Genomic DNA, 55775 nt, shown 5'->3' with positions numbered 1-55775 from the left:
GGTTGACGACGAGCTCGATGTCGGGATCGCCGAGCACGACATCGACGCCCCCGGCGTTCGGGACGCCGTACTTCGCGGCCTGCTCACGCGCGCGGTCCTCGATAAGGTCGCCGATCGCGAGCACGGTCACGTCCGGGAAGCTCGTGAGGCTCCGGAGGTACTGGTCGCTGATGTTCCCCGCGCCGATGATCCCGACGCCGACGGGCGCCGCCATCAGCGTGCCGCCCGCTCGTCGAGGAAGACCCGGCTCTGCTCGATGCCCTCGAACAGATCGCCCGAGTAGGCGTCGAACTCCACGATGGCGAATTCCAGAGCGGATGCCGCGTCCAGTGCCGCGGCGAGCGGCACGGCGCCCGTGCCGGCCGGGACCTGGTCGGCCGGCGGGTAGGCCTTGATCGCCTCGGCGTCGAGCGTGCCGTCCTTCACGTGCACGGCCACGACGCGGTCGCCGAGCCTCTCGAGGAGTGCTGCCGGATCGACGCCCGCACGGGCCGCCCAGTACAGGTCGACCTCGAGCACGACGCGCGGATCGAGCAGCTCGGCGAGCAGCTCGAGCCCGCTCTGCCCGTCGAACTGCGCCTCGAGCTCGTGGGCGTGGTTGTGGTAGCCGACGCGGAGGCCGCGGGCTGCGGCGATCTCGGCGGCCGCGTTGAGGAGGCGCGCGGTCTCCTCGACCTGAGCGCGGGTCTCCCATCGAGCGGGTTCGGTGTAGGGGTCGATGACGGTGCCCATGCCGAGGACGTCGGCGGCGTCGAAAACCTCGTCGGGGGTCGGCACCGGGAGGGTCGTGCCGCTGCCGTCCGGGTTCACGAAGGACTCCGACGCGAGGAACGCGTGCCCGGTGGGGGCGGTCAGGCCGTGGGTGGTGAGGGATGCCGCGAGCGGCGCGGCCCGGCGCACGAAGTCGTAGGGCTCGACGGCGGTGAAGCCGCGGCGCGCGACCTCGGCGAGCGTGCCGTCGAGGTCGGACTCCAATGCGTCCTTCACAGTGAACAGCTGAACGGATGTGAGTGCCGGCATGGAGACTCCCTCGGCGGTCGACGGTGACGTGCGCCGTGATCGGCGCCCGGACAGCACGCTAGCACAAAACCTCCATGCGGAGGTTTTCATTCGGCTAGGATGCGTCCATGCCCGAAGAGCCTGGCGGTCCCGCCGAGGAAGACGCCGCGGCGCGCAGCCGCGGCCCCTATGCGAAGGGCCTCGCCCGCCGTCAGCAGATCCTCGACCGGGCGATCGAGGTCTTCGCCCGCCGGGGCTCCGCCGGCACGAGCCTGCGGTCCATCGCCCAGGAGATCGGCGTCTCCCACGCCGCCCTCTCGCACTACTTCACGTCGCGCGAACAGCTGCTCGTCGAGGTGTACCGCGAGGCCGAGCGTCAGACCGGAGAGAGCGAGCCGCATCCCGCCGACGCGTCGCCGGTCGAGATCATGACCGAGTCGGCACGGCGCAACCACGCCGTGCCCGGCCTGGTGCAGCTGTACTCCACTCTCGTGGCCGCCGGGCTCGAGTCGGGGCATCCCGATGCGACCGAATTCGCCACCGTCCGGTTCGCCGCCGTGCGGGCGGACCTCGCCGACCGGGTGCGGCGCAACCAAGCCCTGGGGCGGATGCGCCAGGACGTGGATCCCGACGCCGTGGCCGCGCTCGTCGTCGCCGCGTCCGACGGCCTCCAGGCGCAGTGGATGCTCGACGAGGAGGTACCGCAGTCCGCGGCCCTCGAGCTGCTCGCCCGCCTCCTCGCCGACGAGCACACGAAGCGGCCCACCGAGGCTTAGGATCGTGTCCGTGGGGACCATCTACTACGGAGGATCGGCCACTCCGATCCATATCGAGGACCGCGCGCTGGCGCACCTCAAGGTCGTGATCGCGACGAAGCTCCGGCGCGACGAGAGCTTCACCGTCTCCTGGCGGCATCCCGAAGACCAGCCGCGCGGTCGCAGCACGATCTGGCTGCATCCCTCGATCCCGCTCCGGTTCGTCTTCGACGATCCCGAGCCGACCGACCTCAGCCGGGACTGGATCGAAGAACTGGCCAACTCGGCGAACTCGTCCGGCGGCATCACGCTCGTGGCCGAGCACTTCGACACCGGCCCCATCCCGACGATCGAACCCGATGGCGCCGACGTCGCACTCGGGAACGTCGAGGTCGAGACGCTCGACGTCGGACAGCTCACCGTCGCCGGCCAGGATGTCGCTCCGGGCGGGATCGGCGAGGACTGAGCCCGCTCAGCCCTTCTCGACCGGCTTCTCGTCGACCGGCTCGGGCAGGATCGTCAGCCCGGCGGGGCCGCTGGCTGCCTGCATGAGGTCGTCGACCCAGGCGCGGTTGATACGCGGCTGACGACTGCCGAAGAAATGGAACTGCAGCGCCACCGACGGATGGATCCAGAAGCTGCGGCGCCCGCTGCCGTCGCCCACCTCGACGTCGAACATGAAGGGCTCCGAGCGACGGAGCTTGTTCATCATGACGATTCTCAGGTGTGCGAGTGTCCGGTCGTCGATGTCGACGGCATTCGCCGCGGTGTCGTAGATGAACCTTCCCATGCGAGGAGTGTACGACCCGCGTCAGCGTGGAGCGAATGCGGCGCGAAAGAGCCTGGTGGCACGGTCGGCGACCGCGGACCGGACGGACGGGTCGGCGCGTGCGAGCTCGGTTCCGAGCATGCCGATCGCCATGACGACGTCCTCGGTCTCGACGTGCGCTCCGATGCGACCCGCGGCCCGCTCACGCTCCACGAGTCCTGACACCACGGCCTGGAACCTGTAGCCGAGCGGCACCACCCGAGGGTCGCGGAGATCGGCCGTCACGAGCTCGATGAGGGCTGCCGACACGATCGCCTGCTCCACCACGCGGTCGAACAGGTCGTCGATCGTCCGGTCGGGTGCCGCGATGTAGTCCTCGAGGTCGGCGATGTTGTCTTCGAACACGGCCACGGCGAGGGCCGTCCGGTCGGCGAAGTGGCGATAGAGGCTGCCCTGACCGACGCCGGCTCGTTTGGCGACGGCGCTGAAGGGGGCGTTCAGCCCGCCGTCCGCATACACCTCACGCGCAGCGGCGATGAGGGCTCGGCGATTGCCGGCGGCGGCGGCGGGACCACGATTCGCACGGGGGATTGCGGAGGTCGACACGGGTGTAGCCTAGTACCGGACACAGCTGTCCGGTAGAAAGGGAAACATCATGAGCAACACCACCACGCTGACGGGCGACTCCTCGATCGCGGACTGGCTGGCAGACCCCGCCGGCGACGCGATCCTCACCGAGATGCTCGCTCAGGGCGGCCAGACCCCCGACGTGTTCAAGCCCGTCCGGCGCCTCGCCATCAAGCGCCTCGTCAAGCTCAGCCGCGGCTCGTTCACGCAGGAGATGCTCGACGACCTCGTCCGCCGCGCCGCAGCCGGGGACGTCCCGGCCGGCGCCACGACGACCGCTGCTCCCGTCGCGGCCGAGCGCGCGGCCGGCAACGCCGTTCCGCTGCGCGAGTGGACCGAGCGCCTGGACCAGGGTCGGTTCACCGGCCAGACCGTCATCGTCACGGGCGCGGGCTCGGGCATCGGCCGGGCCACGGCATCCCGCATCGCCCGCGAAGGCGGCCGCGTCATCGCCGTCGACGTGAGCCAGGAGCGCCTCGACGAGTTCGCCGCCGAGCACGCGGCTGCCGACGTGGTCCCCCTCGTCGCGGACATCACCGACGACGCGGGCGTGGCGCGCATCGTCGAGGCGGCCGGTGACACCATCGACGCCCTCGCCAACATCGCCGGGATCATGGACGACATGACCCCGATCGGCGAGGTGACGGACGCCGTGTGGCAGCGCGTCTTCCGCGTGAACGTCGACGGCACCATGAAGCTCATGCGCGCCGTCATCCCGGCGATGCTCGCGCAGGGCGGCGGCTCGATCGTCAACACCGCGTCCGAGGCGGCCCTGCGCGGCTCGGCCGCGGGCGTGGCCTACACCGCGTCCAAGCACGCCGTGGTGGGACTCACCAAGTCGAGCGCCTTCATGTACGGCCCGAGCGGCATCCGCGTCAACGCGGTCGCTCCCGGACCGACCATCACGAACATCGAGGCCACCTTCGCCTCGCCGCTCGGCGCCGAGCGCGTGCAGGCGGCGATGACGATCCTCCCCGACGCTGCCGAGGCCGAGGCCCTCGCGGCGTCGATCACCTTCCTCCTGAGCGACGACGGCGTGAACGTCAACGGCATCGTGCTCGCGAGCGACGGAGGCTGGTCCGCCGCCTGAGCCGCGGACCCGCGAAGGCCCCGGAGGACCCGAACCTCCGGGGCCTTCGACATCTCAGAACGGGGCGTTACGTCTCGCTTCGCTCGCTCAACGGCCGGGGCGGAGCACTCCGAGGCCGGCGACGTCGTACGCGAGCTCGACCGCCTCGAAGATCGCGGCGTCGATCGTGCGAGGGGCGAACGCATCGCCGATCGTGACGACGCGGGGAGCAGCATCCGCGATTCCCTCGACCACCACCGACGCGCGCGGCTCGATCGCGACGACGGCGTCCAGCCGGTCGAGCGTCGTGCCCTCACCGGTGAGGGCGTCGCGCACTGAGATCGTCTCTGGCACGACCGCGTCGACGACCTGGGCGGTCCGGCGTCGGAAGCCAGGATGCGCGGCCAGCCGCTCGAGGAGCAGCGGCCGGTCGTAGCCGGCGCCGATGTGGGGGAAGACGGACTCGAACGGCGTCACGACCTCGAGCTCGTCGACGTGCGCGAGCAGGCTCAGCACGATTCCCGCCGCGTACGCCGTGCCGTCCGAGTCGACGACCGCGATCCGCCGGCCGAGCTGCGCGGGAGCGGAGGCCGCGGCGAACGCGTCGATCGTGCCTGCCGCGGGGAAGCCGCCCGTGTAGGCGCCGCCGAGAGCCAGCGAGGTCGATCGCGGCGCGACGGCGCCCGTGGCCATCACGATGCCGTCGGCCGCAGCGGCCGCCAGGTCCGCCGCCGTCGCGGCGACGCCGAGCCGGACGTGCACCCCGGCCTCGGCGAGGTCGCGCTCGAGATCGTCGACGAGCAGCCCGACGCTCTCGCGGCCCGGCACCCGGCGAGCGAGGCGCAACTGGCCCCCGAGCTCGTCCGCCTGTTCGAGCAGCGTGACGTGGTGCCCGTCGGACGCGAGCTCGACGGCGGCGCGCATGCCCGCGGGGCCGCCGCCCACCACGATCCAGTGCCGCGCCGTCGCGGCGTGCGGGCGATCCCCGCGCTCCAGCTCACGGCCCGCGAGCGGGTTGACGGTGCATGACATCGGGAGTCCGCGGCTGCCGCGGCCGAGGCATCCCTGATTCAGCCGGATGCAATGACGGATGCCGCTGCCCGCCCCGAAAGCCTGGCCGAGCAGCTTGCGGCCGAGGTCGGGGTCGGCGATCTGGGCGCGCGTGAGGGCCACCATGTCGGCGATGCCCGACGCGACCACCTCCTCTGCCTCTTCGACCGAGCGCGCGGCGCCGACGCCGAAGACGGCCACGTCGGGATGTGCGGCCTTCACCGCCGCGACGTCGTCGCGCAGCCACGCGTATGGCATCGGCGAGGATGGGAAGACGTAGTGGACGTTGTGGTAGCCGCCGGCGGCGAGATCGAGGAAGTCGATCCGCGCCGCCGCACGCAGCCGCGCGATGACTTCGCGCATCGCGGCGCCGTCGAGGCCGTCGGGGTGGAACTCGTTCGCGACGATGCGGATGCCCACCGTGTAGTCGTCGCCCACGCGCTCCCGCACGGCGCTCAGCACCTCGCGCGGGAACCTCGTGCGGCCCTCCAGGTCACCGCCGTACTCGTCGCCGCGCGCGTTGTACAGCGGGGAGAGGAACTGATGCAGGAGGTAGCCGTGCGCCATGTGGATCTCGACGCCGTCGAAGCCGCCCGCCCGGGCGTGCTCGGCCGAGATCGCCCAGCCCTCCACGACCGACCGGATGTCGTCGCGGCTCATCTCGCGGGTCGCATGGGCGGTCGACGGAGACAGGATGCGCGACGGGGCGTACACCGTGCGCGGTCCGTCCGGCCCGTCGGGCTGCGCCTGGGCGCCGTGGTGGTTGAGCTGCACGAAGACGCGCGATCCGGCGTCGTGGATGGCGTCGGTCATGCGTCGCGACGCCGGCACCGACTCGGGCAGGAACGCGTCCTGGAACCCGCGGATCGACCCCGACGGATGAACGAAGTGATTGCCCGCGATGAACAGGCCGCACCCGCCGTGTGCGCGCCGGACGAAGTACGCGGTCTCACGGTCGGACTCGACCCGGTCGGAGTACTGCTTCGAGTGCGCGGTCTGCATGATGCGGTTGGGCACGTCGACCATGCCGATCCGCAGCGGCTCGGACAGCGCCGAACCCGCACCTGTGGGGACGGACGGGATGCCGGGGCTCGCGGTCATCCTCCGAGACTACGACCGCGCTGCCGCCGGTTCGGGGCGCATACGGTCGGTCGGGGCGCAGTGTGCCGCGCCCCGAACCGAGGAACACGCCCCGAACCGACGGCTGGGCTGGGGTTGTTACAGCCCGGCGAGCGCCTCGTCGAGATCGGCGATGAGGTCGGCCGCGCTCTCGATGCCCACCGACAGCCGCACGAGATCCTCGGGAACCGCGAGCTCCGTGCCGCGCACCGAGGCGTGGGTCATCTCGTCGGGGTAGTTCATGAGCGACTCCACGCCGCCCAGCGATTCCGCGAGCTGGAAGAGCCGCGTCGATTCGGCGAAACGACGAGCGGATGCCGCGTCCGCCAGCTGCGCGGACACGATGCCGCCGAAGCCGCTCATCTGGCGGGCGGCGAGGTCGTGGCCGGGGTGGCCGGGCAGGCCGGGGTAGTGCACGGCCGCGACCTGGGGGTGCGCCAGGAGGAACTCGGCCACGGCCTGCGCGTTCTCACTGTGCCGCTGCATCCGGACCGCGAGGGTCTTGATGCCGCGCGTCGTGAGCCAGGCGTCGAGCGGACCCGACACGGCGCCGACCGCGAACTGCAGGAACTTCGCCTGCTCGAACAGCGCGTCGTCGTTGAGCACGAGCGCGCCGCCGACCACGTCGGAGTGACCGCCGAGGTACTTCGTCGTGGAGTGCACGACGACGTCGGCGCCGAGTGCGAGGGGCTGCTGCAGCGCCGGGGAGGCGAAGGTGTTGTCGACCACGACGAGCGCGCCGGCCGCGTGGCCGAGGCGGACCAGTCCCGCGATGTCGGTGATGCGCAGCAGCGGGTTGCTCGGCGTCTCGACCCAGACGACGCGCGCCGGACGCTCCTCGAGTGCCGCCTCGACGGCGGCCAGGTCGTGCATGTCGACAACCCGGAGGCCGACGCCCCAGGGGCTGAGGATGCGGGCGATCAGCCGGTAGGTGCCGCCGTACACGTCGCTGCCGAGGAGCACCTCGTCGCCGGGCTTCAGCACGGCCCGCAGCAGCGCGTCTTCGGCCGCGAGGCCCGAGGCGAACGAGAGGCCGTGCGCGCCGCCCTCGAGCGCGGCGAGCTGCGCCTCCAGCGCCGTGCGAGTGGGATTGCCGCTGCGGCCGTACTCGTAGCCCTCGTGGAGGCCGCCGATGCCGTCCTGCACGTATGTCGTGGAGAAGTGGACCGGCGGGATGACGGCGCCCGTCGTGGGGTCGAACGCCTGCCCGGCGTGGACGGCGCGGGTGTCGAAGCCTCGGGGGACGATCGGCTCGGTCATGCGGGGGTTCCTCCAGGTCGGTCGGTCGGGAGTGGGGCGGACGGCGGCGAGGCGACATCGAAGCCGCGCTCGCTCATCCAGTCGTCGTCGTAGATCTTGCTGAGGTAGCCGCGCCCGTGGTCGGGCAGGAGCACGACCACGACCGACTCGGCGGGGAGGTCACGGGCCACGCGCAGCGCGCCGACGACGGCCATGCCGCTCGAGCCGCCGACGAGCAGGCCCTCCTCGCGGGCCAGTCGGCGGGTCATGGCGAAGGACTCGGCATCCGTCACCCGCTGCAGCTCGTGCACCACGGAGGGGTCGTAGGCCTCGGGCCAGAAGTCCTCGCCGACCCCCTCCACCAAGTAGCCGTGGAGCGGTCCGCCCGAGTAGATGGAGCCCTCGGGATCGACTCCGACGACGCGCACCGCGTCGCCGGACGCCTCGCGCAGGTACCGCCCGGTGCCGGTGATGGTGCCCCCGGTGCCGATACCGGCGACGAAGTGGGTCACGCGGCCCTCGGTGTCGCGCCAGATCTCGGGGCCGGTCGATTCGTAGTGGCCGCGAGGGCCATTCTGATTGGCGAACTGGTTGGGCTTGAAGGCGCCCGGGATCTCGCGGGCGAGGCGGTCGGAGACGCTGTAGTACGACCCCGGATCCTCGGGCGGGACGCTGGTGTCGGTGATCACCACTTCGGCGCCGTACGCCTTGAGCACGGCGACCTTCTCGCCCGCGAACTTGTCGGGGACCACGAAGATCATCCGGTAGCCGCGCTGGAGCGCGACCAATGCGAGGCCGACGCCCGTGTTGCCGCTGGTCGGCTCCACGATCGTGCCGCCGGGCCTGAGAAGGCCGTCGCGCTCGGCCGCATCGATGATGTTGCGGGCGATGCGATCCTTCGACGACCCGCCGGGATTGAAGTACTCGACCTTGGCGAGCACCGTGGCGGCGATGCCGTCGGTGACGCGGGTCAGCTGGACGAGAGGGGTGTTGCCGACGAGGTCGGCCACGCTCTTGGCGTAACGCACGGATGGTTCCTCGGTGTCGCCGCGCTCATGCGCGGGGGAAGCTGTCGGGGTCGCGGAAGCGTGCCTGGGGCACTCAGCGACAACAGCGACAGGTCAACACGTCGGTCAGTCTAGCGCGAACGACCCCTCTGGCCGGGGTGTCCGCTGATCGCTCCCGTGACGTGGGCCGGTCTCCGTCGATCACGACCCGGTGCGCGCCGCGGCGCGCGGGAGACGGCGCACGTCGGTCACGGGCTCCCAGGTGCCCGTGATGGTCTCGAACGGCGGGACGCCGCGGCCGACCGGGCGCCCGGCGGAGCGCGCCCATTGACTCCAGGATCCGGGGAACAGGCGCGCGCGGATGCCGGCGTGCTCCAAGGCGAGGACCGTGTGCGACGACGCGACCCCGGACCCGCAGTACACGATGAGGCGGGAGGCGCCGGTGATCCCGGCGTGGGCCGCGATGCGCCGCACCTCGTCAGGCGATTTCAGGCGTCCGTCCGGGGCGATGAAGGTGATCGCGGGGAGGTTGATCGCACCGGGGATGTGACCCTGCGCCGGATCGGCGGACGGCGCCGTGCCGCGATAGTGCTGGGGCGCGCGCACGTCGAGCAGCACATCGCCGATCGTCGTGTGCGCGACCTGCTCGATCGTCGCGACGCCGGGATCGGCATCCGTCACGCGAATGTCCCCCGGCAGGGGGGCGACGTCACCGGTCTCGATCGCCAGACCCGCCGCGACCCAGGCCCGCAGGCCTCCGTCGAGCACGCGGATGTCGACACCTCGCCGCCGCAGCAGCCACCACGCGCGGGCCGCGGCCACCCCGTCGTTGTCGTCGTAGGCGACCACGATGTCGCCCGAGCGCACTCCCCACCGTCGGGCGGAGCGTTCGAGGGCATCAGCGGCCGGAAGTGGGTGGCGCCCCCATTCGGGATGCCCCGGGGACGCCAGTTCGCGCTCGAGATCGACGTATACGGCGCCGGGCAGGTGACCGTCGACGTAGTCCAGGCGACCTTCGGGCCGGTCCAGGCGCCATCGGACATCGAGCAGCCGCACCGGGCGCCGGTCATCCAGAAGCGCCTGGAGCTTTGTGACATCCACGACCTGTGACATATCGCCAGTTTTGCGACAATCTCTCCAGCACAGAAGGGGTGGCCGCAATCCAGCGAAATGAAGGGACTCGCGAAGCCGCCCGGTGCCAGATGGGGGTCATCGCCTTCCGTTTCGGCATGTTTCGGCGTGCCCTGTCTTCGTCCGGCACAAATATGTACGGTCTGCCCTATGACACATTCGGCGCTCTCCAGTCCCCCCGCCCTGGTCGATCTGCGCGCGCCGGAACGCGGCTCGCCCCGATCGCTGGGCGCGGACGACTTCAAGGCCCTCTTCCGAGGTCACCCCGGCGGCGTGGCCGTCATCACGGCCGACGACGGTCGCGGGCCGGTCGCGCTCACCGCGACGTCGGTCTCATCGGTCAGCGCCGATCCGCCGCTGCTCGTGTTCTCGGTGTCGGCGCTGTCATCCGCCTCCGCCGCCATCCGCGGGTCCCGCACCGTGATCGTCCATCTGCTCGACGCGGACGACCTCGCGGTGGCGAAGCTCGGGGCCACGAGCGGCATCGACCGTTTCGCGGACACGTCGCAGTGGTCTCGACTGGTCACCGGAGAGCCCGTGTTCCACGGAGTGCGCGCCTGGGTGCGCTGCGACATCGTCGACCGCATGGACGCCGGCGGCTCGACCGTCATCGCCGCCCACGCTCTGCAGTCCAACGTGGCGCGCGATGCGCAGGGGTCCGCCGGCGCGCTGGTGTACCACGACCGTACGTGGCACCGCCTGGGCGAGCACTCCCGCGCGGAGTAGCGCCGCCGGGTGGGCGAGGGGCGGGCGCGAGCGGGTCGCACCCGTCCCTCGCTCATGCCAGCAGCGGGCCGACCTGCGTCGCGATGCGCTCGAGCTCTTCCTTCGCGGGCGAGGACTGGATGAGCAGCAGGGTGACCCCGGCCTCCGCATACGCCCGGATGCGCTCGGCGACCTGCTCGGGCGTGCCCACGAGGTCGGGCCGCAGCCCGCGCGTGCCCACCGAGTACTCGCGGCGCGAGACCTCCACGTCGAGCTGCGAGTTGCGCACGAACTCCTCGAACGAGGCATAGCCCGGCGACGACGGGTCGACGGTGGTGATGCGCTCCAGTTCGGCGCGCGCCTCCGACTCGGTGTCTCGCACGATCACGTACGCCGACATCGCGAACTCGTCGAACGGGCGCCCGTGGATGCGGGTGCGGCGTGCATTCATGTCGGAGACCTTCTCGCGGACCTCCTCCAGCGTGCCGCCGTGCAGGGCATACGAATCGGCGAAGCCCGCGATCGACTCACGGCCGTGCTCGCTCTCACCGCCCGCGAAGATCGGGGGCGAGACACGAGGCTTCGGCTCGAGGATGGTGTCGGCGACGGTGAAGTGGTTCCCGTCGTAGGAGAAGGGTGTCTGCTCCCACGTCCCGCGAAGGATCTCGACGAACTCGCGCGCCTGCTCGTAGCGTTCGTCATGACGCGTGAATGCCCCGCCGTACTGGCGCGCCTCCTCCTCCCACCAGGCCGCGACGACGTTGAGCGCGAAGCGGTCGGCGCCGATGTCGGCGATCGTCACCGATTCCTTGGCGGTCACCGCCGGGAGGTGGAACCCGGGCCGCACCGCCGTCAGGACGCGCAGCCGCTCGGTCGTCGCGAGGATGGCGGTGGAGAGCGCCCAGGCCTCGAGGCTCGGGGCGGTCAGACCCTTGCGGTCGTTGAGGTACAGCTCCGGAACCAGGGTCGTGTGGTAGCCGAGGCGATCGGCGAGCCGGGAGAGATCGCGGATGTACGCCCAGGTGGCGGGCATCCCCTCATCGCCGACGTTCCGGAGGAACCCGCCGTAGACGGGAGTCCAGTATCCGAGCCGCAACGTGGCTCCCGAGGGCGCCGGAGTGGTCTGCAGGGAGGGATTCGACATTCTCGCGAAGCCTTTCGGGAGGGGTGGGGCAGAGCGCGGCCGGCTGGTCAGGAGGTGCGATCCAGCGGTGTCTTCTCCCCGGCCTCGACGGCGAACGGCAGCCGGTTCTCGGCGGGTGCGAGGGGGCACGGCGAGTAGTCCGTGTACGCGCACTGCAGGTTGCTCGCGCGGTTGAAGTCCAGCACGACGTGCGTCGACCCGGCGACCGGAAGCGCCACGGAGAGAGTGCGACTGGCCGCATAGGTCGTGACGCCGCTCGTCGCGTCACGGAAGAGGAGCGTCGCCTGCCCTGCGCCGCGCGAGATGAGCGTCAGGGCGTAGCTCTGGCCGTCGACGGTGAACCGCACGCGGCCCGGTGTGGAGTGCGTGTGGGTGATCTCGGGGATCGCCGCTGCGATCGGGATGTCGCGAGGCGCCTCCGGCTCGAACACCGCGTCCACGACCCAGCGCGGGTCGGGCGCGTAGGCCGGCGTGCCCCGGTACCCCAGCCTCAGTCCGTGGTCGGGGTACAGCGGGCGCACCAGGTCTCGACCGCCGCGGCGCGACACCTCGACGACCACGTCGCCGAAGGCTGCGCGGTGGAAGGTCCGCTCTCCGATGACGCCGTACTCGTGCCGGCCGGTCACCTCGATGCCGTCGATCACGAAGGTCTCGCCGGGATCGAGCTCGACGACCGGGCCGCTCTCTCCCGTCGACCAGACTCCCGGCACACCGTCGAACCGCTGCGGCGCGACGTCGAGGAAGTTCACGCTGGTGTACGCGAGGAAGCCGTGGGGCGCGCGGCGGGACGCCTCGAGCTCGTCGTGCCACGCCTGCCAGTCGCGGGCGAACGCGTCCGCGTCGGCGGGCACGGCGGGGGTGGCGGTTTCTGCGATGGTCATGTCTCGCTCCTTCTCGGGATGTCCAGGTGCGACGCGCTCCGGCGCGCGGCGAGGTTGTGGTGACGGGGACGGATGCCCCTGCCTGCCGTCGTGTCGCTCAGGCGGCGGCGGACGCCGCCTGCTGCGTGAGGCGTTCGTGAGCAGGACGCCAGCCCAAGGCGGGCGCGATCTCGGTCGCGAGCAGCTCGAGCGCACGGATCGAGGCATCCAGTCCCGGCCTTCCGGGGTTGAACTGGGCGAGCAGGTCGGTCGCGAGCGGCAGGACCCGCTCGGACTGGAGCTGTGCGATGACCTCATCGGGATGCCCGTAGTGCGCGTGATAGCGGAACAGCGCGTTCTCGAGCGTCTCGGGCCCGAGCGGGCGGCCGCCGGCATTGGACCGCCGCACGTTGTCGACGAGCGCGTCGCCGATCTGCGCCAGTGCCGTGCGCCGGTCGTCGGCGGCGAAGATCAGCCGCGAGAGCCCGATCCGTGGCGGTCGGGAACCGCTCCACTCCGCCAGATAGCGCTCGGCCCACGCGCGCTGCACGACGTCGGTTGGCTCCTCGTAGCCGTAGGTCGCCCGGTTCAGGAGCAGATTTGCCCCCTCGCCCGCGACATGCGCCGCGCCCTCGGCGCTGAAGACGGCGTGCCACGAGCGGTTGTCGGCGAGATCGGGTGACGACGCCTTCAGCACGGTGCCGTCGGCGTCGAGCGGCTCTCCGCGCAGCGCCGCCCGCACCTGGGCGAAGCGCTCGGTGGTCAGCTCGCGGCGGCGATCGAAGTCCTCGCCGAACACCCCGTACGCGGTCTTGTCGAAGCCCGTCCCGACGCCGAGCTCGACCCGCCCGCCGCTGATCGCGTCGAGCACCCCGACATCCTGGGCCAGCTGCACGGGGTGGTGAAGGGGGATGAGCGTCACGGCCGTCCCGATGTGGATGCGCCGCGTGCGGGCGGCAGCGCTGGCCAGGAAGATCCACGGCGACGCGAGGCCGTCTGCCTCGCCCGGACCGAAGTGGTGCTGCGCCACCCACCCGGAGTCAAACCCGAGTTCGTCGGCGGCGACGAACAGCTCGAGCGCATTGCGGTAGGACTCCGCGAGGTCGCTGCCGCCCTCGACGTGCGAGAGGAAGCCGAGTCGGAACGCGCCGGTGTCGCTCATGGGATCTCCTGGTGGTCGGGTGTTCGACCGAACGTAGTGATTGTGCGAAATCGTCGCCGGATCCGATGACACATTTCGTCGCTTTTGCCACAACCGGCGCCGCCGAGGCCCGGCCGACAGACGGGTTCGGATGCCGGAACCACGCGGGCCGACGGTAGGGTGTGGACATCGGCACAGACGTTTCACGTCGCCGCACATAAGCGAGTCCGAGGTGCGACGGTCTCGTCGCGCATCGGAGCAGGGACGGTGGAGATGACGGTCGTCGACCAGTCGGCACGAACGGCATCGGCCGAGTGGCTGCTGCAGCGGATCACCGGCCGCGGGGCGCGGGAGATCGGCCAGGGCATCAGCGCCCTCATCGCCTCGGGGGAGCTGCCGATCGGCGTGCAGCTGCCGACGATCCGTGACCTGGCACGCGCGGCGGAGGTGAGCCCCGGCACCGTGCTCGCCGCCTGGAACCAGCTGCGCGCGAGCGGCCTCATCCAGACGCACCGCCGCGGCGGCACGATCGTCGTCGACGACGGGACGGGTACGGCCGCCGAACCGGCCGATCGCCCCTTCCCGCGGACGAACGTCAAGCCCGCCGCGGCACCGTGGACCTGGGCGACGACGGACCTGCTGCAGGGCGCGCCGGACGTCTCGCTGCAACCCGGGCTGCGCACCGCGCTGCTCGAGAGCCTCTCGGACGAGAGCCTCAACGTGTTCAGTCGTGAGTACATGACGGACTCGCTCGAGCGCGCGGTGGCACCGACCTGGCCGTTCCCCGCGCAGGCCTGGGCGACCGCGGGCGGCGGGACCGAGGCGCTCCTGCTCGCCGTGGCCGCCACCGCCGAACCCGGATCCTTCGTCGCCGTGCACGAGCCGGCCTCGCCCGGACTGCTCGACACCCTGCACGTGCTGTCGCTCATTCCGATCGGCGTCGAGTCCGACGAGGAGGGGCCGATCGCGGCATCCCTCCGCTCTGCCCTCGACGCGGGCGCGGTCGCCTTCGTCTTCCAGCCGGGCGCCGAGTACGCGCTGCGCGGCCGCGTCACCGCGGAGCGCACGACCGCGCTCGCCGACGTGCTCGCGGGGGAATCGCGCCGGGTGTGGGTCGTCGAGGACGACGCGATCGGACCGCTCGCCGAAGAGCCGTCGCCCAGCCTCGGCGTCGCCCTGCCCGACCGCGTCGTGCGGGTGCGCAGCTACTGCAAGGCGTACGGCATCGATGTGCGCACGTCGGTGCTCGGCGGCAGCCGGGAACTCGTCGAGCGGAGCATCGCGCTGCGCAGTCACGGCGTCGGATCGAACAGCCGCATCCTGCAGAACGCCCTGGCGCACCTGATCGGCAGCCCCGCCGCCGCGACCGCGGTCGAGCAGGCCCGCGGCGCCTACCGCCGCCGTCGCGAGTCGCTGCGCCAGGCACTCGAGGAGCGCGGGGTGCGGGTCGACACCGGCCCGCGCAGCCTTGTCATCTGGGTCGAAGTGGCCGACGAGACCGATGCCCTGGTGACGCTCGCCGCAAAAGGGATCTCCGTCGCCCCCGGCAGCAAGGTGTTCGTGAGCGCCCCGGAGCGCGCGGTGCTCCGGCTCTCGCCCCTGCAGCTTCCCGACGACGACACCGCGATCGCCGACCTCGCCGACCTCGTGGCCAAGGCCGCTCACGGAGCCCGCGAGCTGCTCGATTGAGAGTCGCCGGCCCGCGGCTCCACGCCGCGCATGTCGGCATGTAACGAGCACCGACCCCGCGCATCACCTCCCGGGCGAACAATGTCTCCGTTCCCACCACCGGAGGTTTGCACATGGTTGCCCAGAATGAGATCAGCCGCGGAGAGCGGCACGTCGACGTGGTGCTGCTGCCCCGCAGCACGCCGCCGAGGGAGGTCGAAGTGCTCGTCGTCGGCGGCGGGCCGACAGGGCTCGCGACGGCCCTCGACCTGCACCGGCACCACGTCGATGTCGCGGTGGTCGACGCCGCGACATCCTTCCGTCTCGAGCGCGCCGGCGCGATGGGCCACTCGGCTCGCACCGTCGAGTTCTTCCAGCAGTGGGGCGTCGCCGATCGCGTGCGCCGGGGCTGGACCTTCCCGCCGGAGTGGAACCTCGGCACGCAGCTGCGGACATCGCTCGCCGGCCACGACCTGCGCGCCGTTCAACGCCCGCCGTTCGACACGCGTCCCGTGCACCCCTACTCGTTCGCATCGTCGATCCGCCGCCCGCAGACCGCGCTGCAGCAGGCGTTCCTCGATCAGCTCGCGGACATCGACGTGGTGGTCGCCGGCGGATGGCGGCTCGTCGCCCTCGAGCAGGATTCCGACGGGGCGACCTCCACCCTCGAGCACACCGAGCTCGGCGCCCGGCGCGTGGTGCGCTCGAAGTACGTCGTCGGGGCGGACGGCGCCCGCAGCGCGGTGCGACAGCTGACCGGCATCGAGCGCGAAGGCGCGTACGCGACCGAGCGGCATTTCCGCTTCGTGGTGCGCACCGTGGGGGACTACGGAGGGCGCGACCCGTTCCCCAGCGGAACGAACGTCATCGTGAACGATGTGCACTCGGGCTTCCTCGCGGCCCTCGATGAGAACAGCTGGCGCGTCTACGCGGGGCCGTTCCCGCTGGACCACGTCCCGACCACTGAGGAGCTGCTGCGCCTGGCGCGTGCCGCGTTCGGATCGCCGGTCGAGCTCGAGCTGCTCGATGCCACCCCGTACTTCAAGAGCACGCGCCTGGCCCGCGAGTTCCGCCGCGGACGCGCGCTGCTCGTCGGTGATGCCGCCCACGTCCGGACGCCCGGGGGCAACCTCGGCGAGGGCTTCGGGGACGTGTTCAATCTCGGCTGGAAGCTCGCGGCGGTGCTGCGGCAGACCGGCGGCGATGCGCTTCTGGACTCCTACGACCGCGAGCGCCGCCCGCACAACCGGCGGGTCGGGGCCGCGGCGAAGCGCCGCGCCGACGACTCCGAGCGCAACGTCGCCGAGGCCAGGGCGCTGGGCTTCCCGGCGGACGACGACCTGACCCCGGAGGCCGAGGAGCGACGGCGCGTGATCGGCGGAATCCTCGCCCGCGGCGCCGGGCCCGACTGGGGCGTGCAGTTCGACGAGCGCTACGACGACTCCCCCGCCGTCTGGTACGAGCCTGAGCAGCGCGAGACGGAGGAGCCGTGGGATGCCTCGGTCTTCGAGCCCGGCGGACGTCCCGGGCATCGCGCGCCGAACGGCGTGACCGACCCCTACGGAGGCACGTTGTACGACCGCATCCGCAGCGATGTCGCGCTGCTCGTCCTGTCGGACGACGTGGCCGCCGTGGCCGCCTTCGAGGCCGCGGCGGTGCAGCGTGCGATCGACCTCGAAGTGGTGCACCTCGACGACCCGAGCGCTCGAGCCCTCTACGGCGCGCCGTTCGCCCTCGTGCGGCCCGACCACCATGTCGGATGGCGCGGCACCGCGACGGCGCTCGACGCCGACGCGATCCTGGACGTCGTGTACGGGCGTGGATCCGCCCCCATCGTGGGCCCGGCCGCGACCCCGGCGCACACGGTCGAGCCTGCGCGCGAGACGATCGCCGCCGCCCGCTGACACGCACGACGCGCCGGGGGCGAGGTCCACCCTCGCCCCCGGCGTCTCACGCGCTGCGCTCAGCTCACGGTCGCGCCGGCCCGCGCCCGCGCACTGCTGCCGAGCTGCGGCCCGATGTCACGGGAGATCGCTGCGATGCCGTCCCGGTACTCGGGCGCATCGAAGGGCAGCGGAATGCTGAACAGGATCTCGGTCGCCCGGCGGGCCGCGGCATCCGCTCGCAGCGCCTCGGCGATGTCGCCGGGGGAGCCATAGGCGATGTTCGCGTCGATCAGGTGCTCCTCCACGGGGCGGGTGTGGTCGAAGCGCCGGTAGTACTCCACACGGGTGCTCGCGTAGCGGCGGAACAGCGCGACCGCCTCGGCGCGGTCGTGAGCGGGGAGCACCACGCGGGAAACCGCGATGCGAGGCTCGCGATCGCCGAGAGCGTCGAGGTACGCGTCGATCAGCGCCGACTGCTCGCGGCCCGTCTCCCCCTCGAGCGCTTTCCGGTGCAGCTGCAGTCCATCACCGGCGGCGCCCGCAGCGGCGGCGGTCGTCGCGCGACTCGTCGCCTGCCAGATGCGCGAGCGCAGGTGACGGGCGGGCGGGTGCAGCGTCACCTCGCGTCCCGACGAACGCCCTGCCAGCGCGTCGCGGAACCGCTCGAGCGCCTCGGCGAAGAGAGCGTCGCGGTCGGCCTCGTCCAGCTCGAACGCCGCGAAGGCCGACGATGACCAGCCTCCTCGATTGCTCTTGCCGAGCCCGAGCTCGAGCCGGCCGCCGCTGAGCACCTCGACGACTCCGGCCGTCTCAGCGAGCGCGAGCGGGTTCTCGAAGGCGAGCGTGATCACCGCGGTGCCGAGCCGGATCGACTGCGTGCGCTGGCTGAGCGCGGCGAGGAAGGCGAGCGCCGCGGGCAGTCCGCTCGTGGCGACGTGCCCCTCCGCCACCCAGAAGGTGTCGAATCCGGAACGCTCGGCGTGCACCGCGAGGTCGATGATCGCACGGTAGTCGCGTTCGGGGTCGCGGGTGACGGGCGCGACGGCGAAGTGGCCGATCCGGGGCACTGAGCCACCGGCCGGCTCGGCCGATCGTGGGGCGTTCGTGACGGCGGTCATCAGGACTCCTCCTCTGTTCCGCGGGTGCGGCGGGTTCCGACGGTAGTGAGCCGGTCGCGGCCGGCACAACGCCGGGGCGCAGGAGGTGCCGCACGTGAACCTTTGTGACCGACTGTGTGTGCGCATTGCGTCGCCGGTCGCCGCACCGGGGACCGGTTCGCACACTCGGCGAATGCCCGCACCCACGCCGGGCGCCGCATCCGAGAGAGGATCCCCATGTCCCCCACACCCATCGCCGTCCGAAAGAGGACGCGAGCACCGCGACTCGCTCGCGCCCTCGCGCTGGCCACCGCCGCCGTCCTCGCCCTGTCGGCCTGCGCCTCGAACGCCCCGCAGGCCGGCGCCGGCGGCGCGGACGCGGAGCAGGTCGTGCGCTGGGCCGTCACGCAGCCGTTCGCCACCTGGGATCCGATCGTCGCCGGGTCGACCGCGTCCACCCGCTTCCTCACACCCATCTACGAATCGCTCACCTCGATCGACGAGACGGGCGCGCTGGCCCCGGGGCTCGCGGAGTCATGGGAGTACAACGACGCCGGCGACGCGGTCACCTTCCACCTCCGGCCGAACCAGACGTTCCACGACGGCACCGCAGTGGACGCCGCGGCGATCGCGGCGTTCATCGAGCGGGCCAAGACCCAGGCGAACTCCGCGCTCGCCGGCGACTACGCGACCATCGACACCGTCACGGTGGACGACGACCTGACGCTCACCGTCCACCTCACGCAGGTCGACTACCAGATCCCGTATCTGCTGAGCGTCCGCGGTGCGCTCATCACGAGTGCCGAGGCTGGGGCGGCCGACCCCGACCGGCTCAACGTGTCGGAGCCGATCGGCGCCGGGCCGTTCAAGGTGGTCGAGCTCGTCCCCGAGAGCCGCATCGTGCTCGAGAAGTTCGACGACTACTGGGACGCCGACAACATCCACATCGACCGCATCGAGATCGAGTTCGGCATCGACGGATCGACGATCGTCAAGTCGCTGCAGACCGGCGTGTACAACTTCGCATTCATCGAGGCCAAGGCCGTCAAAGAGGCGCAGGATGCCGCGCTGGACGTCTGGTTCGGTGACGAGTACGCCTGGTTCGTCAACTTCCTCAGCATCAACATCAACAAGGAGCCGTTCACCGATCCCGCCGTCGTGGAGGCGATCAAGCACGCGATCGACCGGGACGAGCTCGTCGACAAGGTCACGCTGGGTCACGGCAAGGCCGTCGACCAGCCCTTCCCGCCCGGGTACATCGCCTACGACGAGGAGTCCGAGGACGTCTGGGACTACGACCCGGCGAAAGCGGCCGACATCCTGTCCGACGCCGGGTACGAGCCCGGCGACGTTTCGGTGAGCCTGTCGATCTCGGCCGAGAACCCGTCGGCCGAGATCATCCAGGAGCAGCTCGGCGAGATCGGCATCGAGGTGACGATCGACATCGATCCGAACTGGCGCGTGGGCTACTTCGGCAAGGGGACGGCGCTCGCGCTGTACGGCTACTTCGGGCGCGACTCGCACGTGCAGGCGCTGACGGCGAACTACGACCGGGACGGGGTGCTCAACCTCAGCTCGCCCTATGTGTCGGAGGAGTTCACGACGGCGCTGCGCCGGATCCGCGAGACGCCGCTGGACTCCCCCGACTACGCGCGCCTCCTCCGCGAGGCGACCCGCGCCGGCGTGGCGACCTCTCCCACGGTGCACCTGTACACGGTGCCGGCCTTCTACGCGAAGTCCCCGGAGGTGTCGGATCTCCCGACGATTCAGGGGCAGCTCAGCTGGAAGGGCGTCACCGTCGGCGGATGACGGCATCCGGGCGGATCGGAGGGCAGCCTCCGGTCCGCCCCTGACCGACACAAACCGCAATGGTTCGCAACCGTGCGAAGCGACGAGTGCACAAAGCCCATTCCTTGGGCACACTTTCGTCTTCGGCATCCATTCGATCCGGCCACGAAAGCCGTCCGGGCGAGGTCGCGTTACCGCGTGTTTCCGCCGAGATCGCGGCGAGGGGCCTCCGGTTCCCATGCTGATACAAAGTCACCCGATTGAAACGGATTTGTCATGGCAAACAAACTGACCGCCGCGCGGGCGGCTGTCGCGGCCGCTCTGGTCGGCGCTCTCGCGCTCACCGGCTGCGCCAGCGGGGCAGCCTCCTCCGAGGCACCCGAGAGCACTGAGCCGGCGGTTCTTCGCTGGGCCGCCCTGATCCCCGCACACTGGGACCCGGTGGTGCAGGGCAGCGGCTTCAGCTTCAACCTCACCGCTCTCGCGTACGCCTCGCTCACCGAGATCGACGAGGAGGGGAACGCGGCTCCGGGCCTCGCCGAGAGCTGGGAGTACAACGACGCCGGTGACGCCGTGACCTTCCACCTGCGGGACGGGCTGGAGTTCCAGGACGGCGAGCCGGTCGACGCGGAGGCGGTCAAGCTCTACCTCGAGCGGGCGAAGACGCAGGAGAACTCAGCACTGTTCGGCGACCTGACCTCGATCGACAGCGTCACGGCCGACACCGAGCTGGACGTGACCGTGCACCTCACCCAGGTCGACCACCAGATCCCCTTGCTGCTCGGACGCCGGACCGCGCAGATCACCAGCCCGAAGGCGGCTGAGGATCCCGCGAAGCTCGACCAGTGGCCGGTCGGCGCCGGCCCGTTCACGGTCGTCGAGTACGTTCCCGAGTCGCACATCTACTTCGAGAAGAACGACGACTACTGGGATGCCGAGAACATCCACATCGACCGCGTCGAGCTCTCCGCGGCGCCCGAGCCGTCGACCCTGGTGGCCTCGATCAGCACCGGCGTCTACGACTTCTCGTATGGGCTGGCGGCCGCGCAGTACGACGCCGCGGTCGAGGCGGGGCTGGATGTGGCCCAGCACCCGGTGTACTCCGCGGCGAACATCAGCCTGAACACCAACAAGGCGCCGTTCGACGACCCCGCGGTCGTGGATGCCGTGCGCCACGCGATCGACCGCGACGAGTTCCTCGACAAGGTCACGTTCGGCAAGGGCTACACCACGACCCAGCCCTTCCCCGAGGGCTACATCGCCTACGACGAGGAGTCCGCCGACCTCTGGCCCTACGACCCCGAGAAGTCCCGCGAGATCCTGGCCGACGCCGGCTACGAGCCGGGCGAGATCGTCGTCGACTTCGTGGTGAGCGCCGAGTCCGTGTCGAACGAGATCGTGCAGTCGCAGCTGGCGGCGATCGGCATCACCGCGAACATCAAGGTCGCGCCGGACTGGGCCGGGCCGTTCTTCGCCAAGGACCTCACGCTCTCGTCGTACGGCACGACGGGCCGCGAGTCGCCGGTGCAGACGCTGACCGCGCACTTCGGCGCCGACGGCCCGCTCAACCTGTCGAGCCCGTCGGTCCCCGAGGGCTTCGAAGAGGCGATCGCCGTCGCTCGCGAAACGCCGCTGGATGACCCGGCCTACGCCGAGAACCTCCGGAAGGCGACCCGCCTGGGGCTGCAGAGCGGAGCCCTCATCTTCACCGTGGGCAACCCCACGCTCATCGTGAAGTCGCCGAAGGTGTCGGATCTCCCCCAGATCCCGGGGCAGATCCACCTCACCGGAGTGACGATCGAGCCGTGACACCCGGCGGTGCCCGGCCGCGCGCCGGGCACCGCCACCCCGACCGAAGGAGCACAACATGGCTGTCGCCTCACTCGACGCGCCGCCCGCCGTCGCGGTGCCATCACCCTCGCCGACCGGCGTCCGTCGCCGCGGCGGCGTGGGCGCGCACCGCACGCTGAGGTTCCTGCTCCACTCGGCCATGGTCTTCGCGACGGTGTTCTTCTTCGCCACGCTGATCACCTTCGCCCTTCAGGACCTCAGCGGGCTGAGCCCCGCCCACCTGCAGCTGTCCGAGTCGGCGACTCCCGAGCAGGTCGCCGCGCTGGAGCACGAGTGGGGGCTCGACCGGCCGTTCATCGTCCAGTACGGGGACTGGCTCGCCGGCATCCTCCAGGGCGACCTCGGCAACAGCTGGTACAACGGCGCGAGCGTGTCGGAGCTCCTGATCTCGCGCGCGATCATCAGCCTGTCGGTCGCCGGCCTGGCCCTGCTGATCGGAATCGTCTTCGGGTTCCTGCTCGGCGTCCTCGCCGCCGTCTTCCAGACCACCTGGATCGATCGCGCCATCACCGCCGTCACGACCTTCATCTCCGTCATGCCGTCGTTCGTGGTCGGCATCACGCTCGTCGCGGTGTTCGCGGTCGGCCTCGGCTGGTTCCCGTCGGCCGGCTACGTCCCCATCGAGACGGGCGGCGTCGGCCTCTGGCTCTGGCACCTGTGGCTGCCGGCCATCGCCCTGAGCTTCGACACCGTCTCGGATGTCGCCCGCCAGATGCGCGTCGGCCTCATCCAGGCCTACCGCGAGAACTACGTCACCGGCGCGGTCGTCCGCGGCCTGGGACCGCGGCGGATCTTCCTCGTCCACGTGCTGCGCAACGGCAGCGGGCCCGCGCTCACGGTGCTCGGCATGAAGTTTCCCAACCTGCTCGGCGGTGCCGTCGTGACCGAGGCGATCTTCGGGCTCGCCGGCTACGGCAAGTTCGCCGCCGACTCCGCCAGCCGGGGCGACGTCCCCGCGGTGCAGGGCGTGCTGGTCGTCGCGATCGTGCTCGTCGTGCTCTTCAACCTGCTGGTCAATCTGCTGCTGGTCCGGCTGAACCCGGCCGCCGCGAGAGGGGTCTGACGTGATCCGGCGCATCCTCCGCCTGCCGACCGGGCGCTTCGCCGTCGCATTCCTGCTCTTCATCGCGTTCCTCGCCGTGTTCGGGCCGCTCCTGGCCCCGTACGACCCGCTGCAGGGAACCGACGACGCGCTCGCGCATCCCAGCGCGACGCACTGGCTCGGCACCGACTACCTGGGCCGCGACGTCCTCAGCCGCATCCTGGCCGGCGCGACGATCAGCGTGCTGGGAGCGGTGCAGGTCGCAGTCATCGCCCTCTTCGTCGGGGCGATCCCCGGCATCCTGTCGGTCTACCTCGGCCGGACGTTCGAGTGGTTCACGCTGCGCTTCGTCGACACGCTCATCGCGCTGCCGTTCCTGGTCTTCGCGGTGGCGGTGACGGCGCTGCTCGGCAACGGCATCCCCCAGGCGATGCTCACCGTCGGCATCCTCGTCTCACCGCTGTTCTACCGTGTCGCGCGCGCCGCCACCCTGTCGGTCGCCCGGTCGCAGTACGTCGAGGCGGCGATCCTGTCCGGCGCCTCGACCGGGTGGATCGTCCGGACGCACGTCTGGAGCAAGGTCCTGCCGCCGATCGCCGTGGCGCTGGCCAACACGATGGGCGTCGGCTTCGTGGTCGTCGCGAGCCTCACGTTCCTGGGCATCGGCGTGCAGCCTCCGGCTCCGACCTGGGGCGGGGTACTCGCCTCCGACCTCGGCTACCTCAACTATCGCCCCTACGCGCCGCTGTTCACGACGGCGCTCATCATGCTCACGGTGTGGGCGTTCAACCTGCTCGCCGACGTCATCCGCGACGTCGCCGGCGAGTCCGGGCGGGCGCTGCTCGCCGAGCACGACTCCGACCGACGAACCAAGAACGACGCGACGCCGCAGCCGGCCGCCGCGAAGGCCTGAGGAGCACGATATGACGAACATCCTGAGCGCGGTGCGCACGGCACCCACCGAGACCGTCTCCGACGCGGGCAGCGTCGCGTCCGACGGCGAGGCGATCCTGCGGGTCGACGACGTGCGGATCCGCCATCGCCACACCGGCGAGGAGGTCGTCCACGGAGTGTCCTTCGAGCTCCGCCGCGGTCACGTGGTGGGCATCGTGGGCGAGTCCGGGAGCGGCAAGACCCTCACCTGCCGGGCCGTGCTCGGCATCCTCCCCCGTCTCTTCGAGGTGTCGGGCGGCCGCATCGAGGTGCTCGGACGCGATGCGGCGACCCTCACGGCGCGCGAGTGGACCGAGCTGCGCGGCACCAGCATCACCGCGGTGTTCCAGGACCCGGGCTCCTACCTCAACCCCTCGATCCCGGTCGGCGCGCAGATCGCCGAGGCGATCAGGGTCAAGCGACACGTCCGTCGTCGCGAGGCGAAGGCCCGTGCGCTGCGGCTCCTCTCGGATGTGCGGCTACGCGACCCGGAGCGCGTCTACCGCAGCTACCCCCACGAGCTGTCGGGCGGGATGCTGCAGCGCGTGCTGATCGCGAGCGCGATCTCGCTCGACCCCCAGATCCTGATCGCCGACGAGGTGACGACCGCGCTCGACGTCACGGTCCAGGCCGAGATTCTCGACCTGCTGCTGGACCTCAGGGCCGAGCACGGTCTCTCGCTGATCGTGGTGTCGCACGATCTTGCGGTCGTCGCGCAGACCTGCGACGAGGTGCTGGTGCTGCGCGAGGGCACGGTCGTCGAGCACGGACCGACGGCGGAGATCCTCTTCGACCCGTCGCACGACTACACGAAGCTGCTGATCGACGAGCACAACCACTACGGCCTCGACCGGTTCCGCACGCAGGACGCCGCCGCGCTCGAAGCCGGCCTCGCAGGCGCCGCGTCGGAGGAAGGCGAGCGACGTGTCGCCTGAGCCGGTGGAGTCCGAGCCCGTCGTCGAGGTCGCCCACCTCGACGTCTCGTTCGGCGCCGGCCGCGACCGCGCACGGGTGATCCACGACGCCACGTTCGAGCTGCGCGCGGGCGAGTCGGTCGGACTGATCGGGGAGACCGGATCGGGCAAGTCCACATTGGCCCGCGCGATCGTGGGACTCGTGCGTCCGAGCAGCGGGAACGTGCGGATCGCCGGCGAGGATGTGACCGGGTTCGGCGCCCGCCAGTGGCGCGACTTCCGCCGGCGCGGCGTCATCCAGTACGTGTTCCAGGACCCGCTGCGCGCGCTCGATCCCGATCTCACCATCGGCCAGTCGCTGTCGGAGCCGCTCCAGGTGCAGCGGCGGCTGTCGCGCCAGCAGATCGACGATCGCATCGCCTACCGCCTCGAGCAGGTGCGCCTCGATCCCGATCTGCTCGAGCGGTTCCCCGGCGAGCTGTCGGGCGGGCAGCGTCAGCGCGTGCTCGTCGCGCGCGCACTGGCGACCGAGCCACGGGTCCTGATCCTCGATGAGCCGGTGAGCGCGCTCGACGCCGCGAACCGGGTCGGAGTGCTGGAGATCCTCAACTCGCTCCGCGCGAGCGGCACGTCGATCGTCTTCATCTCGCATGATCTCGGCTCGGTCGCCGGCGTCACCGACCGCACGATCGTCCTCTACCGCGGCGAGCTGGTCGAGGTCGCCGCCACCAGCGACGTCGTCAACCGCCCCGTCCACCCCTACACGCGCCTGCTGGTCGGCTCGGCGCCGACGCTCTCCGCCGGCGCGATCGACCGAGAGCGGCGGGCCGAGCTCCGTCGCCTGCTCGAAACCCCCTGACACGCCACACGGAGGAGTCCACCATGTCCGAACGAAAGCTCAAGCTCGCCCTCAGCGTCTACGGGGTGGGGGGTCCCGGCCAGCACAGCCTGTGGAAGGACCCGCGCATCCCGGCGAACGCCAGCATCGACATCGACTGGTACATCGCCCGCGCGAAGCAGGCCGAAGCGGCGAAGCTCGATGCGCTCTTCATCGTCGACAGCCAGTTCATCAACGCCACCTACCCGTCGCACTACCTCAATCGGCTCGAACCGCTCACGCTCCTGTCCGCCGTCGCCACGCACACCACGCACCTCGGCCTGATCGGCACGCTCAGCTCTACGTACAACTCGCCGTTCAACGTCGCCCGCCGATTCGCCTCGCTCGACCACATCAGCCACGGCCGCGCCGGGTGGAACGTCGTGACCAGCTTCGACACCGGCACCTCGCGCAACTACGGACTCGACGAGCACCTCGACTACGAGACGCGCTACGGTCGCGCCCTCGAGCACGTCGAGGTGGTGCGCGGACTCTGGGACTCCTACGAGGACGACGCGTTCGTCGCCGACGTCGAGGCCGGAGTCTTCCTCGATCCCGAGAAGCTGCACGCGCTCAATCACCGGGGCGAGCACTTCCGGGTCGACGGTCCCCTCAACCTCTCGCGTTCGCAGCAGGGTCAGCCCGTGATCTTCCAGGCGGGCGTCTCGGAGGAGGGCCGCAATCTCGCCGCTCACGTCGCCGAGGGCATCTACGCGCCCGGTGAGGACTACGACTCCGCGGTGGCGTACTACGCCGATGTGAAGGGGCGCCTGGCCGCGGTGGGCCGCGACTGGGACGATCTCGTGATCCTCGTGGGGGCCACTCCGGTGATCGGGTCGACGGATGCCGAGGCCCACCGCCTGGCGCGCGAGATCTACGAGTCCGACAACGACTTCGACCGCAAGCTCGCCGCCTTCGGGCGCGCGTTCGGCGCCTACGACTTCTCGGTCCACGACCTGGACGCGCCGTTCCCGGATCTCACCGAGGAGGCCGAGCGCGGCGGGCGCACGCGGGGCGGTCGCATCCTGCAGCGAGCCCGCGAGGGCGGCCTGACCCTGCGCGAGACGGTGCTGGAGTTCACGCAGTACACGCCGTCCCCGTTCATCGGCACGCCCGAGACCGTCGCCGACACGATCGAGCGGTGGTTCTTCGGCCGCGCCGCCGACGGCCTCAACCTCCGCCTGCGCACGCCGGACGACATTGACGCGTTCACGAGCGAGGTCGTGCCGCTGCTGCAGCATCGCGGGATCTTCCGCACCGAGTACGAGGCCGACACCCTGCGCGGCAACCTGGGGCTGCGCGTCCCCGAGAACCGCTATGCCCGCGCACCCGAGCCCGCCACGGCCGGCGTCTGAAGGAGACCGAACCATGACCAAGCGCCAACTCAAACTCGGACTCGTGCTCACCGGTGCGGGCGGACCCGGAAACCACAACCTGTGGCTCGATCCTGCCGTCCCCGCCGACGCCAGCGTCGACATCGAGTGGTACATCGCCCACGCGCAGAAGGCCGAGGCGGCCAAGTTCGACCTCGTCTTCATCGTCGACAGCCAGTTCATCACCCCCGACTCGCCTCCTCACTACCTCAGCCGGCTCGAGCCGCTCACGCTGCTGTCGGGCGTGGCGACCCGCACCAACAGCATCGGCCTGGTCGGCACGCTGACCACTTCGTACAACTCGCCGTACAACGTCGCCCGGCGGTTCGGGTCGCTCGACCACATCAGCGGCGGACGTGCCGGCTGGAACGTCGTGACGAGCGGCGACGCAGGCACCGCCGGCAACTACGGCCGGGACGAGCACTACGACTACGACACCCGTTACGGCCGGGCGAGCGAGCACGTCAAGGTCGTGCAGGCGCTGTGGGACTCGTACGAGACCGACGCACTCCCCCGCGACCGCGGCACCGGGCAGTTCCTCGATCCCGGCAAGCTCCATGCGCTGAACCACCGCGGGGAGCACTTCTCGGTGGCAGGGCCGCTGAATCTGGAGCGCCCGCCGCAGGGGCACCCGGTGGTGTTCCAGGCCGGGGACTCGACGCAGGGCCGCGACCTCGGCGCCGAGGTGGGAGAGGGCATCTTCACGCACGCCGCGACCCTGACGCAGGCCAAGGCCTTCTACGACGACATCAAGGGTCGCGCGGTGCGGACGTTCGGCCGCCGTCCCGAGGGCCTCGTCATCCTGCCGGGCGTCGGTGTGATCGTCGGCGACACCGACGAGGAGGCGCGCGAGCTCGAGCGCCACTACCGGAGCACGGACCACTCGTTCGATCAGGCCCTCGCGGAGTTCGGGCGCTCGTTCGGCTGGCACGACTTCCGGCAGTACGACCTGGACGCGCCGTTCCCGCAGGAGACCCTCGTCTTCGCCGAGAACAGCTTCCGCACCGGAGCCCAGCGGATCGCGGCTCTCGCGGCGGAGCAGCGCCTCACGCTCCGCCAGGTGGTGCAGAACAGCCTGCAGCGCGCGCCCGGCGCCTTCGTCGGAACGGCCGAGACGGTCGCCGACCGGCTTCAGGAGTGGTTCGAGGCGTACGGCGTCGACGGCTACAACATCCACGCCGCCCACCCGGCGCAGCTGGACCGGTTCATCGACGAGGTCGTGCCGATCCTCGTCGATCGCGGCGTCTTCCGGTCCGAGTACGAGTCCGACACCCTGCGCGGCAACCTCGGCCTGCCCGTGCCGGGCAACCGCTACGAGGCGCGAGCGGATGCGGCGGTCCCGGTCGGAGTCTGACCGGCGCAAGAAGAGGGGCGGAGCCGATGCGGCTCCGCCCCTCTTCGCGTTCCCGCTCACCAGGTCGTGACGTACTCCGAGGAGCGCACGAGCGAGGCCTGCTCGACGATGGGAAGCGACCGGTCCACGGCCTGCGCGACCCGGCGCCGGATGTCGGGCGACACGAGCCTGTCGCTCGTGAAATCGGCATCCGAGGCGTAGACCCCGACCGGCAGCGTGAGCGCCTGGAAGAACGAGAACAGCGGACGCAGCTGGTGATCGAGGATCAGCGCGTGCCGCTCGCCGCCCCCGGTCGCGGCCAGCAGCACCGGCGTCCCCACGAGCTCGTACTGCCCGACGAAGTCGAACAGGTGCTTGAAGAGCCCGGTGAACGAGGCCCGGTAGACCGGCGTGCCGACCACGAGCAGGTCGGCCGACTCGATGAGCTCCAGCGCCTCTTCCACCTCGGGTGCCACCTGGTCGCGCCGCAGCGCACCGGCGAATCCGGGCCCGAGCGCCGTGACCTCGATCAGCGTGGGCTCGGCGCCGGTGCGGGAGGCGACCTCGTCGAGGATCGCCCGCACGAGCCCGGTCGTGCGGCTCGGCTCGTGGAGCGACCCCGAGACGCCGACGACCCTCAGCGGCCGGCCACCGACGACCGCGGTCACGGCGCCGCGTCCTCGGCGGGGGCGATCGGCCGCCCGATCGACAGCATCAGGCGGTTCGCCCAGTTGAAGAAGGCGGCGCCGTGGATGACGTCCGAGATCTCGAGGTCGTCGAGCCCGGCATCCCGCAGCCGATCGACGTGGGTCGCATCGAACGCGATCGGGGTCACGGTGAGGGCCTCCGCCGCGGCCACGATCGCGTTCCAGCGCTCGCCCAGATCCGTCGAGATGCCCTCATCGAGCAGCTGGTCGACGAGGTCGGCGCGCTTCGAGTAGTGCGCCGCGAAGCGAGCGTGCACCGAGGCGCAGAAGACGCAGCCGTTCACGCGGGAGGCCGCGGCCGCGGCGAGCTCGCGCTCGGCGCGGGGCAGCCCCTCGGCGACGTTGTAGAAGATGTCCTTGTCGACGAGGGTGCGGGCCCGCAGGATCTCAGGGTCGCGGACCAGCAGCCGGAAGTAGTCGCTCGAGGCACGCGGTCGGTCGACGAGCCCGTCGTAGTGGCGCTCGGTGAGCTGATCCTCGGGGAAGGGCTCGAGCCACGGCACCCAGCCCACCTCGGCGCGCGTGAACGCGTGGGGGTGGGGAGCGTCGTAGACGTAGGTGCGGACGTCGGTGGTGGCGCCGCTCATGCGGAGACCTCCTCGGTGGTCGGGGTGGCGGACGAGGCGAGCACACGCAGACCCGCGGCCACCCGCTGCTGGAACGCGAGGAACGACACGAGCTGCGACAGGGTGACGATGCCGTCGATGCTCCAGCCGGCGTCGAGCAGCCGATCGAGGGCCGGGGCACTCGCCTCGCGCGGGCGCGCCGTCAGCAGGTGCGCGTGCGCGAGCGCTGCGGCCAGGCGATCGCCGAGCAGGTCGCGGGTGGCGGGGCCGGGCTCGTAGCGCGCGCCATCGGTGCTCTCGCCCTGGAGCCCTGCTTCGACGTACGCGCCGAACGGCCCGGCGGTGGCGGCGGCGGATGCCTCCTCCAGCACCGCCTCAGCTCGCTCGGGGTCGGCCCGGCGGGCGCGATCGGCGTAGGCGGCCGAGGTCTCGTCGTCCGTCGTCACCCGTGTCGCGAATGCGGCGACCAGGGCCCGCTCGGCGACCGGGAACTCCGAGTCGTCGACGGGCGAGAACAGCGCCTCGAAGCTGGCCTGCAGCTGGTCGCGGGTCACCGGGCGGCGGCGCCGCACCGCGTCGAGCGGGGCACCGGGCCGGAGGCCCGTGAGGTCGTCGACCACATCGATCGTCTGGCTGGTCATGAGGATTCCTTTCCGAGCGGACTGAGGGCGGCGTCGCGGGTGGCCCAGCCGAGGGCCGGCGCGACGTCGGTGGCGAAGAGCTCGATCGAGCGCAGCACGAAGTCGTGGGGCGCGTCGACCGAGTGCACCTGGAACGCGATCTCGGCGGCGCGGCTGAGAGTCGCATCGGCGGCGAGCGACGCGGCGACCTCCTCGGGCGTGCCGAGATGGGTGTCGAGGGCGACGATGAGCTCGTCGAGCGAGTCGCCGGGAATGGTCTGGCCGGCGCGTCGGAAGCCCTCCGCCGCGCGACGCAGGCCGACCTCGGCGAACCGCAGCGCATCGGCGCGGTCGTCGGCCACGAACACGGTGCGGGATGCCGTCACCCTGGGCAGCGCGCCGGCGGGGAGTGCGTCGATGTACGCGTCGATGATCGGGTTCTGCAGCGCCGACAGTGGGGCGCCGAGCGCGTCCGCCGGGCGCGGCTGCGTGCGCGAGAGCAGCAGGCCGTGACCGTGCACGCCGGCGCGCGTGCCGCCCGGCGCCGAGAACGTCGCCTGCCAGATGCGATCGGCGAGGGTCCCGGCATCCGGATGCAGTGTGTTCCCGCCGCCGATCTCGCGCCCCTCGAGCGCATCGACCAGGGTCGTGAGCTTGCGGTCGTAGACCGCGGCCTTCGCGGCGACATCCTGTCCGAAGGGCACGAAGGAGGACGGCGTGCCCCCGCTGCCGAGCCCGAGGTCGATGCGGCCGCCCGACAGCAGATCGGCGACGACGGCGTCCTCGGCGACCCGGACCGGATCCTCGAGCGGGAGCGTGACGACGCCGGTGCCGAGGCGGATCTCGCTCGTCGCGGCGGCGGCGTGCGCGAGGAAGACGAAGGGCGAAGGCAGACCGCCCTCGGCGGCGCGGAAGTGGTGCTGCGCCACCCAGGCGCGTTGGATGCCGAACCGCTCCGCGTGGCGGATCTGATCGGTCGCCAGCCGGTAGCGCTCGGCCGGAGGGGCCTCGTCGAGCAGTCGGGTGAAGAAGGCGAGTGACGGCGCGGTCATGCCGCGACCTCCGATCGTCCGGGCACGGCGGCGAGCAGCTCGCGCGTGTAGTCGTGGGCGGGGGCTCTGAAGATGTCCTCGGTGCTGCCGGCCTCGAGGACGCGGCCGCGCCGCATCACCGAGACGGTGTGGCTGAGCCGGCGCACCACGGCGAGGTCGTGCGAGATGAACAGGTAGGTGAGTCCGAGCTCCTGCTGAAGGGACTCGAGCAGCTCGAGGATGCGCGCCTGCACGGTGACGTCGAGGGCCGACACGGCCTCGTCGAGCACGACCACGTCGGGCCCGATGGACAGCGCCCGGGCGATCGCGACGCGCTGGCGCTGGCCGCCCGACAGCTCGCGCGGCGAGCGCTCGAGCACGTCCGCCGGAAGCGCCACGCGATCGATCAGCTCGGCCGCCCTCGCCCGGCGTGAGGCGCGCGTGCCCTCGCGGAAGTTGTGGAGCGGCTCGGCCACGATCTGCTCCACGCTCTGCCGCGGATCGAGCGACGAGAACGGGTTCTGGTAGACGAGCTGGATGCGGCGCCGCAGCTGGCGGAGCGGATCGCCGCGGAGACCCGCGATGTCCTGCCCGTCCAGGTCGATCCGCCCGGCGTCGGGATGCAGGAACCGGGTGACGAGGCGTGCGGTCGTGGTCTTGCCCGAGCCCGACTCCCCGACGAGCGCATGCGTGGTGCCGCGACGCACGCGGAACGAGACGTCATCGACGGCGCGGAAGCGCTCGCGGCCCCGCCCTGCGAACTCCTTCACGAGCCCGTCGGCCACGATGGCGTAGGGGTTCTCCGCCGCGGCGGCCGAGGCATCCCGCAGGAACAGCGGCGCAGCCGGGCGCCGGAAGTCGGCCGTCGCGAGCGCCGGCGCGTCGGCCAGGAGCTGACGCGTGTAGGCGTCGGCCGGCGACGACAGGATGTCGGCGGTCGGCCCCTGCTCGACGATGGCGCCGTCCTTCAGCACGACCACCCGCTGGGCCCGGTCGGCCGCGACGCCGAGGTCGTGCGTGACCAGCAGCACGGAGGTGCCCTGTTCGCGCCGCAGGTCGTCGATGAGATCGAGGATGCGCCGCTGCACCGTCGCATCCAGCGCACTGGTGGGCTCGTCGGCGATGAGCAGCCGCGGCCGCAGGGCGATCGCGATCGCGATGAGCACGCGCTGCCTCATACCGCCGGAGAGCTCGTGCGGGTACTGCTTGGCGCGCAGCTCGGGATCGTCGAGGCCGACGCGCTCCAGCAGCTCGATCACGCGGGACCGGAGGGCCGCGCGATCGCGCGTGCCCCCTGCCGTGCGGGCGTGCAGGCGCAGGATCTCGGCGACCTGCACCCCGATCGGCCGCACCGGATCGAGCGACGACGCCGGGTCCTGAGGCACGAGGCCGACCTGGGCGCCGCGGACGCTCTGCAGCCGCTTGGGCGACCATCCGGTGATGTCGACCCCGCCGAGCTCGATCGACCCCGCGTCGACCGAGCCGCCCTCGGGCAGGAGCCCGAGCAGGGCGTGCGCCGTGGTCGACTTGCCCGAGCCCGACTCGCCCACCAGGGCCACGACCTCGCCCTCGCCGACCTCGAACGAGGCACCGTGCACGACCTCGCGGCGTCCGGTGCGCGACGCGTAGGAGACGCGCAGGCCCTCGATGCTGAGCACGCTCATCGCGTTCCCCTTCCGATGGACTGGCTGATGCGGTTGGCGCTCAGCACGACGATGACGACCACGAGACCGGGGAGCGTGGTGAGCCACCACGCGGTGGCGACGTAGTTGCGTCCCTCGGCGATGAGCAGGCCCCACTCGGGAGTGGGCGGCGGCGCTCCGTAGCCGAGGAAGCCCAGGGTCGAGATCGCGAGGATCGCAGCGCCGAACTGCAGCGCCGCGAGGCCGATGACGGCGGTCAGCGAGTTGGGCAGCACGTGGCGGGCGAGCACCGAGACGAACGTGCCGCCGCTGCCGAACGCGGCTTCGACGTAGTCGGTGCGCCGGACCCGGACGACCTCCGAGCGCGACAGCCGCGCGAACGACGCGACGCTGCCCACACCCACGGCGATGGCCGCGTTCACGGTTCCGAAGCCGAGCAGGATGATGATCGAGAGCGACAGCAGCAGTCCGGGGATGGAGAGCAGCACGTCCACGATCCGCATCAGGATGTCGTCGAGCACGCCGCCCACCGAGCCGGCGACGACCCCGATGAGCGTGCCGGCCGCCAGCCCCACCGTCACCGCGATGAGCGCGCCGGAGAGCGAATGGATCGCCCCGTACACGACCCGCGAGAACAGGTCGCGGCCGATCGCGTCGGTGCCGAACCAGTGGGCCGCGCTCGGAGCGAGCAGCTTGTCGGCGGGCACGCCCTCGATCGGGTTCTGGCTCGTGAACAGCCAGGGCACGACCGCCCACAGCACGGCGACCACGATGACCGCGATCGCCAGGACGAGGGTCCACGACGGCTGGCGGCCGGCGGCGAACAGGCGGGCGGCCGACGAGCGGCGCACCGGCTGTCCGAGCGCGGCTCCGGCATCGCGTGCGACGGGGTCGAGGACGGTTCCGGATGCCTCGTCCCGCGCGGCATCCGCCGTCGGCGTGGTCTCGGCGGGAACGACGGCGGCGCTCATGCGACGACCTCCACGGGGGTCTGGGTCGATCCGACCCGGGTACGGCGCGCGGTCTGACGCAGCCGCGGGTCGAGGACGGGGTACGCGAGGTCCACCGCGAGGTTCACGACGACGAAGGTGAAGGCCGCCACCACGACGATGCCCTGCAGCACCGGGATGTCCTGGTTCGCGACGGCTTGCTCCGTGAGCCGGCCGATGCCGGGACGCCCGAAGACCGTCTCGGTGACCACCGCCCCGCCGATCAGCTCGCCGAACAGCACGCCCGCGATGGTCAGGGTCGGCAGGATCGCGTTGCGGGCCACCGAGCGCCACAACACCCACGAGGGCGAGGCGCCCTTGGCGCGCACCACCGTGACGAACGGCTGCAGCTGCACATCGTCGATGCTGCGCACCAGGATCTGGGCGAGCGGCGCGGAGATCGGCACCGCCAGGGTGATCACGGGCAGGACCAGCCCGGCGACGGGATCGGCGCCGACGATGGGCACCCAGCCGAGTCCGAACGAGAAGACCTGGATGAGGAGGATGCCGAGCCAGAACACCGGCACGGAGACGAACAGCCCGGGAAGCGCCCGCAGCCCTTCACGCAGCCACCCGAACGGCGACAGCGTCGAGAGGAACGCGATGGCCGTGGCGATCAGGGCCGCGAGCAGGAACCCGAGCGCCGCCAGTGCCGCCGTCGCCGGCAGCGCCTCGCCGATCAGCTGCAGCACGCCCGTGCCGTACTGGGTGGAGTACCCGAAGTCGCCCTGGACGTACCCCCCGAGCGTCGCGAAGTACTGCTCCCACCACGGGACGTCGGCGCCGTAGGCCACCCGGATCGACTCGATCTGATCCGGCGTCAGCCCCAGCTCGGGGTTGTCGTACTTGATCAGGATCGCGTCGCCCGGCAGCAGCTGCAGCAGGATGAAGGTGGCCGTGAAGGCCGCGATCAGGACGATCGCGGCCTGCCCGGCGCGTCTCAGCGCGTAGCGCATGGATTCGGCTCCCGACGCCTACTGCTTGTCGAGCCACAGGTCGTAGAACAGCGGCCTCGCGACCGACTCGAACTCGACGCCGTGGACGTAGGGGGCGGTGCCGTACACCTGGGGCTCCTCGAAGAGCGGGATCACGTACGCCTGCTCGGCGAGGTAGTCCTGGACGGCCTGGGACGCCGCGATCCGCGCGTCGGCGTCGGGCTCCGACGCGACGGCCTCGAGGAGGCGGTCGAGCTCGGCGTCGTCCGACAGCAGCGTGTTGCGGTTCTTCGTGTAGAACTGGCTCTTGATGACGTCGAGGTCCGCGCGGCCGACCATCGAGTGGTACAGCGGGGTCTTGAGCGGATCCTTGATGTCCTCGGCGTAGGTGCCGGCGTCCGCCGCCTTCACGTTGAGCTCGACGCCGACCTCCTTGAGCTGCTGGGCGATGAGCTCGAGCGTCTGCTTCGAGAGCGGCTGGGGTGCGGCCTCGTAGACCGTGAGTGACAGGCGCTCGCCGTCCTTCTCGCGGATGCCGTCTGACCCCTCGGTCCAGCCGGCCTCATCGAGCAGGTCGGCCGACTTCTCCGGGGCATAGGCGTAGTGCGCCGACTCGTCCTTATAGCCGACCGCGGACGAGCTGAGGGCGGACGTGGCCACCGGGTAGTTCTCGGTGAAGATCGTGTCCACGACCTCCTGCGCGTCGACTGCGGCGACGAGCGCCTGACGAACGCGGAGGTCGCTGAGCAGCGGGTTGGTGAAGCGCAGGCTCAGGCCGTTGTTCACGCCGCGGGTCTGCGGGGCGTGCACCTCGAACCCGGCGCCGGCCACGCGCTCCTCATCGAAGGCCTGCACGTAGCGGATGTAGTCGGCCTGGCCGGCGAGCAGCGAGCCGATGCGCACGCTGTCCTCGGGCGTGACGATGAGGTGGATCTCGTCGAGGTAGGCGCGGCCCTGGTGCTCGAAGCTCGGCGGCGCCCAGTCGTAGTCCTCGCGGGCTTCGAGCGTCAGCTCGGTGCCGAGCTTCTCATCGGTGATCACGAACGGACCGGCGCCCACGATCTCGGTGGCGTTGCCGGCGCCGAACTCTTCCAGCGTGAGGTCGAGGGTGTCAGGAGAGAGCAGGCCGGAGTTGATGGTCGAGGTGGCCTGCAGGAAGCCCGGGGCCGGGGCGGCGAAGCGGAACGTCACGGTGTCGTCGTCGACGACCTCGCTCGACGCGTAGTTGTTGATCGCCTCCGAGACCGTGAGCCCCAGGTCGGCGTCGCCGAGTCCGTAGACGTCGAAGTTCTTCGCCACGGCCGCCGCATCGAGCGGCGTTCCGTCCGAGAAGGTGACGTCGTCGCGGATGTCGAACGTGTACTCCGTCGCGTCGGCGTTCACGGTCCACTCGGTGGCGATCCACGGCTCGATCTCGAGCGTCTCGGGGTTCTGCCACGTCAGCCGGGCGGCGATGTTGTTGACGAGGCCGCCGTTCGGGTAGAACCCCGCCTGCGGCGGGTAGAGGTTCGTGTACGTCTGGTGCTCGAGGTAGGTGAGCGTGCCGCCGGTGACGGGGTCGCCGGCCGCGGCCTGCGGGTCGCCGGTGGCCGCGCCGGAGGCGCAGGCGGTGAGCGACGCCGCGGTCAGGACCGCGAGAGCGCCGGCGAGGGCGCGTGATGCGGGACGGGACATGGTTTCTCCTGGTGCTGTTCGGGTGGAGGAGCGCCGGGTGCGGCGGTGAAGGTGATGGCCACGTTAGGGAGGCAGGCGCCGAGCCCGCCTGCCGGGATGTCACCGCCGTTCACCGTTCGCCCCGGGGCGTCACACCGCTTCACGCGGCGTAACAGTGCACGGCGTCTCAGCCGACGGGGACGCGTCCGTGCACGAGCCGCGGGGCGCCGAGCGACAGCCGTTCGCGCAGCGTCTCGCCGGTGCGTCCGAGCAGTCCGCGCCGGCGCAGCTCCGGCGCCGCGAGCTGCGTGAACGCCTCGAACTGCGCGGGCTGGAAGGCCGAGAGCACGTTGAATCCGTCGGCTGCGCGCGCCTCGCGCCACTGCTCGAAGTGGTCGGCGATCACGCTCGGCCCGCCGACGACGAAGGCCGCGGGCACGGCGTGCGCGGCGATGAGATGACGCCACGTGATCGGCGACTCACCGCCGGGCGAGCGGCCGGTGCGCACCCGCACGAGCTCGAGTGTGCGCGCGGCCGGCTCGTCGAAACGGGCGGCCACGGCAGCCGGTACTGCGTCGTCGACAGAGGCGGCGCGCACCGGATCGTCGGGTGCGACCCCGGCGGCGTCGAGGAAGGCGCCGAGCGATCGGTGGGGCGGGAAGGCCTCGCGGTCCGCGTGGCCGGACGACCCGTCGTCGATGGGCACGAGCAGCAGCAGACGGTCGACGATCGCGCGGGCCGCGGCATCCGTCTCCGCCACGACAGGAAGCACGGGGACGATCACCTTCAGGTCGTCGGGATCGCGGCCCGAGGCCTGTGCAAGTGCTCGGAGCTCAGTGCGCGCCTGGACGGCGGACGCGAGATCGGGCCCCGCGATGAGGGCGAGGTCCGCCTCGGTCGCGGCGAGCGCGCGGGACCGAGGCGAAGTGCCGGCGTGCACGATCGGCGGATGCGCCTGCGGCGGCCGGGCCACGTTCAGCGGGCCCGCGACGCGCACCTGCGTCCCCTCGAGTCCTGCCGCACGGAGGCCGCGCGGGTCGATGAGCACCCCGGCATCGGCGTCGGCGATCCAGGCGTCGTCATCCCACGACTCCCACAGCAGCCGCAGTGCCTGCACGAACTCGTCGGCGCGGTCGTATCGTGCGGTGTTGTCGGCGTGGGCGTCGCGGCCGTGGTTCCCCGCGGCACGCGGCTCGGCGCCCGTCACCAGGTTGATGCCGGCCCGACCGCCGGAGAGGAGGTCGAGGGATGCCGTCGCACGGGCGATCGCGTACGGGTCGGCGTAGGTCGAGTTCACCGTCGCGATGAGGCCGACGCGCTCGGTGATGCCGGCGAGGAACAGCACCGCGCTCACCGGGTCGATGCGGGCGAGGAGGTACGGATCCCGGAACTCGAGGTCGGGCCCGGTGGCGAGCCAGTCGCCGAAGAAAAGGTAGTCCAGGCCGGCGTCCTCGCCGAGGCGGGCGACGCGACGCAGGATCGCGGCATCCGTCCGGGGATCGGCGTGTGCTCCCGGGTACCGCCAGCCCGACGGGTATGCGCCGAGCGTGCGCACCATGGCGCCGACGATGAGCGGCTCGGTCACAGCCGGTTGCCTCGGCCGCCGGGGTCTGCCCCACGGCGACGAGACGACCGCGTGTGTGCGACCACTGGCTCCAGGAGCCCGGATAGACCGAGACGTCGATGCCGGCGATGGCGCCGGCGAGCGCCGTGTGCGAGGCGGCGATGCCCGAGCCGCAGTACGCCGCGACCGGAACGCCCTCGACGGCACCGGCGGCCGCGAACTCCGCACGGATCTCGGCGGCGGGGCGGAACTTCCCCGCGACGAGGTGGGTGGTCGTGGGGAGGTTCACAGCGCCGGGGATGTGTCCCGCCACCGGGTCGAGCGGCTCCACATCACCGCGATAGCGCTCGGGCGCGCGCACATCGAGCAGCACGCCCTTCCAGGGCCAGTCCTCGACGTCGTCGATGTCGGCGACGCCGTGGGCGATCTCGCGCAGCTCGACGTTGCCCGGGCGGGGCAGGACGTCGCCGGTCTCGAGCGGCAGCCGCTCGGTCAGCCAGCCCCGCAGCCCCCCGTCGAGCACCCGGATGTCGACACCGGATCTGGTGAGCATCCACCATGCGCGCGCCGCGGCCACCGAGTGCAGATCGTCGTACGCCACGACCGTGTCGCCGTCGTCGATCCCCCAGCGCCGCGCGGCGGCTTGCAGCTGCTCACGCGGCGGGAGCGGATGCCGCCCCTGACGTGGATCGTCGCGCCGGGCGAGCTCGCGGTCGAGGTCGACGTACACCGCGCCCGGGAGGTGCCCTTCGAGGTAGGCCGGACGCCCCTCTGGTACATCGAGCCGCCACCGCACGTCGAGCAGCCGAACGGTGCGGTGCTCGCGCAGCAGGTGCGCAAGCTCGAGCGCGGAGATCAGCGGGGAGGCCATGTCTTCATGCTCACGCCGTCCGCGCCGCCGCCGCGCGGTGTGACGACATATGCCGCGACTCTGCGTCACACGCCGTGACGCAGCGCAACACGGCGTCACGCGGGAATGCGATCGGAGCGGCCCTCGAACGCGTGTCGTTCGCTCATGCCGGACGGCCGGGGGCTCCATCCGCTCCGCCCAGAAGCGCCTTCACCTCGGCGAGACTGGCCTCCGACCGGGCGAGGAGCGTGCGCAGATCTTCGAGCGTCGCACCGGCCTGGTCGGGCACGGCGGCGACGACGGCCGGACCGGCATCCGGCTCCGAGTCGGCCGTGGCGGTCGCGGCATCCGACTCAGCGTCGCGCTTGCGCGGGGAGAGGAAGAGGTTCGCCAGGTAGCCGGTGAAGGTGCCGAAGATGCCGACGCCGATCACGATGATCACGGTTCCCGTGAGGCGTCCGGCCTCGGTCACCGGATACTGATCGCCGTAGCCGACGGTCGAGATGGTGACGATCGTGTACCAGAGGGCGTCGGACGCGGACGTGATGTTGGCGCCCTTCGCGTACTCCTCCACCCGGAGGATCATCAGGCTGCCGAACTCGAGCACGAGGATGCCCATGAGGAGCAGCACGAGGAGGGCGCTGCCGGCGCGGTCGCGCGTGATGGAGCGCCAGATCGCCCGCGGTCCGATGTCACGGAGCAGCCGCGACACCCGCACCAGCCGGAACACGCGGAGGATCTTCGCCTGCGGGAACGGCAGGCTGGCCAGCAGATCGGCCCACCCGAAATGCCGGAAGAAGTAGGCGCCGGCCGACGGCGCCGTGAAGATGCGGTACGTGAAGTCACCCAGGAAGATCGCGCTGAACAGGACGTTCATCACGTTCAGGATCTGCTGCAGCCCAGGATCCTCGACGACCGTGTAGACGAGGACGAGATTGAAGATCGACAGGATGGAGAGAAGGCCGATGAAGATCTCGTAGCCGGTGCTCTTGAGCTCGGTGCGCGGTGCAGACATGGCAGGATTCTGGCACTCCCCCGGGCTTCGAGGCCGCCATGTTAGCGTGAGGCTCACCAGCGAAAGGCGGTCACCATGCAGGAGACCGCCTCCGTCGTGCTCCGGTTCCTTCTCGAGATCCTCGGCGCCTCGGCCATGCGCGAGCCGAGCGCCCTGGCAGTCGCCGTCGCCGCGGTCGCCGTCGTCACGGTGCTGGCGCTCACGCTCGCCCTCGTCGACGTTCCCGCCTCGGCCGCGGGGTCCTCTCCCCACCCGCAGCGTGCGATCGGCGTCTCCGTCCAGCTCACGCAGAGCGATCCGGATGCGCCGGGTCACGCTCGCCCGCGTGCTCCGGGTCTCGCGGTCTCGGCCGCCTGACCCCTGGTTCCGCCCGTCCCCGCAGTGCGGGGAGTCTTCGGCGTCCGCCGGTGTCCTCGTGGCCATCCGCCACCCCTCGACACCGACCCTCGGAGACCCATGGACATCTACGCCTTCCCACCCATCGCCGCGATCCTCGACGCGGCCTACACCGGGCTCATGCAGCTCACCGCGCTGCTCGAACCCCTCGTCGGAGGTGCGGCGGCCGCGGCATCCGTCGTCCTCGTCACCCTGCTGGTCCGCGTGGCCCTCGTGCCCGCGGGGATCTCACAGGCCAAGGCCGAGCAGATGCGCAGCCGGCTTGCACCGAAACTGCGCGCGCTGCAGCAGCGGCACCGGCGCGATCGCGAGCGGCTCCAGCGCGAGACCATGAAGCTCTACGCCGACGAGAAGGTGTCGCCCTTCGCCGGCTGCCTCCCGCTCCTGGCGCAGGCACCGGTGGTCGCGGTCGTCTACGCCCTGTTCGCGTACCCGACCATCGCAGGGCACGCCAACGCCCTGCTGGCCGAGCAGCTGGTGGGCGTCCCGCTCGGCACGAGCCTCGCCGGAGCGATCGCGGGAGGCACGGCGACAGCGGCGACGTTTGCGGTCTTCGGCGCTCTGCTGGCGGTGATCGTCGTCGCCGCGGAGATCACGCGTCGCGCGTTCCGCCCACCCCTGATCGAGACAGCGGATGCCTCTCCCCTCGCGGCCCCGGGATTCCTGCGTGCGATGGGCGCACTGCAGTTCACGACAGCGGTGTTCGCGGTGTTCGTGCCGCTCGCGGCGGCGCTCTACCTCGCGACCACGGTCGTGTGGACGCTCGTGCAGCGGGTGATCCTGCGGCGGCGCTACCCGCTGGCGCCGGTCTGAGTCAGGAGGCGGCCGTGCGCTCGGGCTTGGCCTGACCGTGCTTGACGGCGACGGTGAGCAGGCGCAGTCCGGCGCCCAGGATGATGAGGTTCAGGACCATCTGCACGGTGACCAGCGCCCGCGCCGACTCGCTGACGGCCGCGATGTCGCCGAATCCGACGGTGGCGAACACGGTGACCGTGAAGTACAGCGCGTCGAGGCGGCTCATCGCTGCGGTGAAGGACCCGGCGACCCCCAGCTCCATGAGGAAGTACATCGCGGCGAAGAGCAGCAGGTAGAGCGGGGCGATGATCGCCAGTGCCGAGATCGCGCGCAGCCCCGGTTCCGCGGCCCGGATGATGGCAAGCACCTGCCACGCCGACACACCCACGAGCACCACCGCGGCGAACACGGCAGCGACCGCGACAGGCAGGTCGTCCACCCATTCGAGCGGGATGATGAAGTACAGCGTCACGAGGATCAGGGCGGAGACGAGCGCGCGCAGCAGTCCGAGCAGCACCACCCGGCGGCGCTGCCGGGGCGTCAGGCGGTCGAGTGGCGGTTCGACCCGGGCCGGCGGGTTGGTCATGCGGATGCCGTCCTTCTGCTCCGGGCGCGGGCGCGCCGGGTGGTGTGATCAGGTCAACCGTGACGCTCCCGCCCGCCGCCCGCGTCACCCGATCCGAATGAACTGGCGGGCGGTCGCGCTGGCGGTGGGTTCTTGCACGGCGTCGGGCAATGGGATACTCGTGTGGTCCGCACCACGAGCGGCCCCCGATCATGAACACCACGAACCAGCGCCGCACCGTCGCGAGCATCAGCGTCGTCGGGCCCGGCCGCGTCGGCCGCGCGGCCGCCCTCGCGCTGCGCTCCGCCGGATTCTCGGTCAGCGGCCCCAGCGGCCGTCGGGACGACATCGTCGCGTCCGAGGTCGTGCTCGTGTGCGTGCCGGATCGCGAGATCGCGGCGGCGGTGGCGGCATCCAGGGATCGCGCCCGGTTCGTCGGGCACACGTCCGGAGCGACGTCACTCGCGGCGGTCGCCGCCGACTTCAGCGTGCACCCGCTGCGCGCCTTCACGGGGCACGAGAGCGCCGATGCCTTCGAGGGCATCGGGTGCGCGGTCGCCGGTGCGACCCCCGACGCGCTCGCCGTGGCCACCGAGCTCGCACTCGCCCTCGGCGGCGAGCCGTTCGCGGTGTCCGAGGAGCAGCGCGCGGGCTACCACGCCGCGGCATCGATCGCCTCGAACTTCCTCGTCACCCTCGCGGCCGCCGCGGAGCAGATGGGCGCGGCATCCGGTCTCCCCTCCGACGAGTTCCGCAGGCACCTGGTTCCGCTCGTCCGCGGAACGGTCGACAATTGGGCCGAGCACGGACCGCGGGCGGCGCTCACCGGGCCGATCGCGCGCGGAGACGAACGGACGGTGGAGCGTCAGCGAGCCGCGGTCGCAGAAGCGGCCCCGGAACTGCTCGCCCTGTTCGACGAGCTCTCGGAGCGCACCCGAGCCCTGGCCCGGACGGAGACCCCCGAATGAGAATCGTCCGCAGCGTCGCCGCGGTGCGCACCGCGGTTCAGGAGGCCCGCGCGCGCGGCGCCGTCGTGGGCCTCGTGCCGACCATGGGCGCCTTCCACGAGGGGCACCTCTCGCTCATCCGCGCGGCCCGCGGCGAGAACGACCTCGTCGTCGTGTCGCTGTTCGTCAACCCGACGCAGTTCGGGGCGAACGAGGACCTCTCCACGTACCCCCGCGATGAGGCGCGCGACGCCGGTCTCGCCGAGACGGCGGGCGCCGACATCCTCTTCGCTCCGCCCGTGGAGGAGGTCTACCCGCACGGGTTCGCGACGACGATCCACGTGTCGGGCGTCACCGAGATGCTCGACGGCGCCCACCGCGGCGCCGAGCACTTCGACGGGGTCGCCACCGTCGTCACGAAGCTGTTCCAGATGGTGGCGCCCGACGCCGCGTACTTCGGGCAGAAGGATGCGCAGCAGGTGCTGGTTGTGCGGCGCCTCGTGCGCGACCTCGACATGCCGGTGCGCATCGTGGCCTGCCCGATCGTGCGCGAACCGGACGGTCTCGCGATGAGCTCGCGCAACGTCTACCTCGACGCCCCAGCACGCGAGAGCGCGACCGCGCTGAGCCGCGCCCTCGACGCAGCTGAGGCCACGGTCGCGGGCGGAGAGACCGGCGCCGATGCCGTGCTCGCGGCCGCTCACGCCGTGCTCGCGGCGGCCGGCATCGAGCCGGAATACCTCGAGCTGCGCTCCCCCGACGACCTGCGGGAGCTCGACAACGTCGACGGCGGCGCGCTTCTCGCCGTCGCCGCACACGTCGGACGCGCACGCCTGATCGACAACCGAATCCTGGAGGCCACCGCATGAGCGCCGGACCCCTTTCCGCGGCCGACGGGCCGGCCCGCCCCCGCGTCACCTTCGCGACCCTCGAGGCGCTGAAGGCCCAGGGCGAACCCATCGCCATGGTCACCGCGTACGACTATCCCAGCGCCCAGGTGGCCGAGGCCGCCGGGGTGGACATGGTGCTCGTCGGCGACTCCGCCGCTATGACGGTGCTCGGGCACGAGAGCACGGTGCCCGTGACCGTCGAGGAGATGCTGATGCTCACCGCCGCCGTGCGGCGCGGGCTGTCGACGCCGCTCCTCGTCGCGGACCTGCCGTTCGGCTCGTACGAGGGCTCGGACGAGCAGGCCGTGGCGACGGCCCAGCGCTTCATCAAGACCACCGGGTGCGACGCCGTGAAGATCGAGCGCGGCGGCTCGTCCGTCAATCGCGCGCGGGCCATCATCGCCGCGGGCATCCCGGTCATGGGGCACGTCGGCCTCACCCCGCAGACCGCCGCGACCATCGGCGGCTACCGGGCGCAGGGGCGCACCGCCGAAGAAGCGGTCGCCCTCTGCGAGAGCGCGATCGCACTGCAGGATGCCGGGTGCTTCGCCATCGTCTTCGAGGCGATCCCCACCGCGGTCACCGACGCCATCATGCCGCGGCTGACCGTGCCCGTGATCGGGATCGGCGCAGGGCCGAGCACCGACGGGCAGGTGCTCGTCTTCCACGACCTGCTCGGAATCTACGACGGTCACGCCGCCCGCTTCGTCAAGCGCTACGCCCATCTGCGGGAGGAGATGGTCGAGGCCGTGACGGCCTACGCCACCGAGGTGCGCTCGCACGAGTACCCGCAGCCCGAGCACGGGTACGGGATGCCCGCCGAGGAGGCCGCCAAGCTGCGCGCCATCCTCGACGCCAGCACGCCGCCGCGCGCCAAGCGGGCCTGAGTCCGGCCGATCCTCAGGCTGCGTCCCCCTTCGCTTGGGTGCGCTCGGCCTCGAGCGGACCCTCGCCCGTCGCCACGGACTCCGGGACCTCGCCGGGGCGGAACTTCGGCAGCCGGCTCGCCGGCAGGATCGCGAGGGCGCTGACGCCCGAGAGGATGAGCAGGCCGAGCTTCAGCGCACTCAGGCGAGCCTCCTCGTTGACGGCGACGGCCGCATCGACCTGCGCCGGAGTGGCATCCGTCTCATCGAGCACTTCACGCAGCCTGTCGTTGCTGACGAAGTTGACCCGGTCGAGGTCCACCTGCGACACCAGGGCGGGCGGAAGCTCGGGGTGGTCGACGAGCGACGAGACGACGTTCAGGCTGAGGATGCCGACCAGGAGGGCTCCGGCCACGGAGGTGCCGACGGCCGAGGCCAGGTTCTGGGTCGTGCCACGCACTGAGCCCACGTCGCCGGCGAGCTCCTTGGGCGACGCCGTGACGAGCACGTTGAAGACGAGTGTCACCAGCGCGCCCTGACCCACGCCGAACACGAACAGTCCGAGGATGGTGGGCAGCGTCTCCCAGTTGTTCGTCACCACGAATGCCAGCCAGATCAACGCGATCGTGGTGAGGCTGAACGAGAACATCCCGATCGTGCGCGGGGCGAAGCGCCGGTAGAAGCGCACAACGACCATCGCCGCGAAGAACACCGTGAGGTTGAACGGCAGCATGGCGAGGGAGGTGTCGAACGGAGTCCTGCCCTGCACGATCTGGATGTACAGCGGGATCGAGAAGTTCAGTGCCGCTTCGAGGCCGACCACGACGAACATCGCGTACACCGCGGCTCGCTCGCGCGACGAGCCGAACACCGACAGGCTGACGAGGGGCACCTTGCCGGCCTTCGTGCGGCGCCGCGTCCAGAGGAAGAACAGCTGTGCCAGCACGAGTCCGATGAGGATCAGCAGGGGTGCAGGCGAGAGCCCGAGGACGTCGAACGGAGCATCGGGCCGGGCTGCGACGATCCCCCAGTTGTTCAGGTTGTTCACGCCGAGGGTGAGCGACACGATGCCGAGTCCGATGAGCACGGCGGCGACCACGTCGATCTTGATGTGACGGTTGCCCGGCGCTCCGCGCAGCCAGAAGCTCAGCACGAAGACGGTGACGGCGAGCACGAGGACCACGATGAAGACCTGCCGCCAGCCGACCAGCGTCGCCAGGGTTCCGCCGATCAGGAATGCACTGACGCCCGCCAGCGCACGCGCCGACCCGAGCGATCCGATGGCCGTCTCCTGCTGGCTGCCGCGGTAGTTCTCGGCGATGAGGGCCACCAGCGACGGGACGATGATGGCGGCGGATGCCCCGGCCACGGCCTGCGCGGCGATCACCCAACTCACCGACGGCGCCGCGATCATCATGACCGCCGACCCGGCGAACATGGCGACGACGATGCGGAACATGATCACCCAGCCGACCCGCTGGCCGATCTTGGCGCCGACCATGACCAGCGCCGCGACCACCAGACCGTATGTGACGATCGCGGTGCTGACGTCGGTCGGCGGCACTCCGAAGTCGTCGACCATGCCGCCGAGGGAGACCGGAAGCGCCGACACGTTGTACGACATGAGGATCTGTGCGAGGAACAGCCCGATCATCGGCACCCAAGACGCGCGGTCGGTCCGGGGAGCTGCGGGAGAAGTGGTGGTCATGCGAGGTTCCCTCCGGGGAAGTGGGAGTCAGAGGCGAAGATGTTCAGGCCCAGGGCGCGGGACAGATAAGCCGTGGCGATCTGCCCGCGGACGCTGTTCCCCGCGCTGTCGAGGCGCGGCGCATAGGTGCCGATGCCGACCTTGCCGGGGGCGACGGTGACCAGTCCGCCCGCGACCCCGGACTTTCCCGGCAGCCCGATCTCGAACAGCCACTCGCCCGAGCGCTCATAGAGGCCGCTCGCGGTGAGCACCGCGAGCGTGTCACGGCAGACAGCCGCCGAGACGACCCGCTCCCCGGTCAGCGGATTGACTCCGCCGTCGGCGAGGGTGGCGCCCATCACGGCGAGATCGCGGGCATCGACGAGCAGTGCGCACTGGCGCGTGTACACGTCGACGGCCTCCGCCGGATCGACGCGGATGCGGCCGTAGCTCTCGAGCAGCTGGGCGATCGCCCGGTTGCGGTGGTTCGTCGCCGCCTCAGACCGATAGACCTCGTCATCGACCTCGAGCGCACGCCCGGCGAAGCGCGAGAGCCCGGTGAGCACCGCGTCCCACTGATCCTCCGCCGTCGCGCCCGGGAGAAGCGCCGTGGTCGCGATCGCGCCCGCATTGACCATCGGGTTCATCGGATGCCCGTCGTTCAGCTCGATGGCCACGACGGAGTTGAAGGCGAGACCGGTGTTGTTCACGCCGACCACGTCGAGCACCTCCTCGTGGCCGAGCGCCTCGCACAGCAGCGCGTAGACGAAAGCCTTGGAGATCGACTGGATCGAGAATCGCGTGCCGACGTCCCCGATCCCGTGGACGCCTCCGTCGACGTCGACCACGCACACGCCGAACGCCTCCGGGTCGGCGCTCGCGAGGATCGGTATGTAGTCCGCGACTGCGCCCTCGTGGTGCCGCAGCGCCCTGGCGTGCGCCGCGGCGGTGACCTCGTCGATGCGGCGGTGGGCGGGAACGGCGCCGGTCTCGGCGATCTGACCCACATCCTGGACATCGAGATCGCGCTGGCGCATGTGTGTCAGCGTAGGGCCCCGGCCGCGGCCCGTGGTGACGGCTACTCCAGCGGGTGGTCGTGGATCGCGGCGCTCAGGGCCGTGCCGTTCAGGTCGAGGTAGATCTGGCGCTCGGTGATCGACAGAGTCATCGTGTTCCGGCGCTCGACGGACTTCACCACGTCGTCGACGAACCCGGGGTCGAAGCTGTGGAGCGTGATCGTGTCGGCCTGGTGGATGCGCTTGCCGGCCCACGGCGCCATGACCTTCGCCGGATCGCGGTGCGTGTAGACGACGGTCCGGTCGGCCAGCTTGCTGCCGTAGTGCAGCCGGTCTGCGTCGGGCGCACCGACCTCGATCCACGCGGTCAGACGACCGGTCATATCGCGCACCAGAACGGCAGGTTCGTCCGTCGAGGAGATGCCCTCGCTGAAGGCGATACCCTCCTCGTATTCGAGGCAGTACGCGAGCACCCGCGTGATCATGAAGGCGTCGGTCTCGGACGGATGCCGCGCCACTCGGAGTGAGAGCTCCTCGTACACACCGCGGTCGACGTCGGCCAGCTGCACCGTGAAGGTGTGGATCGTCGCGCCGAGGGCCATAGCGCACGAGCCTACGCCGTGGCCGCCGGGACCTTGGACCCGTCAGAGACTCGGGTGGCCACGTGCTGTCGAGCCTCGTAGTCTGGGCGCATGTCGGCCGGCTCGATCCTGCGCAGCGCATTCGGTGCGGCACTCGTCGTCAACGCAGTGCCGCATGGTGTGAGCGGCGTGCAGGGAAGGCCGTTCCCCAGCCCGTTCGGCGATCCGGCGGGCGTCGGGATGTCGCCTCCCCTCGTGAACGTGGGCTGGAGCGCGGCCAACGCGATCGCCGGATCCCTGCTCCTGCGTCGCGGCATCCGCTCCCCCGGCGAGGCAGCGGCCGCCACCGTCGGAGCCGTCGCGATGGCAGCCGTGATCGCTTATCACTTCGGTGATGTGATGAAGGGCGGCATGGGTCTGCGTACGCCCCGTGTCGCCGGTGCTGGCGGCCCCCCGCGGGCGCTGGTGAAGGCGACCGAGCCGATTGCGACGGCTCTCGCCGGGCACCGGTCCTTCCCGCTGTGGGCGGTGATCCACCACCGCGGACGCAAGAGCGGCACCGCCTACGCCCTCCCCGTTGCGGTGATCCCCACGAGCGACCCGGCGCTCATCCTCATCGGGCTCCCTTGGGGCGCGGAGACGAACTGGGCACGCAACGTGATCGCCGCCGGGGAGGCGACACTCACCTGGAAGGGCTCCGAGCACGCGACGACCTCGCCTCGGCTCCTCAGCCCTGTCGAAGCCGCGACGCTCGCCAAGCCGTTGTTCCGTTCCATCGTGAAGCGGATGCCGGCCGCCATCGTCATGCACACCGCCTAGTCTCTTCGGCCAAGCCGCAGGCGCGGGTGGAGCGGCGACTTCGCCGCTAGAGCCCGCCCGCGATGCGGAAGGTCGCGCCGGTGGTGTACGACGCCTCGTCGGAGAGGAGCCAGGCGATCGCGCCCGAGATCTCGTGAGGCTCGCCGGCGCGCCCGAGCGGAATGCCGGCCGCGACCTTGGCGGGTCGTTGCGGATCTTGATGGAAGTCCGACCAGACGGTGCCGGGCTCGACGCAGTTCACCCGGATGCCGCTCGGCGCGAGCTCCTTCGACAGCCCCACCGCGAGCGCTGCGACTCCCGCCTTGGCAGCGGCGTAGTGCACGTAGCTGCCGGGGCTGCCGATGGTCGCCGCCGCCGATCCGACGAGCACCAGAGTGCCGGCGGTGCGCTCGAGGTGGGCGATGGCCGCCTGGCACGTCAGCACCGCGCCCAGCAGGTTGACGTCGAGATCCCGCCGCAGCGCCTCCGGGTCGAGATCCGTCAGTCGACCCACCGCGCTCACTGCGCCGGCGTTCGCGACCACTCCGGTGAGCGGCCCCAGCCGTGCTGCTCCGTCGTCGAAGAATCGGGCGAGGGAGGCGGCATCCGTCACATCGACCTGGAGGGCGACCGCTCGACTTCCCGCCCGCCCGACCTCGGCCGCGACCGCCTCGGCCGCTTCGCGGTCGCGCGCGAAGCCGACAACCACGCCATGGCCCGCCTCGGCGAGTCGGCGCACGGTCGCCGCGCCGATCCCGCGCGATCCTCCGGTGACGGCGGTCACTCTCTCGTGTGCGCTCATCCGGCTATCCTCGCGCTTCCGTCACTCGAAGACCGGCGTCTGGAAGCGTCGTTCGTAACGGCGGATGCAGCCGGTGTCGCGTGCGTACTGGAAGGCGTCGAGGCACTCGGCATCCGAGCGCGACGCAGTGCGGTAAGCCTCGTACTCGGCGAGGGAGCCGAAGGTGAAGAGTGCGAACGCCTCGTCACTGTCGCCCTCGCTGGGCATGAAGTAGCCGTGGTGGGTGCCGCCGAGTCTGTTGACGAGACGGATCCACCGGCGGCCGTACTCGGTGAACTCCGCGAGCTTGTCGGGATCGATCTCGTAGCGCAGGTGGATGGTGATCATGAGGGCCTTCCGGCATCGGGGGAGGCTGCGCGGCAGAAGCAGACCTACCCAGATTCTGCGCGACCTCGAGAGCGAGACATCGCCGAGGACCGCCCGCCGGCGACACATGGCGGGAAGCGGTGGCTGATTGGCAGAGAGCCGCCCGGGCGAGCGGCGGCCGTCATGAGGTCGAACTCTGACAGGGTGGCAGAGCACGCCGCGGCGCGAGAGAGGGAGACGCGATGCAACGACCACTGGCCGGTCTGACGGGGAGCAACGTCGTCCGCGAGCTGCTCGCCGGCGTCACCCTGCTCGCCATCGCGATCCCTCTGAACATCGGCTACGCGCAGATCGCCGGGCTCCCGCCGACGGCGGGACTGTACGCGCTGATCGTCCCGACGGTGCTCTACGCCCTCGTGGTCTCGTCACGGCAGGTGGTGGCCTCGCCGGATGCCGCGGCCGCCGCGCTCGTCGCCTCCTCGGTGGGCGGGCTCGCCGTCGCCGGAAGCGCGAACTACGCGACCCTCGCCCTGGCGCAGGCGATCATCTGCGGCGTCCTGTTCATCCTGCTGTCGGTGTTCAAGCTCGGGTTCCTCGCGAACTTCCTCTCGAAGCCGATCCTGGTGGGGTTCGTGGGAGGGCTGGCGCTCGACATCCTGGTGAGCCAGATCGCCAAGATGCTCGGCGTCAAGATCGACTCGGGCGGTGAGTTCGTCGACAAGATCGTGGGTCTGGTCGGAGGTCTGGGCACGACCAGCCTGTGGTCTGTCATCATCTCGGCCGGCTCCGTCGCGATCCTGCTGGTGGGACGCCGGCTCCTCCCGGTGGTGCCATGGGCGCTCGTCGTGCTCGTGGTCGCCACGGCCCTGGTGGTCCTGCTGCATCTCGACCAGCTGGGCGTCGACATCCTCGGCGCGGTCCCGGCCGGCGCACCCGCGCTGACCTGGCCGGTCCTGGAGTGGTCGATGTGGCTGGCGCTCATCCCGTCGGCGATCGCGCTCACACTGGTCACGACCGCAGAGGGCCTCCTGGTGTCACGGTCGTACGCCGAGAAGCGGCACTACCCCTTCCGGGCCAACCGTGACCTCTTCGCGTTCGGGGTGGCGAACATCGCCGCCGGGGCGCAGGGCAGCTTCGCCGTGGGATCCTCGACGTCGCGGACTGCGGCGATGGATCAGGCGGGCTCGCGGACGCAGCTTCCCTCGCTGGTCCTCGCCGCAGGGACGCTGCTGCTCCTGCTGTTCGGCACCGCCCTGCTCGCCGACATCCCGTCTCCCGCGATCGGGGCTGTGGTGGCCGTGGCGATCATTCCGCTCATCGGCATCCGCGAGTTCGTCGATCTGTGGCGGAAGGACCGGTTCGAGTTCGCCGTCGGCGCCACATGCTTCCTGGTGACGGTGTTCGTCGGGGCGATCCCCGGCATCGTCGTCGCCTTCGTGCTCGCTCTCATCAATCTCGCCAAGCGGGCCGCCTCCCCCGCGATCGACGTGCTCGAATCGACCGGCGACCCCGGCGAGTCGCTCCTGGAGGAAGCTCCGGCCGGAAGCACAACGGCACCGGGCGTGCTCGTCATACGGCTCGCCGCGCCGCTGTTCTTCGCCAACGGCAGCGTGTTCGGCGACGCGGTCAAACGTGCGGTCTCGTCGGCGACCGGCGAGCCCGTCCGGCACGTCGTCCTCGACATGGAGGCGGTCACCGACATCGACGTCACCGGCGCCGAGGCCTTCGAGTCTCTGGAGGAGTGGCTTCGCGGTCGCGACGTCGACCTGGCATTCGCACGCCTGCGTCCGCCGGTGCGAGACCGACTCACGCAGCTGGGGCTGTTCGCGGACCAGCCCGTATACGAGACGAACCGGGCGGCCCTCGCGGCGCTCGCGCCTCCCGTCGACCCAGCCTGACCCGAGTCCCGGGCTCGAGCCGCGTCGGCCGACGCCCGGGTGCTCAGCGGCGGTGCGTCAGGCGTTGCGGCGCTTCACCCAGACCACGGCGAAGGCGACCCACGCGGCGGTCCACAGGAGCGTCGCGATCAGTCCGGTGACGGGGTCGAGGCGGCCGGGGTCCGCCGTGGTGGCGAAGAAGTTGGTGGCGGCGTTCCCCGGGAAGGTGTCGCTGATCAGCGTGAACACGTCGAGCGGAATCAGACCGATGACGATCGGAACGATGTAGAGGAACCCGAGGGTCGCCCCCACCGTGCCGATCGTGGAGCGCAGAACCAGCCCCGCGGAGGTCGCGATCACGGCGATGCAGGCGCCGAAGACGACGATGTCGCCGAGCACGCGCAGCACCGCGGGCGAACCGAGAGACGCACCCCCGCCGTGCAGAGCCACGGAGACCGCGAACGAGAGCGCCGTCGCGAGGGCGGTGACGACCAGCCCGATCAGCGCGGAGAGGAGCACCTTGGACAGCACGATGGGGGTCCGGCGGGGTACCGCCGCGATGAAGACGGAGATCGCATGGTTCTCGTAGTCAGCCGTCGAGATGATCGTCCCCACGAGGATGAGCATGATCTCGCAGGCGAAGAAGCCCGTGGAGAGCGCGTCGAGAACACTGGCCTCTGTGGGTCCTCCCCCTGCGGCCGCGCTCCAGAACGCCGTCACAACGGCCATCGACACGATCGCCGAGGCGCTCAGCCACCACGTCGACCGCAGCGACCGGGCCTTGAGCCATTCGGACGCGAACGCACCTCCGAACGACACCTGCGAGGACACCTCGGCTCGAGTGGTGGCGGTCATCGCGGTGCTCCCTCGGTCTGGACGGCGGTGGAGCCCGCCGTGTACTCGCGATCGTCCTGGGTGAGAGCGAGGAAGGCATCCTCGAGCGACCCCTGGTGGGGCGTCAGCTCGTGGAGGACGATCGAACGGGATGCCGCGACCTCCCCCACCCGCGCGGCCGTCGTGTCGGTCACGAGGAGAGCACCGTCGGGGCCCGGTCGCACGGTGGCGCCGATGGCGGTGAGCGCCTCGCCGAGCGCGACGGCGTCGGGCGACCGCACCAGGACGTCTGACTGCGTCCGCTGGGCGATCACGTCGGAGACGGGCCCCTGCGTGATGAGTCGACCGCGGCCCATCACGACGAGATGGTCGGCGGTGAGGGCCATCTCGCTCATGAGATGACTCGACACGAGCACCGTGCGGCCGTCTGCGGCGAGGCCCTTCATCAACTGGCGCACCCAGTGCACGCCGTCCGGGTCGAGTCCGTTCACCGGTTCGTCGAGCACCAGCACCCGCGGGTCGCCGAGCAGCGCGGCGGCGATACCGATCCTCTGGCGCATGCCCAGCGAGTAGGTGCCGATCCGGCGGTGGGCGGCATCCGTCATGCCGGTCAATCGCAGCACCTCGTCGACCCGCGCGGTGGAGATGCTGTTGGTCGCGGCGATCGCCCGCAGGTGCATCCGCCCTGACCGTCCGGGGTGCACGGCGGTCGGATCGAGCAGCGCGCCGAGGTCCCGCAGCGGGTGCGCCGACTCGCGGAAGTCGCTGCCGTTGACGCGGACCGATCCCCCGGCCGGGTGATCGAGACCCACGATCATGCGCATCGTCGTCGACTTGCCGGCGCCATTGGGCCCGAGGAGGCCGGTGACGCTTCCGGGACGCACGGTGAAGCTCACGTCATCGACCGCGACCTTGTCGCCGAAGACCTGCCGCAGGTTCTCGATCTCGATCATTCGTGTCTCCGCCTTCGCCGTGCCCACCTGCCCTGGCCCTCGACGCTAGCCTCGCATCTCCACAGAGCCGGGACCAATGACCGCACGTCTTGACATGCTATGTGAGTACACTCATAATTGAGTACACTCGAAAAACGGAATCCGGGAGGATATCGATGAAGGCGTTCGTCATCACGGGCTACAAGAAGGACCTCATCCAGGCTGAGGTGCCCGAGCCCGTCGTCGGGCCCAACGACGTGCTCGTCCACGTTCAGGCGGCCGGGGTGAACACGCTCGACGAGAAGATCCGGCTCGGGGAGTTCGCGCGAATCCTGCCCTATCGGCTCCCGCTCGTGCTCGGCAATGACGTGGCGGGCACCGTCATCCGGGTCGGCGCGAATGTTCGCTCCTTCTCACCAGGCGACGAGATCTACGCCCGGCCCGACCAGGCGCGCATCGGCACGTTCGCGGAGCGCATCGCGGTCGCCGAACGCGACGTTGCCCGCAAGCCCGCATCGATCTCAATGGATGAGGCCGGATCACTCCCGCTCGTGGCCCTGACCGCATGGCAGGCCCTGGTCGAGAAGGGAGACGTGCAGCCGGACCAGAAGGTGCTCATCCACGCAGGTGCCGGAGGTGTGGGGTCGATCGCCATCCAGCTCGCCAAGCACCTCGGCGCCACGGTCGCGACGACCGCGAGCGCACGCAACGCCGACTTTCTTCGAGAACTGGGCGCGGACGTCGTCATCGACTATGCGTCACAGGACTTCGAGGAGCTGCTGAGCGGCTACGACCTGGTGCTCGACAGTCGCGGCGGCGAGAACCTCGAGAAGTCGCTCCGAGTCCTGAGGCCGGGCGGAAAGGCCATCGGGATCGCCGGGCCCCCCGATCCGACCTTCGCCCACGAGGCCGGCCTGAACCCGCTGCTGCGACTGGCGATCTCCGCTCTCAGCCGCCGGGTCCGCTCACAGGCCCACCGGCTCGGCGTGACCTACGAGTTCCTCCTCATGAAGGCGAGCGGCGACCAGCTGGCCGAGATCGCGCGGCTGGTCGACGGCGGCGACATCCGTCCGGTCGTCGGGCGGCGCTTCCCGTTCGACGAGACTCCGCTCGCCCTCCGATCGCTCGCCGAGGGCGGGGTCCGTGGCAAGACCGTGATCACCGACTTCGGTACCCCCGCGGGCGACCACATCTCCGCTGCTTCCACCCACGACACCCTCAAGGGCCGCTCATGACCGACGAAGCCGTCATCACCTCGTACGCCCAGGCCCCGGTGCGCAGCATCCGGGCAGGTGGCACCACGTACGCGTACCGCGAGCTGGGTCCGAAGGGCGGCATCCCGGTCGTCTTCTTCGTGCACCTCGCCGCCACCCTCGACAACTGGGACCCGCGGATCGTGGACCCGATCGCGGAGAACCGCCACGTCATCACGTTCGACAACAAGGGCGTCGGCGCGTCGACCGGCGTCGTCCCCCCGACGATCGAGGAAGCGGCCGACGACTCATTCGCTTTCATCTCCGCCCTCGGGTTCCACGAGATCGACGTCTTCTCGTTCTCGATGGGCGGCATGATCGCCCAGGACCTCGTGGTCAAGCATCCGCGGCTCGTTCGCCGCCTGGTGCTGACCGGCACCGGTCCGCGCGGCGGCAAGGACATGGACAAGGTGGTCGCCACCACCTACTGGGACATCCTGCGCGCGACCCTCACGCGGTCGGACCCGAAGGAGTTCCTGTTCTTCCCGCGCAACGCCGCGGGACAGGCGGCGGCGAAGGCCTTCATCGCGCGCCTCGGGGAACGCACGGCCGACCGTGATGAGCCGATCAGCACCAAGGCGTTCCAGACGCAGCTCCGGGCCATCCAGAAGTTCGGCCGATCCGCCCCATCCGATCTGTCGACGTTCACCCAGCAGACCCTCATCGCCAACGGCGACAACGACCGGATGGTGCCGTCGGCGCTGTCGGAGGACCTGCACCGGCGCATCCAGGGGTCCGAGCTCGTCATCTACCCCGACGCCGGCCACGGCGGGATCTTTCAGTTCCACGAGGAGTTCGCCCCCGTCGCGGCGCGCTTCCTCGCATAATTGAGCGTGGTCAGCGCGCATCCCGGAGAGTCGAACATGTCTGTCGCTTCCGCGCCTGTCGGGCGCCGCGAGCGCAACAAGCAGGAGAAGCTCGACCGCATCATGGCGGCGGCGAGCGAGCTGTTCGCCGCGCACGGTGTCGAAGACGTCACGACCCAGCAGATCGCCGACAAGGCCGACATCGGAGCCGGGACGCTCTTCCTCTACGCCAAGACGAAGGGCGAACTGCTCCTCCTGGTGCAGAACGCCCACTACGCGGAGGCACTCGAGCGCGGGCGAGCGGATGCCGCGGCCACCGCAGATGTGCGCGACGCGGTGCTGGCGATCGTCCGCCCGGTGGTGGAGTGCAATCGCGTGCAGATCGACAATGGGCGCACCTACCTGCGCGAGATGGCGTTCGGCGACCCGACGGAACCCCGGCACCGCGAGGCGCTCACGATCGCGTTCGAGACC

The 55775-nt window shown here is 71.0% G+C and carries 53 protein-coding genes and 2 pseudogenes (2 of these 55 running past the window's edge); 24 read left to right on the top strand and 31 right to left on the bottom strand.

The window, feature by feature from the left end:
• A protein-coding gene (locus SOM19_RS12100) for a Gfo/Idh/MocA family protein (protein ID WP_320486856.1) crosses the window boundary here: on the bottom strand, positions 1–214 show its 5' portion. It extends 917 nt beyond the left edge of the window; the window shows 214 of its 1131 coding nt (coding positions 1–214); the start codon lies at positions 212–214; the stop codon falls past the left edge of the window.
• On the bottom strand, positions 214–1020 hold the full coding sequence (locus tag SOM19_RS12095) for a sugar phosphate isomerase/epimerase family protein (RefSeq protein ID WP_320486855.1): 807 nt from the start codon (positions 1018–1020) through the stop codon (positions 214–216). Before SOM19_RS12095 ends, SOM19_RS12100 begins: the two co-directional genes overlap by 1 nt.
• 107 nt (positions 1021–1127) lie before the next feature.
• Here SOM19_RS12095 and SOM19_RS12090 point away from each other — a divergent pair, with 107 nt between their 5' ends.
• A complete protein-coding gene (locus tag SOM19_RS12090; protein WP_320486854.1) occupies positions 1128–1775 on the top strand; it encodes a TetR/AcrR family transcriptional regulator in 648 nt (215 codons plus the stop codon).
• Positions 1776–1785: 10 nt separating this feature from the next.
• Positions 1786–2085, top strand: a pseudogene (locus tag SOM19_RS12085) (DUF7882 family protein); the annotation flags it as partial.
• A gap of 141 nt (positions 2086–2226) precedes the next feature.
• On the opposite strand, the gene SOM19_RS12080 reads toward SOM19_RS12085, so the two are convergent.
• Together SOM19_RS12080 and SOM19_RS12075 are read right to left on the bottom strand one after the other, a co-directional pair.
• On the bottom strand, positions 2227–2544 hold the full coding sequence (locus SOM19_RS12080; protein ID WP_320486853.1) for a DUF7882 family protein: 318 nt from the start codon (positions 2542–2544) through the stop codon (positions 2227–2229).
• 21 nt (positions 2545–2565) lie between these two features.
• Positions 2566–3129 (bottom strand): helix-turn-helix domain-containing protein, encoded by a 564-nt coding sequence (locus tag SOM19_RS12075; protein WP_320486852.1) that lies wholly within the window; start codon positions 3127–3129, stop codon positions 2566–2568.
• 49 nt (positions 3130–3178) lie between these two features.
• Between SOM19_RS12075 and SOM19_RS12070 the strand changes: the two genes are divergently transcribed.
• Positions 3179–4240 (top strand): SDR family NAD(P)-dependent oxidoreductase, encoded by a 1062-nt coding sequence (locus SOM19_RS12070; RefSeq protein WP_320486851.1) that lies wholly within the window; start codon positions 3179–3181, stop codon positions 4238–4240.
• 87 nt (positions 4241–4327) lie between these two features.
• Here the strand turns inward: SOM19_RS12070 and SOM19_RS12065 are convergent, their stop codons facing one another.
• The 4 genes from SOM19_RS12065 to SOM19_RS12050 all read right to left on the bottom strand — a co-directional run bounded on the left by SOM19_RS12065 (position 4328) and on the right by SOM19_RS12050 (position 9747).
• On the bottom strand, positions 4328–6370 hold the full coding sequence (locus SOM19_RS12065) for an oxidoreductase (RefSeq protein ID WP_320486850.1): 2043 nt from the start codon (positions 6368–6370) through the stop codon (positions 4328–4330).
• A gap of 117 nt (positions 6371–6487) precedes the next feature.
• Entirely contained in the window at positions 6488–7648 is a 1161-nt protein-coding gene (locus SOM19_RS12060; protein ID WP_320486849.1) for a cystathionine gamma-synthase, read from the bottom strand.
• Positions 7645–8655 carry a PLP-dependent cysteine synthase family protein gene (locus SOM19_RS12055; RefSeq protein WP_491715923.1) on the bottom strand — a complete coding sequence of 337 codons (1011 nt, stop codon included), beginning with the start codon at positions 8653–8655 and terminating at the stop codon, positions 7645–7647. The genes SOM19_RS12060 and SOM19_RS12055 overlap by 4 nt, the downstream gene beginning before the upstream one ends.
• A 180-nt stretch (positions 8656–8835) precedes the next feature.
• Positions 8836–9747 (bottom strand): sulfurtransferase, encoded by a 912-nt coding sequence (locus SOM19_RS12050; RefSeq protein WP_320486848.1) that lies wholly within the window; start codon positions 9745–9747, stop codon positions 8836–8838.
• Between the two features lie 168 nt (positions 9748–9915).
• Between SOM19_RS12050 and SOM19_RS12045 the strand changes: the two genes are divergently transcribed.
• A complete protein-coding gene (locus SOM19_RS12045) occupies positions 9916–10491 on the top strand; it encodes a flavin reductase family protein (RefSeq protein ID WP_320486847.1) in 576 nt (191 codons plus the stop codon).
• Positions 10492–10543: 52 nt separating this feature from the next.
• Here the strand turns inward: SOM19_RS12045 and SOM19_RS12040 are convergent, their stop codons facing one another.
• From SOM19_RS12040 to SOM19_RS12030, 3 genes are all read right to left on the bottom strand, one after another.
• Positions 10544–11614 carry an LLM class flavin-dependent oxidoreductase gene (locus SOM19_RS12040; protein ID WP_320486846.1) on the bottom strand — a complete coding sequence of 357 codons (1071 nt, stop codon included), beginning with the start codon at positions 11612–11614 and terminating at the stop codon, positions 10544–10546.
• A 47-nt stretch (positions 11615–11661) separates the two neighbouring features.
• Positions 11662–12495, bottom strand: a complete 834-nt coding sequence (locus tag SOM19_RS12035) for a DUF1684 domain-containing protein (RefSeq protein ID WP_320486845.1) — start codon at positions 12493–12495, stop codon at positions 11662–11664.
• Between the two features lie 97 nt (positions 12496–12592).
• Positions 12593–13636 carry an LLM class flavin-dependent oxidoreductase gene (locus tag SOM19_RS12030; RefSeq protein ID WP_320486844.1) on the bottom strand — a complete coding sequence of 348 codons (1044 nt, stop codon included), beginning with the start codon at positions 13634–13636 and terminating at the stop codon, positions 12593–12595.
• Positions 13637–13888: 252 nt separating this feature from the next.
• On the opposite strand from SOM19_RS12030, the gene SOM19_RS12025 reads away from it, so the two are divergent.
• Together SOM19_RS12025 and SOM19_RS12020 are read left to right on the top strand one after the other, a co-directional pair.
• The gene (locus tag SOM19_RS12025) at positions 13889–15304 is read left to right on the top strand and encodes an aminotransferase class I/II-fold pyridoxal phosphate-dependent enzyme (RefSeq protein ID WP_320487729.1); all 1416 of its coding nucleotides are present in this window, start codon (positions 13889–13891) and stop codon (positions 15302–15304) included.
• A 113-nt stretch (positions 15305–15417) separates the two neighbouring features.
• A complete protein-coding gene (locus SOM19_RS12020) occupies positions 15418–17187 on the top strand; it encodes an FAD-dependent monooxygenase (RefSeq protein WP_320486843.1) in 1770 nt (589 codons plus the stop codon).
• A gap of 59 nt (positions 17188–17246) precedes the next feature.
• On the opposite strand, the gene SOM19_RS12015 is transcribed toward SOM19_RS12020, so the two are convergent.
• Positions 17247–18287, bottom strand: coding sequence for an LLM class flavin-dependent oxidoreductase (locus tag SOM19_RS12015; protein WP_320486842.1), 1041 nt, complete (start codon positions 18285–18287; stop codon positions 17247–17249).
• A gap of 216 nt (positions 18288–18503) precedes the next feature.
• On the opposite strand from SOM19_RS12015, the gene SOM19_RS12010 reads away from it, so the two are divergent.
• From SOM19_RS12010 to SOM19_RS11975, 8 genes are all read left to right on the top strand, one after another.
• A complete protein-coding gene (locus SOM19_RS12010; protein WP_320486841.1) occupies positions 18504–20075 on the top strand; it encodes an ABC transporter substrate-binding protein in 1572 nt (523 codons plus the stop codon).
• A gap of 255 nt (positions 20076–20330) precedes the next feature.
• Positions 20331–21863 carry an ABC transporter substrate-binding protein gene (locus SOM19_RS12005; RefSeq protein ID WP_320486840.1) on the top strand — a complete coding sequence of 511 codons (1533 nt, stop codon included), beginning with the start codon at positions 20331–20333 and terminating at the stop codon, positions 21861–21863.
• 58 nt (positions 21864–21921) lie between these two features.
• The gene (locus SOM19_RS12000) at positions 21922–22968 is read left to right on the top strand and encodes an ABC transporter permease (protein ID WP_320486839.1); all 1047 of its coding nucleotides are present in this window, start codon (positions 21922–21924) and stop codon (positions 22966–22968) included.
• A 1-nt stretch (position 22969) separates the two neighbouring features.
• Positions 22970–23860, top strand: a complete 891-nt coding sequence (locus SOM19_RS11995; protein WP_320486838.1) for an ABC transporter permease — start codon at positions 22970–22972, stop codon at positions 23858–23860.
• 10 nt (positions 23861–23870) lie between these two features.
• Positions 23871–24815 (top strand): ABC transporter ATP-binding protein, encoded by a 945-nt coding sequence (locus tag SOM19_RS11990; RefSeq protein WP_320486837.1) that lies wholly within the window; start codon positions 23871–23873, stop codon positions 24813–24815.
• A complete protein-coding gene (locus SOM19_RS11985; protein ID WP_320486836.1) occupies positions 24805–25653 on the top strand; it encodes an ABC transporter ATP-binding protein in 849 nt (282 codons plus the stop codon). Before SOM19_RS11990 ends, SOM19_RS11985 begins: the two co-directional genes overlap by 11 nt.
• Before the next feature lie 23 nt (positions 25654–25676).
• Positions 25677–27026, top strand: a complete 1350-nt coding sequence (locus SOM19_RS11980) for an NtaA/DmoA family FMN-dependent monooxygenase (RefSeq protein WP_320486835.1) — start codon at positions 25677–25679, stop codon at positions 27024–27026.
• Between the two features lie 13 nt (positions 27027–27039).
• Positions 27040–28398 carry an LLM class flavin-dependent oxidoreductase gene (locus SOM19_RS11975; RefSeq protein WP_320486834.1) on the top strand — a complete coding sequence of 453 codons (1359 nt, stop codon included), beginning with the start codon at positions 27040–27042 and terminating at the stop codon, positions 28396–28398.
• A gap of 56 nt (positions 28399–28454) precedes the next feature.
• Here SOM19_RS11975 and msuE read toward each other — a convergent pair whose 3' ends face one another.
• From msuE to SOM19_RS11920, 11 genes and pseudogenes are all read right to left on the bottom strand, one after another.
• The gene (gene msuE / locus SOM19_RS11970; RefSeq protein ID WP_320486833.1) at positions 28455–29045 is read right to left on the bottom strand and encodes an FMN reductase; all 591 of its coding nucleotides are present in this window, start codon (positions 29043–29045) and stop codon (positions 28455–28457) included.
• Complete coding sequence (locus SOM19_RS11965) at positions 29042–29671, bottom strand: alkylhydroperoxidase domain protein (protein WP_320486832.1); 630 nt, start codon at positions 29669–29671, stop codon at positions 29042–29044. The genes msuE and SOM19_RS11965 overlap by 4 nt, the downstream gene beginning before the upstream one ends.
• Complete coding sequence (locus tag SOM19_RS11960) at positions 29668–30291, bottom strand: CMD domain protein (RefSeq protein WP_320486831.1); 624 nt, start codon at positions 30289–30291, stop codon at positions 29668–29670. Before SOM19_RS11960 ends, SOM19_RS11965 begins: the two co-directional genes overlap by 4 nt.
• Positions 30288–31322, bottom strand: coding sequence for a putative FMN-dependent luciferase-like monooxygenase (locus SOM19_RS11955; RefSeq protein ID WP_320486830.1), 1035 nt, complete (start codon positions 31320–31322; stop codon positions 30288–30290). Before SOM19_RS11955 ends, SOM19_RS11960 begins: the two co-directional genes overlap by 4 nt.
• Positions 31319–32965, bottom strand: a complete 1647-nt coding sequence (locus SOM19_RS11950) for an ABC transporter ATP-binding protein (protein WP_320486829.1) — start codon at positions 32963–32965, stop codon at positions 31319–31321. The genes SOM19_RS11955 and SOM19_RS11950 overlap by 4 nt, the downstream gene beginning before the upstream one ends.
• Positions 32962–33915: an ABC transporter permease gene (locus SOM19_RS11945; protein ID WP_320486828.1), complete on the bottom strand. Its 954-nt coding sequence runs from the start codon at positions 33913–33915 to the stop codon at positions 32962–32964. Before SOM19_RS11945 ends, SOM19_RS11950 begins: the two co-directional genes overlap by 4 nt.
• Positions 33912–34889, bottom strand: coding sequence for an ABC transporter permease (locus tag SOM19_RS11940; protein ID WP_320486827.1), 978 nt, complete (start codon positions 34887–34889; stop codon positions 33912–33914). The genes SOM19_RS11945 and SOM19_RS11940 overlap by 4 nt, the downstream gene beginning before the upstream one ends.
• 18 nt (positions 34890–34907) lie before the next feature.
• A complete protein-coding gene (locus SOM19_RS11935; RefSeq protein WP_320486826.1) occupies positions 34908–36542 on the bottom strand; it encodes a TIGR04028 family ABC transporter substrate-binding protein in 1635 nt (544 codons plus the stop codon).
• A 166-nt stretch (positions 36543–36708) separates the two neighbouring features.
• Positions 36709–38106, bottom strand: a complete 1398-nt coding sequence (locus SOM19_RS11930) for an NtaA/DmoA family FMN-dependent monooxygenase (RefSeq protein WP_320486825.1) — start codon at positions 38104–38106, stop codon at positions 36709–36711.
• A 115-nt stretch (positions 38107–38221) separates the two neighbouring features.
• Positions 38222–38956 (bottom strand): annotated as a pseudogene (locus tag SOM19_RS11925) (sulfurtransferase); the annotation flags it as partial.
• Between the two features lie 142 nt (positions 38957–39098).
• Positions 39099–39950: a potassium channel family protein gene (locus SOM19_RS11920; RefSeq protein WP_320486824.1), complete on the bottom strand. Its 852-nt coding sequence runs from the start codon at positions 39948–39950 to the stop codon at positions 39099–39101.
• A gap of 75 nt (positions 39951–40025) precedes the next feature.
• Between SOM19_RS11920 and SOM19_RS11915 the strand changes: the two genes are divergently transcribed.
• Entirely contained in the window at positions 40026–40307 is a 282-nt protein-coding gene (locus SOM19_RS11915) for a DUF6412 domain-containing protein (RefSeq protein WP_320486823.1), read from the top strand.
• Between the two features lie 99 nt (positions 40308–40406).
• Positions 40407–41159 carry a YidC/Oxa1 family membrane protein insertase gene (locus tag SOM19_RS11910; RefSeq protein ID WP_320486822.1) on the top strand — a complete coding sequence of 251 codons (753 nt, stop codon included), beginning with the start codon at positions 40407–40409 and terminating at the stop codon, positions 41157–41159.
• A gap of 1 nt (position 41160) precedes the next feature.
• On the opposite strand, the gene SOM19_RS11905 is transcribed toward SOM19_RS11910, so the two are convergent.
• Positions 41161–41727 (bottom strand): potassium channel family protein, encoded by a 567-nt coding sequence (locus SOM19_RS11905; RefSeq protein WP_320486821.1) that lies wholly within the window; start codon positions 41725–41727, stop codon positions 41161–41163.
• 191 nt (positions 41728–41918) lie between these two features.
• Between SOM19_RS11905 and SOM19_RS11900 the strand changes: the two genes are divergently transcribed.
• Genes SOM19_RS11900 through panB form a run of 3 tightly spaced genes read left to right on the top strand, consistent with a single transcriptional unit; the run spans position 41919 to position 44430 of the window.
• Positions 41919–42674 (top strand): DUF2520 domain-containing protein, encoded by a 756-nt coding sequence (locus SOM19_RS11900; RefSeq protein WP_320486820.1) that lies wholly within the window; start codon positions 41919–41921, stop codon positions 42672–42674.
• On the top strand, positions 42671–43522 hold the full coding sequence (panC, locus tag SOM19_RS11895) for a pantoate--beta-alanine ligase (RefSeq protein WP_320486819.1): 852 nt from the start codon (positions 42671–42673) through the stop codon (positions 43520–43522). The genes SOM19_RS11900 and panC overlap by 4 nt, the downstream gene beginning before the upstream one ends.
• The gene (gene panB / locus SOM19_RS11890; protein WP_320486818.1) at positions 43519–44430 is read left to right on the top strand and encodes a 3-methyl-2-oxobutanoate hydroxymethyltransferase; all 912 of its coding nucleotides are present in this window, start codon (positions 43519–43521) and stop codon (positions 44428–44430) included. The genes panC and panB overlap by 4 nt, the downstream gene beginning before the upstream one ends.
• 13 nt (positions 44431–44443) lie before the next feature.
• Here panB and SOM19_RS11885 read toward each other — a convergent pair whose 3' ends face one another.
• From SOM19_RS11885 to SOM19_RS11875, 3 genes are read right to left on the bottom strand one after another with little or no spacing between them, the layout of a single operon-like run.
• Positions 44444–46117, bottom strand: a complete 1674-nt coding sequence (locus SOM19_RS11885; RefSeq protein WP_320486817.1) for an MFS transporter — start codon at positions 46115–46117, stop codon at positions 44444–44446.
• Positions 46114–47133: a glutaminase A gene (gene glsA, locus SOM19_RS11880; protein ID WP_320486816.1), complete on the bottom strand. Its 1020-nt coding sequence runs from the start codon at positions 47131–47133 to the stop codon at positions 46114–46116. The genes SOM19_RS11885 and glsA overlap by 4 nt, the downstream gene beginning before the upstream one ends.
• Before the next feature lie 41 nt (positions 47134–47174).
• Positions 47175–47714, bottom strand: coding sequence for a YaeQ family protein (locus SOM19_RS11875; RefSeq protein ID WP_320486815.1), 540 nt, complete (start codon positions 47712–47714; stop codon positions 47175–47177).
• A 90-nt stretch (positions 47715–47804) separates the two neighbouring features.
• Between SOM19_RS11875 and SOM19_RS11870 the strand changes: the two genes are divergently transcribed.
• Positions 47805–48512: a nitroreductase family deazaflavin-dependent oxidoreductase gene (locus SOM19_RS11870; RefSeq protein ID WP_320486814.1), complete on the top strand. Its 708-nt coding sequence runs from the start codon at positions 47805–47807 to the stop codon at positions 48510–48512.
• Positions 48513–48558: 46 nt separating this feature from the next.
• On the opposite strand, the gene SOM19_RS11865 is transcribed toward SOM19_RS11870, so the two are convergent.
• Together SOM19_RS11865 and SOM19_RS11860 are read right to left on the bottom strand one after the other, a co-directional pair.
• Positions 48559–49293, bottom strand: a complete 735-nt coding sequence (locus SOM19_RS11865; RefSeq protein ID WP_320486813.1) for an SDR family NAD(P)-dependent oxidoreductase — start codon at positions 49291–49293, stop codon at positions 48559–48561.
• A gap of 21 nt (positions 49294–49314) precedes the next feature.
• Positions 49315–49620: an NIPSNAP family protein gene (locus tag SOM19_RS11860; protein ID WP_320486812.1), complete on the bottom strand. Its 306-nt coding sequence runs from the start codon at positions 49618–49620 to the stop codon at positions 49315–49317.
• Between the two features lie 221 nt (positions 49621–49841).
• Between SOM19_RS11860 and SOM19_RS11855 the strand changes: the two genes are divergently transcribed.
• Entirely contained in the window at positions 49842–51497 is a 1656-nt protein-coding gene (locus tag SOM19_RS11855; protein WP_320486811.1) for a SulP family inorganic anion transporter, read from the top strand.
• Between the two features lie 57 nt (positions 51498–51554).
• On the opposite strand, the gene SOM19_RS11850 is transcribed toward SOM19_RS11855, so the two are convergent.
• Both SOM19_RS11850 and SOM19_RS11845 read right to left on the bottom strand, forming a co-directional pair.
• Positions 51555–52331, bottom strand: a complete 777-nt coding sequence (locus SOM19_RS11850; protein ID WP_320486810.1) for a hypothetical protein — start codon at positions 52329–52331, stop codon at positions 51555–51557.
• Positions 52328–53263 carry an ABC transporter ATP-binding protein gene (locus SOM19_RS11845; RefSeq protein ID WP_320486809.1) on the bottom strand — a complete coding sequence of 312 codons (936 nt, stop codon included), beginning with the start codon at positions 53261–53263 and terminating at the stop codon, positions 52328–52330. Before SOM19_RS11845 ends, SOM19_RS11850 begins: the two co-directional genes overlap by 4 nt.
• A 155-nt stretch (positions 53264–53418) precedes the next feature.
• Here SOM19_RS11845 and SOM19_RS11840 point away from each other — a divergent pair, with 155 nt between their 5' ends.
• The 3 genes in view from SOM19_RS11840 to SOM19_RS11830 are tightly spaced (at most 36 nt apart) and all read left to right on the top strand, a layout consistent with a single transcriptional unit that may run on beyond the window.
• A complete protein-coding gene (locus SOM19_RS11840) occupies positions 53419–54477 on the top strand; it encodes an NADP-dependent oxidoreductase (protein ID WP_320486808.1) in 1059 nt (352 codons plus the stop codon).
• Entirely contained in the window at positions 54474–55322 is an 849-nt protein-coding gene (locus tag SOM19_RS11835; protein WP_320486807.1) for an alpha/beta fold hydrolase, read from the top strand. The genes SOM19_RS11840 and SOM19_RS11835 overlap by 4 nt, the downstream gene beginning before the upstream one ends.
• Before the next feature lie 36 nt (positions 55323–55358).
• Positions 55359–55775, top strand: the 5' portion of a protein-coding gene (locus SOM19_RS11830) for a TetR/AcrR family transcriptional regulator (RefSeq protein ID WP_320486806.1). 186 nt of this gene lie beyond the right edge of the window; only the first 417 of its 603 coding nucleotides appear in the window; the start codon lies at positions 55359–55361; its stop codon lies beyond the right edge, outside the window.

Source organism: Microbacterium sp. CFBP9034 (assembly GCF_034045255.1).
Lineage (GTDB): Bacteria > Actinomycetota > Actinomycetes > Actinomycetales > Microbacteriaceae > Microbacterium.
Note: the sequence above shows the minus strand (reverse complement) of the source record. Positions and strands in the feature narration are given on the sequence as shown.

Coding starts and splice junctions, on each gene's coding strand:
- SOM19_RS12095 (WP_320486855.1), bottom strand. CDS start 1,020: ATGCCGGCACTCACATCCGTTCAGCTGTTCACTGTGAAGGACGCATTG.
- SOM19_RS12090 (WP_320486854.1), top strand. CDS start 1,128: ATGCCCGAAGAGCCTGGCGGTCCCGCCGAGGAAGACGCCGCGGCGCGC.
- SOM19_RS12080 (WP_320486853.1), bottom strand. CDS start 2,544: ATGGGAAGGTTCATCTACGACACCGCGGCGAATGCCGTCGACATCGAC.
- SOM19_RS12070 (WP_320486851.1), top strand. CDS start 3,179: ATGAGCAACACCACCACGCTGACGGGCGACTCCTCGATCGCGGACTGG.
- SOM19_RS12065 (WP_320486850.1), bottom strand. CDS start 6,370: ATGACCGCGAGCCCCGGCATCCCGTCCGTCCCCACAGGTGCGGGTTCG.
- SOM19_RS12060 (WP_320486849.1), bottom strand. CDS start 7,648: ATGACCGAGCCGATCGTCCCCCGAGGCTTCGACACCCGCGCCGTCCAC.
- SOM19_RS12050 (WP_320486848.1), bottom strand. CDS start 9,747: ATGTCACAGGTCGTGGATGTCACAAAGCTCCAGGCGCTTCTGGATGAC.
- SOM19_RS12045 (WP_320486847.1), top strand. CDS start 9,916: ATGACACATTCGGCGCTCTCCAGTCCCCCCGCCCTGGTCGATCTGCGC.
- SOM19_RS12040 (WP_320486846.1), bottom strand. CDS start 11,614: ATGTCGAATCCCTCCCTGCAGACCACTCCGGCGCCCTCGGGAGCCACG.
- SOM19_RS12035 (WP_320486845.1), bottom strand. CDS start 12,495: ATGACCATCGCAGAAACCGCCACCCCCGCCGTGCCCGCCGACGCGGAC.
- SOM19_RS12030 (WP_320486844.1), bottom strand. CDS start 13,636: ATGAGCGACACCGGCGCGTTCCGACTCGGCTTCCTCTCGCACGTCGAG.
- SOM19_RS12025 (WP_320487729.1), top strand. CDS start 13,889: ATGACGGTCGTCGACCAGTCGGCACGAACGGCATCGGCCGAGTGGCTG.
- SOM19_RS12020 (WP_320486843.1), top strand. CDS start 15,418: ATGGTTGCCCAGAATGAGATCAGCCGCGGAGAGCGGCACGTCGACGTG.
- SOM19_RS12015 (WP_320486842.1), bottom strand. CDS start 18,287: ATGACCGCCGTCACGAACGCCCCACGATCGGCCGAGCCGGCCGGTGGC.
- SOM19_RS12010 (WP_320486841.1), top strand. CDS start 18,504: ATGTCCCCCACACCCATCGCCGTCCGAAAGAGGACGCGAGCACCGCGA.
- SOM19_RS12005 (WP_320486840.1), top strand. CDS start 20,331: ATGGCAAACAAACTGACCGCCGCGCGGGCGGCTGTCGCGGCCGCTCTG.
- SOM19_RS12000 (WP_320486839.1), top strand. CDS start 21,922: ATGGCTGTCGCCTCACTCGACGCGCCGCCCGCCGTCGCGGTGCCATCA.
- SOM19_RS11990 (WP_320486837.1), top strand. CDS start 23,871: ATGACGAACATCCTGAGCGCGGTGCGCACGGCACCCACCGAGACCGTC.
- SOM19_RS11980 (WP_320486835.1), top strand. CDS start 25,677: ATGTCCGAACGAAAGCTCAAGCTCGCCCTCAGCGTCTACGGGGTGGGG.
- SOM19_RS11975 (WP_320486834.1), top strand. CDS start 27,040: ATGACCAAGCGCCAACTCAAACTCGGACTCGTGCTCACCGGTGCGGGC.
- SOM19_RS11965 (WP_320486832.1), bottom strand. CDS start 29,671: ATGAGCGGCGCCACCACCGACGTCCGCACCTACGTCTACGACGCTCCC.
- SOM19_RS11960 (WP_320486831.1), bottom strand. CDS start 30,291: ATGACCAGCCAGACGATCGATGTGGTCGACGACCTCACGGGCCTCCGG.
- SOM19_RS11955 (WP_320486830.1), bottom strand. CDS start 31,322: ATGACCGCGCCGTCACTCGCCTTCTTCACCCGACTGCTCGACGAGGCC.
- SOM19_RS11950 (WP_320486829.1), bottom strand. CDS start 32,965: ATGAGCGTGCTCAGCATCGAGGGCCTGCGCGTCTCCTACGCGTCGCGC.
- SOM19_RS11945 (WP_320486828.1), bottom strand. CDS start 33,915: ATGAGCGCCGCCGTCGTTCCCGCCGAGACCACGCCGACGGCGGATGCC.
- SOM19_RS11940 (WP_320486827.1), bottom strand. CDS start 34,889: ATGCGCTACGCGCTGAGACGCGCCGGGCAGGCCGCGATCGTCCTGATC.
- SOM19_RS11935 (WP_320486826.1), bottom strand. CDS start 36,542: ATGTCCCGTCCCGCATCACGCGCCCTCGCCGGCGCTCTCGCGGTCCTG.
- SOM19_RS11920 (WP_320486824.1), bottom strand. CDS start 39,950: ATGTCTGCACCGCGCACCGAGCTCAAGAGCACCGGCTACGAGATCTTC.
- SOM19_RS11915 (WP_320486823.1), top strand. CDS start 40,026: ATGCAGGAGACCGCCTCCGTCGTGCTCCGGTTCCTTCTCGAGATCCTC.
- SOM19_RS11910 (WP_320486822.1), top strand. CDS start 40,407: ATGGACATCTACGCCTTCCCACCCATCGCCGCGATCCTCGACGCGGCC.
- SOM19_RS11905 (WP_320486821.1), bottom strand. CDS start 41,727: ATGACCAACCCGCCGGCCCGGGTCGAACCGCCACTCGACCGCCTGACG.
- SOM19_RS11900 (WP_320486820.1), top strand. CDS start 41,919: ATGAACACCACGAACCAGCGCCGCACCGTCGCGAGCATCAGCGTCGTC.
- panC (WP_320486819.1), top strand. CDS start 42,671: ATGAGAATCGTCCGCAGCGTCGCCGCGGTGCGCACCGCGGTTCAGGAG.
- panB (WP_320486818.1), top strand. CDS start 43,519: ATGAGCGCCGGACCCCTTTCCGCGGCCGACGGGCCGGCCCGCCCCCGC.
- SOM19_RS11885 (WP_320486817.1), bottom strand. CDS start 46,117: ATGACCACCACTTCTCCCGCAGCTCCCCGGACCGACCGCGCGTCTTGG.
- glsA (WP_320486816.1), bottom strand. CDS start 47,133: ATGCGCCAGCGCGATCTCGATGTCCAGGATGTGGGTCAGATCGCCGAG.
- SOM19_RS11875 (WP_320486815.1), bottom strand. CDS start 47,714: ATGGCCCTCGGCGCGACGATCCACACCTTCACGGTGCAGCTGGCCGAC.
- SOM19_RS11870 (WP_320486814.1), top strand. CDS start 47,805: ATGTCGGCCGGCTCGATCCTGCGCAGCGCATTCGGTGCGGCACTCGTC.
- SOM19_RS11865 (WP_320486813.1), bottom strand. CDS start 49,293: ATGAGCGCACACGAGAGAGTGACCGCCGTCACCGGAGGATCGCGCGGG.
- SOM19_RS11860 (WP_320486812.1), bottom strand. CDS start 49,620: ATGATCACCATCCACCTGCGCTACGAGATCGATCCCGACAAGCTCGCG.
- SOM19_RS11855 (WP_320486811.1), top strand. CDS start 49,842: ATGCAACGACCACTGGCCGGTCTGACGGGGAGCAACGTCGTCCGCGAG.
- SOM19_RS11850 (WP_320486810.1), bottom strand. CDS start 52,331: ATGACCGCCACCACTCGAGCCGAGGTGTCCTCGCAGGTGTCGTTCGGA.
- SOM19_RS11845 (WP_320486809.1), bottom strand. CDS start 53,263: ATGATCGAGATCGAGAACCTGCGGCAGGTCTTCGGCGACAAGGTCGCG.
- SOM19_RS11840 (WP_320486808.1), top strand. CDS start 53,419: ATGAAGGCGTTCGTCATCACGGGCTACAAGAAGGACCTCATCCAGGCT.
- SOM19_RS11835 (WP_320486807.1), top strand. CDS start 54,474: ATGACCGACGAAGCCGTCATCACCTCGTACGCCCAGGCCCCGGTGCGC.